Source organism: Pelomonas nitida (assembly GCF_043555975.1).
In the GTDB taxonomy this organism is placed as follows: domain Bacteria; phylum Pseudomonadota; class Gammaproteobacteria; order Burkholderiales; family Burkholderiaceae_C; genus Pelomonas; species Pelomonas nitida.
The window spans coordinates 230,687-286,266 of the sequence record NZ_JBIGIA010000003.1 but is presented as its reverse complement, the minus strand read 5'-3'; the positions used below and the strand labels follow the sequence as shown (position 1 = coordinate 286,266).

At 69.5% G+C, this 55,580-nt stretch carries 51 protein-coding genes (2 of these 51 running past the window's edge); 23 read left to right on the top strand and 28 right to left on the bottom strand.

Annotation, left to right across the window (positions count from 1 at the left end; translation table 11 throughout):
- From ACG00X_RS05655 to ACG00X_RS05625, 7 genes are all read right to left on the bottom strand, one after another.
- Positions 1-20, bottom strand: the 5' portion of a protein-coding gene (locus ACG00X_RS05655) for an efflux transporter outer membrane subunit (RefSeq protein ID WP_394487035.1). Its footprint begins 1,393 nt before the window's first position; the window shows 20 of its 1,413 coding nt (coding positions 1-20); the start codon lies at positions 18-20; its stop codon lies off the left edge, out of view.
- A gap of 4 nt (positions 21-24) precedes the next feature.
- Positions 25-792, bottom strand: coding sequence for an enoyl-ACP reductase FabI (gene fabI, locus ACG00X_RS05650; protein ID WP_394487034.1), 768 nt, complete (start codon positions 790-792; stop codon positions 25-27).
- Between the two features lies 1 nt (position 793).
- Positions 794-2,542, bottom strand: a complete 1,749-nt coding sequence (locus tag ACG00X_RS05645) for a PHA/PHB synthase family protein (RefSeq protein WP_394487033.1) — start codon at positions 2,540-2,542, stop codon at positions 794-796.
- 192 nt (positions 2,543-2,734) lie between these two features.
- Positions 2,735-4,276, bottom strand: coding sequence for a cellulase family glycosylhydrolase (locus tag ACG00X_RS05640; RefSeq protein ID WP_394487032.1), 1,542 nt, complete (start codon positions 4,274-4,276; stop codon positions 2,735-2,737).
- A gap of 32 nt (positions 4,277-4,308) precedes the next feature.
- The gene (locus tag ACG00X_RS05635; RefSeq protein WP_394487031.1) at positions 4,309-4,878 is read right to left on the bottom strand and encodes a LemA family protein; all 570 of its coding nucleotides are present in this window, start codon (positions 4,876-4,878) and stop codon (positions 4,309-4,311) included.
- Between the two features lie 53 nt (positions 4,879-4,931).
- Positions 4,932-7,901: a glycoside hydrolase family 48 protein gene (locus ACG00X_RS05630; protein ID WP_394487030.1), complete on the bottom strand. Its 2,970-nt coding sequence runs from the start codon at positions 7,899-7,901 to the stop codon at positions 4,932-4,934.
- An 83-nt stretch (positions 7,902-7,984) separates the two neighbouring features.
- On the bottom strand, positions 7,985-10,924 hold the full coding sequence (locus ACG00X_RS05625; RefSeq protein ID WP_394487028.1) for a glycoside hydrolase family 9 protein: 2,940 nt from the start codon (positions 10,922-10,924) through the stop codon (positions 7,985-7,987).
- 132 nt (positions 10,925-11,056) lie between these two features.
- Here ACG00X_RS05625 and ACG00X_RS05620 point away from each other — a divergent pair, with 132 nt between their 5' ends.
- The gene (locus tag ACG00X_RS05620) at positions 11,057-11,218 is read left to right on the top strand and encodes a hypothetical protein (protein ID WP_394487027.1); all 162 of its coding nucleotides are present in this window, start codon (positions 11,057-11,059) and stop codon (positions 11,216-11,218) included.
- A 341-nt stretch (positions 11,219-11,559) separates the two neighbouring features.
- Here ACG00X_RS05620 and metE read toward each other — a convergent pair whose 3' ends face one another.
- The gene (gene metE / locus ACG00X_RS05615; RefSeq protein ID WP_394487026.1) at positions 11,560-13,902 is read right to left on the bottom strand and encodes a 5-methyltetrahydropteroyltriglutamate--homocysteine S-methyltransferase; all 2,343 of its coding nucleotides are present in this window, start codon (positions 13,900-13,902) and stop codon (positions 11,560-11,562) included.
- Positions 13,903-13,983: 81 nt separating this feature from the next.
- Between metE and ACG00X_RS05610 the strand changes: the two genes are divergently transcribed.
- From ACG00X_RS05610 to ACG00X_RS05600, 3 genes are all read left to right on the top strand, one after another.
- Positions 13,984-14,907 carry a LysR family transcriptional regulator gene (locus ACG00X_RS05610; protein WP_394487025.1) on the top strand — a complete coding sequence of 308 codons (924 nt, stop codon included), beginning with the start codon at positions 13,984-13,986 and terminating at the stop codon, positions 14,905-14,907.
- A gap of 141 nt (positions 14,908-15,048) precedes the next feature.
- A complete protein-coding gene (locus tag ACG00X_RS05605) occupies positions 15,049-15,279 on the top strand; it encodes a hypothetical protein (RefSeq protein ID WP_394487024.1) in 231 nt (76 codons plus the stop codon).
- Positions 15,280-15,353: 74 nt separating this feature from the next.
- A complete protein-coding gene (locus ACG00X_RS05600) occupies positions 15,354-15,707 on the top strand; it encodes a hypothetical protein (RefSeq protein WP_394487023.1) in 354 nt (117 codons plus the stop codon).
- A 30-nt stretch (positions 15,708-15,737) separates the two neighbouring features.
- Here ACG00X_RS05600 and ACG00X_RS05595 read toward each other — a convergent pair whose 3' ends face one another.
- The 3 genes from ACG00X_RS05595 to ACG00X_RS05585 all read right to left on the bottom strand — a co-directional run bounded on the left by ACG00X_RS05595 (position 15,738) and on the right by ACG00X_RS05585 (position 19,795).
- A complete protein-coding gene (locus tag ACG00X_RS05595; RefSeq protein ID WP_394487022.1) occupies positions 15,738-16,943 on the bottom strand; it encodes a hypothetical protein in 1,206 nt (401 codons plus the stop codon).
- A gap of 274 nt (positions 16,944-17,217) precedes the next feature.
- Positions 17,218-19,254, bottom strand: a complete 2,037-nt coding sequence (locus ACG00X_RS05590) for a M13 family metallopeptidase (protein ID WP_394487021.1) — start codon at positions 19,252-19,254, stop codon at positions 17,218-17,220.
- 133 nt (positions 19,255-19,387) lie between these two features.
- A complete protein-coding gene (locus ACG00X_RS05585; protein WP_394487020.1) occupies positions 19,388-19,795 on the bottom strand; it encodes a YXWGXW repeat-containing protein in 408 nt (135 codons plus the stop codon).
- 299 nt (positions 19,796-20,094) lie between these two features.
- Between ACG00X_RS05585 and ACG00X_RS05580 the strand changes: the two genes are divergently transcribed.
- The 3 genes from ACG00X_RS05580 to ACG00X_RS05570 all read left to right on the top strand — a co-directional run bounded on the left by ACG00X_RS05580 (position 20,095) and on the right by ACG00X_RS05570 (position 25,046).
- On the top strand, positions 20,095-21,687 hold the full coding sequence (locus ACG00X_RS05580; RefSeq protein WP_394487019.1) for a M20/M25/M40 family metallo-hydrolase: 1,593 nt from the start codon (positions 20,095-20,097) through the stop codon (positions 21,685-21,687).
- Positions 21,688-21,823: 136 nt separating this feature from the next.
- Positions 21,824-23,686 carry a M3 family oligoendopeptidase gene (locus ACG00X_RS05575; protein ID WP_394487018.1) on the top strand — a complete coding sequence of 621 codons (1,863 nt, stop codon included), beginning with the start codon at positions 21,824-21,826 and terminating at the stop codon, positions 23,684-23,686.
- Between the two features lie 223 nt (positions 23,687-23,909).
- Positions 23,910-25,046, top strand: coding sequence for a phospholipase A (locus ACG00X_RS05570; RefSeq protein WP_394487017.1), 1,137 nt, complete (start codon positions 23,910-23,912; stop codon positions 25,044-25,046).
- An 84-nt stretch (positions 25,047-25,130) separates the two neighbouring features.
- On the opposite strand, the gene ACG00X_RS05565 is transcribed toward ACG00X_RS05570, so the two are convergent.
- The gene (locus ACG00X_RS05565) at positions 25,131-26,720 is read right to left on the bottom strand and encodes an oleate hydratase (RefSeq protein WP_394487016.1); all 1,590 of its coding nucleotides are present in this window, start codon (positions 26,718-26,720) and stop codon (positions 25,131-25,133) included.
- A 223-nt stretch (positions 26,721-26,943) separates the two neighbouring features.
- Here ACG00X_RS05565 and ACG00X_RS05560 point away from each other — a divergent pair, with 223 nt between their 5' ends.
- Together ACG00X_RS05560 and ACG00X_RS05555 are read left to right on the top strand one after the other, a co-directional pair.
- Complete coding sequence (locus ACG00X_RS05560) at positions 26,944-27,462, top strand: DUF4405 domain-containing protein (RefSeq protein ID WP_394487015.1); 519 nt, start codon at positions 26,944-26,946, stop codon at positions 27,460-27,462.
- A gap of 186 nt (positions 27,463-27,648) precedes the next feature.
- Positions 27,649-27,864 (top strand): hypothetical protein, encoded by a 216-nt coding sequence (locus ACG00X_RS05555; protein WP_394487014.1) that lies wholly within the window; start codon positions 27,649-27,651, stop codon positions 27,862-27,864.
- A 7-nt stretch (positions 27,865-27,871) separates the two neighbouring features.
- Here the strand turns inward: ACG00X_RS05555 and ACG00X_RS05550 are convergent, their stop codons facing one another.
- The 6 genes from ACG00X_RS05550 to ACG00X_RS05525 form a co-directional block, all read right to left on the bottom strand.
- The gene (locus ACG00X_RS05550; protein ID WP_394487013.1) at positions 27,872-28,537 is read right to left on the bottom strand and encodes a class I SAM-dependent methyltransferase; all 666 of its coding nucleotides are present in this window, start codon (positions 28,535-28,537) and stop codon (positions 27,872-27,874) included.
- A gap of 1 nt (position 28,538) precedes the next feature.
- Positions 28,539-29,351 carry a crotonase/enoyl-CoA hydratase family protein gene (locus ACG00X_RS05545; RefSeq protein ID WP_394487012.1) on the bottom strand — a complete coding sequence of 271 codons (813 nt, stop codon included), beginning with the start codon at positions 29,349-29,351 and terminating at the stop codon, positions 28,539-28,541.
- 135 nt (positions 29,352-29,486) lie between these two features.
- The gene (locus ACG00X_RS05540) at positions 29,487-34,016 is read right to left on the bottom strand and encodes a PAS domain S-box protein (protein ID WP_394487011.1); all 4,530 of its coding nucleotides are present in this window, start codon (positions 34,014-34,016) and stop codon (positions 29,487-29,489) included.
- Complete coding sequence (locus tag ACG00X_RS05535; protein WP_394487010.1) at positions 34,013-34,984, bottom strand: diguanylate cyclase domain-containing protein; 972 nt, start codon at positions 34,982-34,984, stop codon at positions 34,013-34,015. The genes ACG00X_RS05540 and ACG00X_RS05535 overlap by 4 nt, the downstream gene beginning before the upstream one ends.
- A gap of 109 nt (positions 34,985-35,093) precedes the next feature.
- Positions 35,094-36,440 carry a chemotaxis protein CheW gene (locus tag ACG00X_RS05530; RefSeq protein WP_394487009.1) on the bottom strand — a complete coding sequence of 449 codons (1,347 nt, stop codon included), beginning with the start codon at positions 36,438-36,440 and terminating at the stop codon, positions 35,094-35,096.
- A gap of 2 nt (positions 36,441-36,442) precedes the next feature.
- The gene (locus tag ACG00X_RS05525) at positions 36,443-38,170 is read right to left on the bottom strand and encodes a methyl-accepting chemotaxis protein (protein ID WP_394487008.1); all 1,728 of its coding nucleotides are present in this window, start codon (positions 38,168-38,170) and stop codon (positions 36,443-36,445) included.
- Between the two features lie 190 nt (positions 38,171-38,360).
- Here ACG00X_RS05525 and ureE point away from each other — a divergent pair, with 190 nt between their 5' ends.
- The 6 genes from ureE to ACG00X_RS05495 all read left to right on the top strand — a co-directional run bounded on the left by ureE (position 38,361) and on the right by ACG00X_RS05495 (position 42,851).
- Positions 38,361-39,035: an urease accessory protein UreE gene (gene ureE, locus ACG00X_RS05520; RefSeq protein WP_394487007.1), complete on the top strand. Its 675-nt coding sequence runs from the start codon at positions 38,361-38,363 to the stop codon at positions 39,033-39,035.
- Between the two features lie 192 nt (positions 39,036-39,227).
- Positions 39,228-39,791, top strand: a complete 564-nt coding sequence (locus ACG00X_RS05515; RefSeq protein WP_394487006.1) for an outer membrane beta-barrel protein — start codon at positions 39,228-39,230, stop codon at positions 39,789-39,791.
- 111 nt (positions 39,792-39,902) lie between these two features.
- Positions 39,903-40,496: an outer membrane beta-barrel protein gene (locus ACG00X_RS05510; protein WP_394487004.1), complete on the top strand. Its 594-nt coding sequence runs from the start codon at positions 39,903-39,905 to the stop codon at positions 40,494-40,496.
- A gap of 46 nt (positions 40,497-40,542) precedes the next feature.
- Positions 40,543-41,244, top strand: a complete 702-nt coding sequence (locus ACG00X_RS05505; RefSeq protein WP_394487003.1) for an urease accessory protein UreF — start codon at positions 40,543-40,545, stop codon at positions 41,242-41,244.
- A gap of 109 nt (positions 41,245-41,353) precedes the next feature.
- The gene (gene ureG / locus ACG00X_RS05500; RefSeq protein WP_394487002.1) at positions 41,354-41,992 is read left to right on the top strand and encodes an urease accessory protein UreG; all 639 of its coding nucleotides are present in this window, start codon (positions 41,354-41,356) and stop codon (positions 41,990-41,992) included.
- Positions 41,985-42,851, top strand: a complete 867-nt coding sequence (locus tag ACG00X_RS05495) for an urease accessory protein UreD (RefSeq protein ID WP_394487001.1) — start codon at positions 41,985-41,987, stop codon at positions 42,849-42,851. Before ureG ends, ACG00X_RS05495 begins: the two co-directional genes overlap by 8 nt.
- A 7-nt stretch (positions 42,852-42,858) precedes the next feature.
- On the opposite strand, the gene ACG00X_RS05490 is transcribed toward ACG00X_RS05495, so the two are convergent.
- On the bottom strand, positions 42,859-43,647 hold the full coding sequence (locus ACG00X_RS05490; RefSeq protein WP_394487000.1) for a VOC family protein: 789 nt from the start codon (positions 43,645-43,647) through the stop codon (positions 42,859-42,861).
- A 125-nt stretch (positions 43,648-43,772) separates the two neighbouring features.
- On the opposite strand from ACG00X_RS05490, the gene ACG00X_RS05485 reads away from it, so the two are divergent.
- Complete coding sequence (locus ACG00X_RS05485) at positions 43,773-43,991, top strand: hypothetical protein (protein ID WP_394486999.1); 219 nt, start codon at positions 43,773-43,775, stop codon at positions 43,989-43,991.
- Between the two features lie 30 nt (positions 43,992-44,021).
- Here ACG00X_RS05485 and ACG00X_RS05480 read toward each other — a convergent pair whose 3' ends face one another.
- The 5 genes from ACG00X_RS05480 to ACG00X_RS05460 all read right to left on the bottom strand — a co-directional run bounded on the left by ACG00X_RS05480 (position 44,022) and on the right by ACG00X_RS05460 (position 47,596).
- Positions 44,022-44,414, bottom strand: coding sequence for a hypothetical protein (locus tag ACG00X_RS05480; RefSeq protein WP_394486998.1), 393 nt, complete (start codon positions 44,412-44,414; stop codon positions 44,022-44,024).
- Between the two features lie 64 nt (positions 44,415-44,478).
- The gene (locus ACG00X_RS05475) at positions 44,479-45,246 is read right to left on the bottom strand and encodes a TerC family protein (RefSeq protein ID WP_394486997.1); all 768 of its coding nucleotides are present in this window, start codon (positions 45,244-45,246) and stop codon (positions 44,479-44,481) included.
- A 126-nt stretch (positions 45,247-45,372) separates the two neighbouring features.
- Positions 45,373-46,350 (bottom strand): GlxA family transcriptional regulator, encoded by a 978-nt coding sequence (locus ACG00X_RS05470; protein ID WP_394486996.1) that lies wholly within the window; start codon positions 46,348-46,350, stop codon positions 45,373-45,375.
- Positions 46,343-46,921: a cysteine hydrolase family protein gene (locus ACG00X_RS05465; protein WP_394486995.1), complete on the bottom strand. Its 579-nt coding sequence runs from the start codon at positions 46,919-46,921 to the stop codon at positions 46,343-46,345. The genes ACG00X_RS05470 and ACG00X_RS05465 overlap by 8 nt, the downstream gene beginning before the upstream one ends.
- Before the next feature lie 138 nt (positions 46,922-47,059).
- Positions 47,060-47,596, bottom strand: coding sequence for an Mpo1 family 2-hydroxy fatty acid dioxygenase (locus ACG00X_RS05460; RefSeq protein WP_394486994.1), 537 nt, complete (start codon positions 47,594-47,596; stop codon positions 47,060-47,062).
- A gap of 130 nt (positions 47,597-47,726) precedes the next feature.
- Here ACG00X_RS05460 and ACG00X_RS05455 point away from each other — a divergent pair, with 130 nt between their 5' ends.
- A complete protein-coding gene (locus ACG00X_RS05455; RefSeq protein ID WP_394486993.1) occupies positions 47,727-48,308 on the top strand; it encodes a YceI family protein in 582 nt (193 codons plus the stop codon).
- A 1-nt stretch (position 48,309) separates the two neighbouring features.
- Here the strand turns inward: ACG00X_RS05455 and ACG00X_RS05450 are convergent, their stop codons facing one another.
- Genes ACG00X_RS05450 through moaA form a run of 4 tightly spaced genes read right to left on the bottom strand, consistent with a single transcriptional unit; the run spans position 48,310 to position 50,792 of the window.
- Positions 48,310-48,837, bottom strand: a complete 528-nt coding sequence (locus tag ACG00X_RS05450) for a GNAT family N-acetyltransferase (protein ID WP_394486992.1) — start codon at positions 48,835-48,837, stop codon at positions 48,310-48,312.
- Positions 48,830-49,390 (bottom strand): molybdenum cofactor guanylyltransferase MobA, encoded by a 561-nt coding sequence (mobA, locus tag ACG00X_RS05445; protein WP_394486991.1) that lies wholly within the window; start codon positions 49,388-49,390, stop codon positions 48,830-48,832. The genes ACG00X_RS05450 and mobA overlap by 8 nt, the downstream gene beginning before the upstream one ends.
- Positions 49,387-49,683: a hypothetical protein gene (locus ACG00X_RS05440; RefSeq protein WP_394486989.1), complete on the bottom strand. Its 297-nt coding sequence runs from the start codon at positions 49,681-49,683 to the stop codon at positions 49,387-49,389. The genes mobA and ACG00X_RS05440 overlap by 4 nt, the downstream gene beginning before the upstream one ends.
- Positions 49,683-50,792, bottom strand: coding sequence for a GTP 3',8-cyclase MoaA (gene moaA, locus ACG00X_RS05435; protein ID WP_394486987.1), 1,110 nt, complete (start codon positions 50,790-50,792; stop codon positions 49,683-49,685). Before moaA ends, ACG00X_RS05440 begins: the two co-directional genes overlap by 1 nt.
- Positions 50,793-50,865: 73 nt before the next feature.
- Here moaA and ACG00X_RS05430 point away from each other — a divergent pair, with 73 nt between their 5' ends.
- From ACG00X_RS05430 to paaB, 6 genes are all read left to right on the top strand, one after another.
- Positions 50,866-51,819, top strand: a complete 954-nt coding sequence (locus ACG00X_RS05430; protein WP_394486986.1) for a PfkB family carbohydrate kinase — start codon at positions 50,866-50,868, stop codon at positions 51,817-51,819.
- 161 nt (positions 51,820-51,980) lie between these two features.
- On the top strand, positions 51,981-52,784 hold the full coding sequence (locus ACG00X_RS05425) for an enoyl-CoA hydratase-related protein (RefSeq protein ID WP_394486985.1): 804 nt from the start codon (positions 51,981-51,983) through the stop codon (positions 52,782-52,784).
- Positions 52,785-52,786: 2 nt separating this feature from the next.
- Positions 52,787-53,215, top strand: a complete 429-nt coding sequence (paaI, locus tag ACG00X_RS05420; RefSeq protein ID WP_394486984.1) for a hydroxyphenylacetyl-CoA thioesterase PaaI — start codon at positions 52,787-52,789, stop codon at positions 53,213-53,215.
- A complete protein-coding gene (gene paaK / locus ACG00X_RS05415; RefSeq protein ID WP_394486983.1) occupies positions 53,212-54,510 on the top strand; it encodes a phenylacetate--CoA ligase PaaK in 1,299 nt (432 codons plus the stop codon). Before paaI ends, paaK begins: the two co-directional genes overlap by 4 nt.
- Before the next feature lie 11 nt (positions 54,511-54,521).
- Positions 54,522-55,538 (top strand): 1,2-phenylacetyl-CoA epoxidase subunit PaaA, encoded by a 1,017-nt coding sequence (paaA, locus tag ACG00X_RS05410; protein ID WP_394486982.1) that lies wholly within the window; start codon positions 54,522-54,524, stop codon positions 55,536-55,538.
- Positions 55,538-55,580: the 5' portion of a 1,2-phenylacetyl-CoA epoxidase subunit PaaB gene (gene paaB / locus ACG00X_RS05405; RefSeq protein ID WP_394486981.1), read on the top strand. It continues 251 nt past the right edge of the window; 43 of the gene's 294 nt are visible here — the first part of the coding sequence; its start codon is at positions 55,538-55,540; its stop codon lies beyond the right edge, outside the window. The genes paaA and paaB overlap by 1 nt, the downstream gene beginning before the upstream one ends.

Here is a 55,580-nt window from a genome sequence, read left to right as displayed (position 1 = left end):
GTCGGAAGGGTCCGGTTCATCAGGTCATCCCAGGATGTGCAGGCCGGCATCGACGTAGAGCACGTTGCCGGTGAGGGCGCGGCCGGGTTCGCTGGCCAGGAAGCGGCACAGCGCGCCCACTTCGTCGATGTCCACCAGCCGGCGCAGCGGTGCGCGTTCGCGCGAACGCTCGAGCAGTTCGTCGAAATGCGGCAGCCCGGAGGCGGCGCGCGTGGCCATGGGCCCGGGCGACACCGCGTTCACGCTGATGCCCTTGGGGCCCAGCTCGGCGGCCAGATAGCGCACGCTGGATTCCAGCGCCGCCTTGACCGGCCCCATGAGGCCGTAGTTGGCCACCACCTCCTCGGCGCCGAGGTAGCTCATCGTGACCAGGCTGCCGCCCTGGGTCATCAGCGGTTCGGCCAGGCGCGCCATGCGCAGGAAGGAGTGGCAGGAGATGTCCATGGCCCGCGCGAAGCCGGCCGCGCTGCTGTCGACGACGCGGCCCTGCAGGTCGGCCTTGGGCGCGAACGCGATGGAGTGCACGAGGAAATCCAGCCCGCCCCAGGTGTTGTCGATGGCGGCGAACACGGCCTCCAGCTCGTCGGGGCGCTCCACGTCCAGCGGCAGGCGCAGCGTGGCACCGAGCTGGTCGGCCAGCGGCTCGACATGCGGCCGCGCCTTGTCGTTGAGCCAGGTCAGCGCGAGCTCGGCGCCTGCGGCCCGGCAGGCGCGGGCACAACCCCAGGCGATGCTCTGGTCGTTGGCGATGCCGACGATGAGGCCGCGGCGGCCTTGCAGTTCGCCACTCATGTCAGCGCTCCATCACGTACAGGCCCGGCGCGTCGCCCAGCGGCGGTGCCGTCTTGGCGCCCAGCCGGGGCGGTTTCACCAGGGGGCCGCTGCGGGCCTGCAGCCAGGCGGCCCAGTCGGGCCACCACGAGCCTTCCTGCGCGGGTGTGGCGGCCAGCCAGTCATTGGGGGCGACATAGGGCTGACCGGGCGCGGCGGTGGCGGCGCGGTAATGGCGGTGGCCGTCGCCCGGCGGGTTGACGACGCCGGCGTTGTGGCCGCCGCTGGTCAGCGCAAAGCGGATCTCGGCCGGGCACAGGTGATGCAGCTTGTAGACCGAACGCCACGGCGCGACGTGGTCGGTCTCGGTGCCGACAAGATAGAGCGGCAGGTGCAGGCTGCTGAGCGCGACGGCGTGGCCGCCGACCTCGTAGCGGCCTTCGGCGAGGTCGTTGCGCAGGAACAGCTGGCGCAGGTAGTCGCTGTGCATGCGGGCAGGCATGCGCGTGGAGTCGGCATTCCAGGCCATCAGCGCATTCAGCCGTGTGCGGTCGCCCAGCAGGTAGTCCTGCACCAGGCGCGACCACAGCAGGTCGTAGGAGCGCAGCATCTGGAAGGCGCCGGCCATCTGCTCGGCGCGCAGATAGCCGGTCTCCTTCATCTGCGCCTCCAGCATGCCCAGCTGGCTTTCGTCGATGAACAGGCTCAGCTCGCCGGGTTCGCTGAAGTCCGTCTGCGCGGCGAACAGCGTCAGCGAGGCCAGCCGCGCATCGCCGTCGCGGGCCATGGCCGTGGCGGCCAGCGCCAGCAGCGTGCCGCCCAGGCAATAACCCACCGCATGCACGGGCTGGCGAGGCACGACGGCGTTGATGACACGCAGCGCCTCGGCGATGCCCAGCTGCAGGTAGTCCTCCATGCCCAGCTCGCGCTGCTCGGCGCCCGGGTTCTTCCAGGAGATCGCGAACACGGTGTGGCCCTGGCGCACGAGGTACTCGATCAGCGAGCTGCCGGGCGCCAGGTCGAGGATGTAGTACTTCATGATCCAGGCCGGCACGATGAGCAGCGGCTCGGCGTGCACCTGTTCTGTCTGCGGCGTGTACTGGATCAGCTCCATCAGCTCGTTGCGCCAGACGACCTGGCCGGGCGTCATCGCGAGGTTGCGGCCGGCGGCGAAGGCCTCGGTGCCGGCGGGCGGCGCGCCGCTTTGCAGGCGCTGTGCGTCGTCCAGCCAGTCCTGCAGACCGCGCAGGAAGTTCTGGCCACCCTGTTCGGCCGCGCGGCGCAGCACCAGCGGGTTGGTCCAGGGCAGGTTGGCCGGCGAGCCCACGTCCAGCCACTGGCGGGTCCAGAAGCTCATCAAGTCGGTGTGGTGCTTCTCGACACCCCAGACCGGCCCCGTCGCCTGTGCCCACCAGGCCTCCTGCAGCACGAAGGCCTGCTGCATCACATTGAAGGGCCAGCGCTGCCAATCCGGTGCCGCAAAGCGCCGGTCGGCCAGCGGCGCCTCGGGCGGGCTGGCCGTCTCCGAACCGGGCAGTTGCAGCGTGGCCGCAGCGCTCTGCAGCGCATAGTCGGCCCAGGCGCGGGCCTGCTGCTGGGCTAGCGTGCCGAGCTCGGCACAGCGGCCCGGCGACAGCGCCAGGTGCGTGGCCCAGTCGGCCAGCGCCAGGCCCGGTGCGATGAGCGACAGTGAGCGCGTGCCCCGCGCCAGCGTCGCGTGAAACAGATCGTCCAGGCGTTCGGTGGGTGAGCGGGCTAGCGTGTCGGTCATGCGGACTCCCTGTGTCGCCTGGCTCGCCGCGAGCCAGGCGTTGCCAATGTAGGCGGCCCGACGCGCACACCATTTGACGCAGGTTAAGTCACCGACCGATCAGTTGGTTTTCATTCGTGGTCATCAAGCAGACATGAACATGCCGGCGAGCATCACTGCTGGCCGGCATCTGGCATCAGCACGCCGCGAGGCTCAGGGTGTGCAAATGCCGGTGTTGGTGGTGGAGCCGTCCCACAGGCGCTTGAGGTTGTTGTATTTGCCGGTGTTCACCGTGAGCCAGTCGTCCTGCAGGATGCCGCCGGTGTCGCCGCTGTTGGGGTTCCACGACCAGTAGAAGAAGTTGCGGACGCCCTTGCACTTGAGCCAGTCGACGAAGCGGGTCTGCCAAACCTGGTCGGCACCGCCGAACCTGCCGCCGAACTCGCCCAGCACGACCGCGTAGCTGCCCATGAAGCGGCCAAATTGCTGCTGCCAGATGCCCGGCATGTTGTCCGGGAACCCCGCCGACGCCTGGAAGTACGCCTGCGCGGCGACGTCCGGCCCGTAGATGTGTGGCGACAGCACGAGCTTGCTGCGGGGCACTTTGGCTGCGTCGATGGGGTAGCACTCCACCGGCTCGATGTTGCCGCCCCACCAGTGGCCGTAGGTCGACTCGCAGATGCCGCCGTTGTCCGAGATGCCCTCCACGAAGATGAGGGCCTTCGGGTTTGCGGCCAGCACGGCGGCCCCGGCGCGCTCGGCGGCGAGCTTCCAGTCGGTGGCGATGTCGCCGTTGCCCCAGTGCGCCCCGTGCCCGTAGTCGGCGTGGGGCTCGTTCTTCAGGTCGATGCCGATGACGTTGGCGACATTCTTGTAGCGCGTGGCGACGAAGACGAGATCGTTGACCCAGTCGTCCAGCGAGTAGCCGGGGATCTGCGGCGTGGTGGAGATGGCATTGCAGTCGGGGCGGTGGTGGTCGAGCAGCACGTACATGCCGCGGCTGGCCATCTCGCCGATGAGCCGGTCCATGGCCTGCAGCGGCGTCTTGCCCTTCAGGTCGGGGTTCAGCGAGGACTCCACGCTGCCGGTGTAGGAGGTGGCATGCAGCGCCTTCGGGCAGAACGGCAGCCGCACGGCGTTGAAGCCCAGGGTCTGCATCTGCTGGATCATGTCCTTGTAGCCGCGCGACCACAGCCCGTGGGCGATGTTGTCGGGCGTCTCGAAGCCGAACCAGTTCACGCCGCGCATCGACACGGTGGCGCCGTTGGCGTCGACGATCTTGTTGCCGCTGACGCTGAAAGGCGGCTTGAAGTCGCCCTTGGGGCCGATGTTGAGGTCGTCGGTCGGTGTGGTGCCGCCCCCACCTCCGCCGCCGGAGCTGGCGCCCTCTTCGGTCAGATTGAACGCCGTGGTCAGCGGTGCGGTGCCGTTGCCACAGAAGCCCACCTCGAACTGCTGGTTGGCCTGCGGCGGCGAGTTCCAGCTCAGCCCCTTGGCGGTGTACGTGCTGCCGCTGTTGGTGAAGACGGCATTCCAGCTGCTGGTGACCTGGCCGCCGGGCAGGTCGAAGGTCAGCGTCCAAGCCCCGCCGGGGGCGTTGCTGGTGTTGGCGATCATGGCCGAGACGCAGAAGCCGCCGCTCCAGGCGTTGATCTTGGGCGTGAGCGTGAGGGCCGCATGGGCCGTCGGCATGAGCAGGGCACAGCCGAAGCCAGCCGCAGCCAGCGTGCGCAGGCGGGCGATGAATCGCTTCATTGAGGGTCTCCTTGCGTGGAGGAAGAGGGGCGTCAGCGGCCAGCGTCGGCGTAGCGAACGAAATCCGGCCGCTCCTCGTATCCGAGCAGCCTGGCGGCCAGACCGCGCGGCAGGTGCTGGATGCCTTCGTTGTAGGCCGCCAGTGCCTGGCGGTAGCGTTCGCGGGCGCTGTCTACCGTGGCCTGGCCCTGCGTCAGGGACCGGCCCAGCGCCTGCACGTGGCTGTCTGCGGCTAGCGGCGGGGCGTCGCGCAGCGCGGCCAGCAGCCGGAACAGCCCGCCGGTGCACTCGGCGCGCACCTGTTTGTAGAGATCGAAGCGCCGCGCGTCGTCGATGACGGGGCCGCCGCTGTCGAACTGGGCGAGCAGGTTGCAGCGCGAGCGGGCGTTGGTGCGCACCGCCGCGTCGAGTGCGGGCTGCGCGTCGGCCAGCGCGAGGACGGCGGGCATCTCGGCGAACTGCGCCTGCTCGGCGCGGTGCAGCTCGGTCCAGCGGCTGAGGACATCTTGTTCGCGCCGGTCCAGGTCGCGTGCGGTCAGCACGGCGAAGCCGCCGGCAGCCGCGGCGGCGAGCAGTGCCAGCGTGAGGAGGGTCTTGTTCATGGATGTGGCCTTTGCGCGAAGGCCGGGGCGGCGGTGTGCCGCCCCGGGGAGGCTTACTTCACGGTGATGTCGCAGCTCAGGCCGGCCCAGCTCAGGCCGGTCGGCACGGGCTTGGCGCCCGAGTAGGTCAGCTGCATGCCCAGGTCCACCGAGCTGTTGGGCCCGATGGTGCCGTTCCACGGCGCCGGCGTGATCGTGATGGTGCGCCCGTTCACGGCGAAGGTGCCGCTCCAGGAGTTCGCCAGCGTGAACGCGTTGCTCTCGGTGAAGCTGACCGACCAGCCGGACAGCGGCGTCGTGCCCAGGTTGCTGAGCTTGATCGTCGGCACCTGGCCGCTACCCCAGTCGTTGGTGGTGTCGAAGAGGACGGCGCAGGTCTTCACGTCGTTGTCCACCTCCGTGGCCGTGACCGTGCGCGTGGCCGCGTTGGCCGCGCTGACGCTGACGGTGGCGGTGCCGTTGGCGGAGTCGGCGTCCTTGGCGGCCGCCAGCGTCACGGTCTGGGCGGTGGACCAGTTGGCCGGCGTGAAGGTCAGGCTGCTGCCGCCGGACACCGAGATGTCGGTGTCGCCCGCCGTGCGTGCCACCATGACCGCGACGTTGGCCGTGGGTGCTGCGCCCAGTTTCACGGTGAAGGTCTGCGTGCCGGTCTCGGGGACGGACACGGCCGTGGCCGAGACGATCAGGTCCACCGGCACGACGATGTCCGCGTCCTTCTCGGTGGCGACCACGCTGGCGCCGGTCTGGCCCGCTGCGCTCAGCGTGAACGTGGCGCTGCCGTTGAGCGCATCGGCATCGGTCGCGGCGGACACGCTGACGAGTTGCGGGGTGGCGTAGTTGGCTGGCGTGAAGACGAGGGTGCTGGTGCCGGCGGTCAGGTCCGCGTCACCGCCGGCGGCCTTGGCGACCGCCACGGTCACGTTGGCCGTCGGCGCTTCGGACAGCGACACACCGAAGCTGGCCGAGCCGCCCTCGGGCACCGTCAGCGCGCTGGACGACACGACGATGGCCGGGCCCGTCGCCGGGAAGAGGCGGCCGTAGTCGGCCTGGGCCAGCGCGATGTCGGCTTGCGCCCAGAAGCGGTGGTAGGTCCAGGTGGGTTCCGCACCGCCGGCGAGGTAGGTGTTGAGCTTGGCGAAGTCGGGGTCTTGCTGATACTTGGGCCGGATGCTGAGGAAGGTGGCGTTGCTGTCCAGCGTCGCGCCCTGGGCGTTGGTGCCGGTCCAGCCCGGCGGGATGTAGACGCCGTCGCCGGTGGCGGCGTTGTAGGCGTCGTCGAAGCGCAGGTAGTCCTTGCGCTTCTCCCCCACGGCCACGCCCTTGGTGTCCTGGTACTTGGCCCACATGCGGTCCAGCAGTTCGCGGGCGGTCGTCTTGGCCGCGGCGTTGCCCGACTTGGCGGCGTAGTAGCTCAGCGTGCGCGCATAGGCGGCGGCGGTGCCGACGTCGTTGGTGAACTCGGTCACCGTCACGCGCAGGTTGGCGTTGGCGCCGGGGTTGGCGGGGTTCCACGTGTCGGGCTTGCCCGACCATTGCAGCGACGAGGGGATCTCGTAGCTGCCGTCGGCGAGCAGGCGGGTGTTGGCGATGGCCCAGGGCACCCACTTGTCGAGCAGTGCCTTGGCCTGGGCGTCGTTGCTCACGTGGTAGAGCTCGGCCACGCGCTCCATGGACCAGACCTGGAAGCCGAACCAGGTGTTGGAGGCCGGGTCGCGGTAGACCGGTGCCTCGTCGTAGAACATGCCGTAGAAGGTGGGCGTGCCGGCCGGCGGCTGTTCATGGTTGCCGTTCCAGCTGTTGGTGGCACCGCCGGCAATGGCGCCGTCGGCGGACTGCAGCCAGCGATAGAACTCCATCTGCCGCGTGAAGCTCTTGCCCCAGTCGCCTGCGGCCGACGGTGACAGTGGCTTGAAGGCGGTCTGGGTGGACAGCGTCCAGGCGACGAACGGGTTCTGGTAGCCGAAGTGGTTGTGCGACGAGCTGATGCGCCAGGCCCAGCCGGCTGAGGAGTCCGTGGCGCCGCCCCAGGCGTAGTACCAGGACATCAGGTAGTGCTGGTTGTCGCGCAGGCCGTTGCCGTCGGCAGCACCCGTGCCGCCCGGGCAGGTGGTGGGGCCCACGCAGTTGCCGATGCGTTTGAAGTATTTGTCGAACATCGCGTAGCGCAGGAAGTCGCCCATCTTGGCGGCCTTCTTGACGAGGTCGGCCACGGCGGCGCCCTTGCCTTGTTCGGTGGCCCAGATGTTGGCCCAGTAGATGGCCTGGATGGCGCGGCCGTCGGCGTCAGGTGCGTTGGTGTAACGCCATTGCTTGGCGTAGTTGGAATCGCCCGTGAACAGGCTCAGGAAGCCCTGAGTGCCGCCGGTGCGGCCCCACTTGAAGGTCTCGCAGGACGGATGGGGCACGGTCTCCCACACGGACTCCTGTGCGCCACGCTGGAAGGTGTTGATGTAGGCGGGCTTGGTGACGCCGTCGCCGCAGAAACCGTAGCCGTACCAGTTGTCGACGTCGATCAGCCAGTGCATGCCGTAGATGTCGCGGCTGCCGTAGGTGGAAGCCAGTTCATTGCCGATCGGGTCTTGCCCGACGGGGGTGCTGAACTCCAGTGGCGAGGGGTAGTTCTTGGGCAGCGCGTACTCGCCGGCGTAGGAGGCGGGCTTGGTGGCGTTGTAGAAGCTGTTGGTGGGCTGGTCTTTGGTGCCCGGGATGATGTACTTCTCCATGTTGGCCCAGGCAGCATTCAGCGGGCCCCAGTCGCCGGTGACGCGGCCGTACTGGGCTTCGAGCCAGAGCCAGAAGCTGTAGGCCTCGGAGGTGGTCTCGTGACCGTGGTCGGGTGCCTCGACGATCAGTGTCTCGACGGAGTGGTACGGAACCCCTTCGGCACTGAAGTAGCCGTTAGCGGGGTTCTTGATCTTGTTGTACTGCGTCAAGAAGCGCTGGTTGTAGTCGGTCTGCGCCTGGGCGCTGAAGGCGCAGGCGAGGGCAGCGGCCAGGGCGGCCTTGCGAAGGAAGCTGGACATGGTGGTCTCCGGTTGCCCGTCAAAACGCGGGCGTGAGTTGCCCCGCCCGCGCGGTCGGCGGGCTTTGGGGGGGATGGGAAGGCTTACTTGATGACGACGCTGCAGCTGGCGCCCGTCATCGTGACGGCGCCGGGCACGGGCTTGGCGCCGCTGTAGGTGAGCTGCATGCCGGCGTCGATGTTGCCGCCGGCCGGCACGCTCGCGTTCCAGCTGGCGGGCGTGTAGCTCACCTGGGTGCCGGTGACGGTGAAGGTGCCGCTCCAGCTGTTCGTTGACGTGAAGGGGTTGCTCTCCGTGAAGCTGAAGCCCCAGCCGGTGATGGCCGTCGTGCCGGTGTTGCTGAGCAATACACGCAACACCTGGCCGCTGCCCCAGTCGTTGGTCGAATCCAGCGTCAGCGTGCAGTTGCTGCTGCCGCCACCGCCGCCACCACCACCGCTGGGCGTGGCGGAGACAGGGTCGGAGAGCGTGACTCCGGCCGTGTTTCTTGCGCCCACCTTGTAGAAGTAGGTGCTGCCGTTGGTGAGGCCGCTGTCCACGTAGGTCAGCACGCTGAGGCCGCTGGCGAGCGAGGCGTAGCTGCCGGTGGCGCTGGTGGCGCGCGAGATTTCATAGCTGGCGGCGCCGGCGACGGTGGCCCAGTTGAGCGTCACCGTGGCGTTACCGGCCGTGGCCGTTGGCGCGGGTGCGGCCGGTGGGCCGACCGGTGTGGTGGCCCAGACCGGGTCGCTGGCGGCGCTCTCGCCCGAGTCGTTGCGTGCGCTGACCGTGTAGTAGTAGCGCGTGTTGCCGGCCAGGCCACTGTCCACGTAGCTCGTGCCCGTGGGCGAGGCGAGCAGCGCGAAGCTGCCGGCCGTGCCCGTGGTGGAGCGCTTGAGCGTGTAGCCGGTGGCGTTGGTGGCGGCCGACCAGCTCAGGCTGATGCTGCCCACCCCGGCCGCAGCCGCGAGGCCGGTCGGCGTTGCCGGCACCGGCAGCACCACGCCGCCGCAAGCCGCAGGTTCGTTGCCCCAGATCTTGCGGCCATCGTCGTAGAGCGTGATGTTCGCGACCTTGACGGCCGTGCTGCCGGGCGCGCCCAGCCCTGTGTAGGACGGGTCGTTGACGGGGTTCCAGAAGGTGGTGCTGTCGGGCGCGGCGATGCGGATCTGGATCTCCTTTTTGTAGGCAGACTGGCCGCCGGGATAGATCTTGGTGCCGCTGAAGTCGCCGCTGGCGTAGTAGAGGTTGCTGGTGCCGCAGCGCACCAGGCCGCGCGCCACGCCGCCATCGGCGTAGTTGGACGACACCTTGATGTCGGCCGCACTGCGGCCGGCGGCGATGACTTCGCTCAGGTCCACGTAGTAGCGCAGGCTGAGCTTGTCGGTCACGCGGGCGGGCCAGCCGCTGCGGTTGTTGGCCAGCGCCTTCACTTCGGTGTAGGTCGTGCCCGTGCTGTTCAGCGATGCCTCGACGAAGTATTCGTCCTCGGACGCCACCTCGGCCTGCGGGAAGTTCGCCAACGGTACGCTGCCCGGGAAGAGCTGCTGCGCGGCGGCGAGCACGCCGACGATGGAGGCGTTGTAGTCGATGGCGACCTCGTTGGAGACGTAGTCGGAGATCGAGTCGGTGTAGGCGTCGCTGGCATTGGGGCCGCCCACCAGCGCGCCGTACAGCACGTGGCGGTGGTTGGTCGGTACGCTCTGGCTGTCGGCCCAGGAGCCGTGCGCCGTGCGGTGGTGCGGGTGCTGCGGCGGGTTGGCGCCGAAGCCGATCAGGTAGCTGCTGTTGCGCGGGTTGCTGCCCAGCGCGTAGTTCAGCTGCTGCATCGCGAAGTCGCGGTAACGCTGCTGCTTGGTGGCGTCGGCCACGTCCTTGGCGTAGACCAGCGCGATGAAGGATTCATTGAGCGCATAGCGCAGCGAACCCCACGATGACAGCCAGGCCAGGCCGCCGGGCGTGTAGGTCACGCGCTCACCCTCGGGCGTGCCCGTCGTCCAGTACGCCAGGTTGCGCTCCATCGCGTCCTTGTACTTCTGCTTGCCGGTCAGGCGCGCCAGCAGCAGGTAGCTGCCGTAGTGCTTGCTGTCCCAGTCCTGCGTCCACTTGTAAGGCAGGAAGGAGGTCTGCCCCTCGGTGCCGAAACTGCCGACGAAGCCCTCGGCCTTGTCCAGGTAGGCCGCCTCGCCGGTGGCGCGGTAGAGCCAGATGGCGCTCCAGGCGAGCTCGTCGTTGTAGCCCGACCAGGAGTTGTAGAAGCCCTGCGCGTCGGTGATGCACTCCACGTACTTCTGACGCTTGGTGTCGGCCAGCGTGAAGAGCTGGCGAGCGTGCGTCAGCAGGGTGGCGGAGTAGGTCGGATCGCTGGTCTTGAACACCATGGAGGCGGCTGCCAGTGACGCGGCGGTTTCGCCTGCGAGGTCCGAGCCACCGCAGGTAGCGTCGATCTTGTAGGCCGGCGCGGCCTTGGGATAGACCTCCACCGGGCCCCACCAGCTGTGGTCGGTGCTGCCGTTGCCCACCTGGCCGTAGAACACATTGGCGCTCGGGTGGGCCTTGATGAAGTAGTCGTTGATCCAGCGCAGGTTGCGCAGCAGCGCGTCGTGCTGGCCGGCATCCTTGTGTCCGGCTTCGAACTCCAGCGCGCCCCAGGCGAGCTGTGTCGCCGTCCACGCGGCGGGGAAGCCGAACTTCACGTGGTCACCGGCGTCGTACCAGCCACCGGAGAGGTCCAGGCCCACGTCGCTGCCGTCGGTCAGCCGGGAGTCACCACGCCAGCTGACGCGGCTCCAGTCGGGCTTCTTGCCCGACTGCTGCGCCTCGTAGAAGAGGATGGCCTTCTGCAAGGCCTCCGCGTAGTTGTAGGCCGGGGCTGCGGCCGCTGGCGTCACGGCCATCGCCTTGGCCATGCCGCCTGTGCTCGCGTCCATCGCCGAAGCGGCCGGGCGGGAGGTGTCGCCGCCACCGCAGGCGGCCAGGGCCAAAGCCAGCATGGGGGCGGCCCAGCGCGCCTGCGGGCGGCGGCCTTGCTTGATCGTGCTCATACGGTTTGTCTCCGGGTTTTGTTGCTGGACTTCCGGCTGCCAGACATCCATGCAGCCGCTCGCCCGGCTGCTTTTCCAGCCGCTCCGGGCTTTACTGCCGCCCCCCGATAACTACTGCCAGATCTTCTCGTTATGGACAACGCTGTCACCAAGGTTTCAAAAAAAGCCCAACCGTCTTGGACCTTCAACCTCGCGTTGTTGCAATCAACCGCTGATGCCTGCGCAGCAGACGCGGCCATCAGCGCCAAGAGAACCGGCTCGGGAATCTCGACCCAGGCGGGTTCCCGAGATTGATTCCGCCTGTACCGGCCGTGAATCAATGGCCTGCATGCTCGTCCGATTACAGACGAGCGTCAACCACCGACCCCCTATAAAACAAACGGGTTCATGCCGGGATTTTCGCGTCCCCTGGATCGGGTTCTTCGTAACCCGGGAGGGCTTGCGGAATCTCCCGGTCGCGAGTATTTGGCAGCGCCAGACAAAATATTTCTTGAGCGGCGTCGCGCAGATACCCCGCCTCCGCTGGCGGGGTATCGCGCATGGCCCGCCCATGCCTTGCGAGCCGGCGGCAATGGTGCTGCCGAGATGGCGCATCACGGCCTCGTTAGTGATTGTTGGTGCTTGTCAAGGTGGCGTTAGTGGCTTGCCGTCGCCGTCAGGCGCAGGCTGCGCGCTGCCTCCACCATGCGTGCAAGCGCCGCCTCGGTCTCGGGCCAGGCGCGCGTCTTGAGACCGCAGTCGGGGTTGACCCACAGCCGCTCTGCCGGAATGACCTCGGCGGCCTTCGTCAGCAGCCGCAGCATCTCGGCCGTTTCGGGCACGCGTGGCGAGTGGATGTCGTACACGCCCGGGCCGATCTCGTTGGGGTACTGAAACTGTCCGAAACCGCGCAGCAGTTCCATGTCGGAACGGCTCGTCTCGATGGTGATGACGTCGGCATCCATGGTGGCGATCTCGGGCAGGATGTCGTTGAACTCCGAATAGCACATGTGGGTGTGGATCTGCGTGTCGTCGCGCACCGCGCTGGCGGACACGCGGAAGGCCCGCGTCGCCCAATGGAGGTACTCGGGCCACGCCGCACGGCGCAGTGGCAGGCCTTCGCGGATGGCCGGTTCGTCGATCTGGATGACGGCGATCCCGGCGGCTTCCAGGTCCTCCACCTCGTCGCGGATGGCCAGCGCGATCTGCAGCGCCGTGTCGGCGCGTGGCTGGTCGTCACGCACGAACGACCACTGCAGGATGGTGATGGGGCCGGTCAGCATGCCCTTCATCGGCTTGCGCGTGAGGTTCTGGGCGAACACGGTCCAGTCCACCGTCATGGCCTTGGGGCGGGATACATCGCCGAACAGCACGGGTGGTTTCACGCAGCGTGAGCCGTAGCTTTGCACCCAGCCGTTGGCGGTGAAGGCGAAGCCCGAGAGCTGTTCGCCGAAGTACTCCACCATGTCGTTGCGCTCAGCTTCGCCGTGTACCAGCACGTCCAGGCCTAACGCCTCCTGCTTGCTGACGGCGAGCCGGATTTCCCGCTGCATGGCGTCGCGGTAGGCCGCCTCGGCGAGTGTGCCGCGCTTGAAGGCGGCGCGTGCGGCGCGGATCTCGGACGTTTGCGGGAAGGAGCCGATCGTGGTGGTGGGAAACGCGGGCAACGTCAGGCGCTCACGTTGCGCTGCCTGGCGGGCAGGGAAGGGCGAGCGGCGCTGATCGGCACCGGCCGGCAGCGCGGCGAGGCGGGCGGCAACGCTGGCATTGCGCACGCGCCGGCTGCTGACGCGGTTAGCGCGCGCGATGCGTGCCTCGGCCAGCTCGTGGGCCACGCCGGTTTCGTCGCCCCACAGCGCCCGCTTGAGCACGCGGAGTTCTTCGAGCTTTTCCACCGCGCCGGCGAGCCAGCTCTGCAGCTCCGCATCCAGCGCCTTGTCGTGGCGCAGGCTGAACGGCACGTGCAGCAGCGAGCACGATGGCGCCACCCACAGGCGGCCGCCGCGCAGTGCCTGCACCTGGTGCAGCTGCACCAGCGCCGCGTCGAGGTCGGCGCGCCAGATGTTGCGCCCGTCGATGATGCCCACCGACAGCTCGCGGTCCAGCGGCAGGCGGCGGGCCACGGGCAGCAATTCCTGCGGTGCGCGCACGGCGTCCACGTGCAGGCCAGCCACTGGCAGCTCGCAGGCCAGGTCGAGGTTGTCGGCCAGCGGCGAGAAGTAGGTCGCCAGCAGCAGCGGCTGGCCGACGACGCCCAGGCGCGCATAGGCCTGGCGCAGCGCGTCCTGCCAGGCTGGGCCCAGGTCCAGCCCGAGGATGGGTTCGTCCAGTTGCACCCAGGTCACGCCGCGCGCGGCCAGGCGGGTCAGCAGCTGTTCATAGACGGGCAGCAGGCGCGTGAGCAGCGCGAGTCGGTCGAAGCCGTCCTCCTTGCTCTTGCCCAGGTACAGGAAGCTGACCGGGCCCAGCAGCGCCACCTTGGGGCTGGCGGGCAGGGCGATGGCTTCGTCCACCTCCGCCAGCAGCCGGTCGGCGTTCAGCTGGAAGGCCGTCGCGCTGTCGAACTCGGGCACGAGGTAGTGGTAGTTCGTGTCGAACCATTTCGTCATCTCCAGCGCCGGTGTGCCGTCGCCGCTGGTGGCCCCGCAGCCGCAGCTCGATGTGTGAGCGTGGATCGCCGTACCGCGTGCCATGGCGAAATAGCGCTGCAGCGGGGTTTCCTGGCCGGTGAAGCCGAACCGCCGCGGCTCGCAGCCCAACAGCTGGATCAGGTGGGCCACGTGGTCGTAGAGCGCGAAGTCGCCCACGGTGACGTGATCCAGCCCAGTTTGCAGTTGCAGCGCCCAGTGCCTGGCGCGCAAGGCGGCCGCCTGCGCTTCCAGCTCGTCGGCGGTGATGTCGCCACGCCAGTGGCTCTCCAGCGCCGTCTTGAGCTCGCGCTGTTCGCCCATGCGTGGGAAGCCGAGAATATGAGTCTTGATCATGATGAATCTGGTCATGCTGAAACTGATTCGTGATGATCGGCAGTTCTTGTCTATGATTCAAACGAAACTTTTTCTGGATCGTCACAAGTTCTATTCATGCAAACGCCGCTGGAGCTGCGTCATCTGCGAACCCTGCTGGCGCTGCGCGAGGCCGGCAACCTGTCGCGCGCGGCGCAGTTGCTGAACCTGACGCAGTCCGCGCTGTCCCACCAGCTCAAGGGGTTGGAGGAGCATTACGGCGCCGAGCTGTTCGCGCGCAAAAGCAACCCGCTGGTGTTCGGGGCCGTGGGGCAGCGGCTGCTGAAACTGGCCGACGCCGTGCTGCCGCAGGTGGACGAGGCCGAGCGCGATGCGCGCCGGCTGGTGGACGGCTCCGCAGGCCAACTGCGCATCGCCGTGGAATGCCACACCTGTTTCGACTGGCTGATGCCGGCGATGGACGCGTTTCGCGAGCGGTGGCCGGAGGTGGAGCTGGACATCGTGTCCGGCTTTCAGGCCGACCCCGTGGGGCTGCTGCATCAGGACCGTGCCGAGCTGGCCATCGTGTCGGATGTGGATGCCGATGAGACCGGCGTTGCCGTGCACCCGCTCTTCAGCTTCGAGATCGTCGCGCTGCTGCCCAAGGGTCATGCCTTGCTCGCCAAGCCCTGGCTGGCGGCGGCGGATTTCGCCGACCAGACGCTCATCACCTACCCCGTCCCCGACGAGATGCTCGACCTCGTGCGCCGCGTGTTGCAGCCGGCCGGCATCGTGCCGCCGCGCCGCACCAGCGAGCTGACGGTGGCCATGCTGCAACTCGTCGCCAGCGGGCGCGGCGTGGCGGCGTTGCCGTTGTGGGCCGTGGAGGGCTACCTGGCGCGCGGCTATGTGGCGCGCCAGCGCATCGGGGAGGGTGGGCTCACGGGGCGGCTGTACGCCGTCAGCACCGCCGGGCTGGCGGCCAAGCCGTTTCTGGCGGACTTCGTTCGCCTGATGCGCGAGACCTCGCTGCTGAACCTTGCGGGCGTCAGCCTGCTGTGAGCCCGAGTGCCGAGTGCCGCGTGTCGTCCTACAGCGGCACGCGACGCGCGCGGCCCGTGGCGGGCCCTGCCGCCTACAGCCCGGCCCGCAGCGCAGCGGCACATTGGGCTCGTGTTGTCGTCACGCTCGATGGAGGTCACGATGTTCGCCAAGCCCGATACCGCCCCGGCAGAGGCCACCCACCTGCTGCACTTCGAGCCGCTGAGCGCCGGCGATGCCGGCCTGGACATCCCCTGCGATCCGACCGGCCGCGTCGGGCTGGATGCGCTGGGCGAGAAGCTGCGCAACGACTATTTCTTCGCGCGCACCCTCATCGGGCGGTTGTTCGCGCGGCCCACCGTGCGGCTGGTGCGGCCGCTGGGCGCGGGCTGAGTCGGCCTCGTCCTACAGGCGCCCGGCAGCGCGCCCGATGGCAACTGTCACATGCCGTTTGCATGATGCTCGCCATGTTGAAGAATTTCTCTCCCGAAGCGCCGGTGCTGCACCCGCTGCCGGTGGCCGACGACGACATCGTCGCGGCGGATCTCGATCTGTGCCTGAGCACGCCCTCGACGGTGGTCGTGAACGCGCGGCTGGAAGTTGAAGCGCCGGACGCCGGTGGCGCCAGCAGCCTGGATCTCGCGCTCGTCATCCCGCGCTCGCAATGCCGTGGCGAGCGCCCCACGCTGCCGGCGCTGCTGCAGGCCGCGCAGGCCGCCGTGGCCCGGGCCACCCGTGCCGGCACCACGCCGCTGCTGCATCTGCCTCGCCGTGTGGTCACGCTCGTGGCCGGCCGCCCGCACCTGATCCCTGTCTTCTGAGGAGACGCGCGCCCGAGAGCGCCGCGCCCCTCAAGTCAGCAGGCCCGGCTGATCCGGCTTCTTCGCCGGCACGACCAGCCCGAAGGTTCGGCCGTCCTCGACCACCACGCTCAGGTTCACCACCTCGGGGATCTTGACCCCGAGGAAGGTTTCCAGCGTCTGGCGCGGGCGCATGGCGAGGTTGCGGGCGAACACCGAGTCGGCGTGAGCCTTCTCGACGATGCGCTGCTGGACCGACTCCCGTCCCTCGCGCTCGATGAGCTTGCCCAGCGTGCGCCCTTCCTTCATGGCCCGCAGGTAGCCCACCGAGAGCTGTGTCGCCGCCACCGGGATGCCGCCCGACGGCACGATTTGCGTCTTGTGGGTGATGCCCAGGTTGTTGAAGACGTCGTTGCGATAGAACAGCCCGTGGGCGTTGATGACCTGGCCGCCGCAGCTGTCGATGAACAGATAGGCGCAGGCGGCATTGCTCATCGAGCCGTCGCTGAAAAATCCGGCCCCCGTGCCGATGTTGTATTCCTGGATTTCCCAGCCGTTGGTGTCACCGCAGCCGGAGCTGTTGTGCCAGTTCCAGCCGACGCTGTAGGCCGGGTTGACGGCAATGAAGCCCTGCGCCCATGAGACCGGCGGGTTGTTCTGTTCGCCCGGAAAGATCACTGGCTGCCCGTCCCAGAAGGTCACGACGTAGTTCTTCTGCATGACCGTCTTCCAGATCTGCTGGTCGAGGGCGAAGATGCCCGCCGCTGCCAGCGGCTGGAAGGCCGTGTCGTGCTCGGTGGGCACCGTCATCGTCGCGAGATCGGAGAGCGTGCCCGTCTTGCCGTTGAAGCTGAACGACGTGTTCCAGTTGCCGGCGACGTTGTTGTAGTAGACGGCCATCTGAGCGTCGAAGGCCTGGAACGTCGCACTGATGCGGTTGATCATGTCCGAGAACGTCGTGTTCAGGCTTGGCGGCGTGTTGGCGCTGGACGCCCAGTACGACACCATGCCCGAGCCGAACGAGGCCAGGAAGTTGCCGACCGGGCCGAACTCCGAGCCGACGGCCCAGAAAACGCCTTCCAGGATGTTCAGGCCGATATTGAGCCCGAGGTCGCTGTTGTCCTGCTCGGAGAGCAGCAGATAGGCGTTGAGGATCTTGTTCTGACCGTAGGTGTAGACGTAGTCATTGAGCGCCTGCAGGTTCTTGATGTTCTCCTGAACCTGGGCGATCTGGGCCGGTGTGGGGGAGCCTGGCATGGTTGCTTTCCTTCGCGCTGGACATGGTGGGAACGTCGACGAATCAGGAATGCTGGCGGCCGCATGGCGCGGCAACAGCGGGGCAGTGCAACACGCGACCTAATGGGCTGTCAACGCGAATCTAGGTGTCTGGCCCGGCGGTGCGCTTGCTCGCGCCAAGCCGTGCGAAGCGCTTGCGCTGCCATCGCGGGCCTCGGTGACGAGGGCGCGAAGCGGCGAAAAAAAAGGCCTGCATCGCAGGCCTTCGGGTGTCCAGCGCGCAGCGCTTGGCTGATCACCAGATGATGACGCGCTTGTCGTCAGGGCGCACCATGGCGTCGCCTGCCTTGCAGCTGTAGGCCTTGGCGAAGGCCGGCATGTTGGACGGCGCGGCGTTGGTGCGGAAGGCGGCGGGCGCGTGGGGGTCGGTGTTCAGGCGCACCAGTTGGGCCTCGGGCCGGATGGCGCCGGCCCAGACCTTGGCCCAGTTCATGAAGAAGCGCTGGTCGCGGCTCAGGCCGTCGAGCATGGGGTCGGGCTGGCCGGCCGTGGCCGCCAGCATCGCGTCGTAGGCCATGTTCAGGCCGCCGAGGTCGCCGATGTTCTCGCCCAGCGTCAGCCGGCCGTTGGCGTGCTTGTCGGGGTACTGGGGCAGGGGCGCGAACTCGTCGGCCTGGGCCACGAGCTTGTTGGCGCGCTCTTCAAAGCGCTGGCGGTCTTCGGCCGTCCACCAGTTGGCGTTGTTGCCTTCACCGTCGAACTGACTGCCCTGGTCGTCGAAGCCGTGGCCGGCTTCGTGGCCGATCACGGCGCCGATGCCGCCGTAGTTGATGGCGTCGTCACCCTTGGCGTAGAAGAACGGCGGCTGCAGGATGGCAGCGGGGAAGTTGATCGTGTTGGTGGACGGGCTGTAGTAGGCGTTGACGGTCTGCGGCGTCATGCCCCACTCGTAGCGGTCGGTGGCCTTGCCGATCTTGGCCAGCTGGTAGCGCTGGTTGAACGCGCGGGCGGCGCGCAGGTTGGCGTAGTGGCTGTCGGCCGAGACGGTGAGGCCGCCCCAGTCACGCCAGGTGTCGGGGTAGCCGATCTTGGGCAGGAAGGTCTGCCACTTGGCGATGGCCTTGGCCTTGGTCTCGGCGCTCATCCAGTCGAGCTTCTCGATGCGGGCCTTCAGCGCGTTGCGCACGTTGTCCACCAGCACCTGCATGCGTGCCTTGGACTCGGGCGGGAAATAGGCCTTCACGTACAGCTGGCCCAGCGCCTGCCCCATGCTGCCGTTGACGGCGGCGAGTGCGCGCTTCCAGCGCAGCTCCTGCTCTGGCGTGCCGTTGATCGTCTTGCCGTAGAAGGCGAAGTTCTCGTCCTGGAAGGCCTTGGAGAGCGCCGGGGAGGCGCTGTCGATGGCATGGAAGGCGAAGTAGGCCTGCCACTGCGCCACGGGTGCTTCGGCCAGCAGCGTGTCGAGCGCGGCGAAGAACTTGGGCTGCGACAGCGAGAAGCCGCCAGCGCTCTTGATGCCGGCGTCCACCTTCATGACCTTGAAGTACTGCGCCCAGTTCCAGTGCGGGGTGATCTTGTTGGCCTCGTCGAGGGTGACGAAGTGATATTGGTTCTCGGGCTTGCGCAACTCGACGCGCAGGAACGACGCTGCGGCCAGTTGCGTTTCCAGGGCCATCACGGCGCTGGCGCGCGACGCGGCCTCGTCGGCCGGCGTGCCGGTCAGCTCGAACAGCTTGGTAATGTGGGCCACGTAGGCGGCGCGCAGCTTGGCGTATTCGTCCTTGCTGTAGTACTCGGGGCCGGGCAGGCCCAGGCCACCCTGGCCGGCGAACGCGATCTGGCGTTTGGCGTTCTTGTAGTCGGCGCTGACGCCGAAGCTGAAGGCGCGTGTCTCGGCGCGGGCGTGGGCGTGCTGCAGCCAGGTGACGACGTCGGCGCGCGTCTTCAGCGCAGCGATGGCGGCGAGGTCTTTCTTGATGGGATCGAACCCGGCGCGCTCGATGGCGGCCTCATCCATGGCGGCGCGGTAGATCCAGCCGATCTTCTGCTCGATGGAGCCTTGCTTGGCGGCGTCGGCGTTCTTGGCCGCATCTTCCACCAGCCCGCGCTGCGCATTCAGGCTCTTCTCGGCCAGCGCGTCGAAGCTGCCCCAGCGGCTCTTGTCGGCGGGGATGGGGTTGGCCTTGATCCAGCGGTTGTTGGCCCAGGCGTTGAAGTCGGTGCAGGCCGACTGGTCGGTGTCCATGTCGGGGACGAAGTCGGGAATGGCGGCGGCGTGGGCGATGCCGGCGCAGCACAGGGCGGCAGCCAGGCCGATGGCGCGAAGGTTCAAGCGAGAGCTCCGTACGGGAAAAAACGAAGCGCGCACCATAGCCGCGCGGCTGCGGGGGCAGCCATGCCGGAAGTCACCGTGCGCGGAAATCGCACGTAAATCTGTACCCCCGTCGCGACGGGGGGGCGAACGCTCAGCGTCGATGCGGGTCGTTGGGGCGGTGGTCGGCGCCGTTGGGCACGCCGTCCTGGTCGGCGTCGCCGCGCGCCCAGTTGCCGCGGTGCAGTTCCCAGTGGCCGTCACGTTCCACCCAGTTCGGCTGCACGTACGAATAGCCGCGGCGTTCCTTGACCCAGACGCCGGATTGCCACACGTGGCGATGGCCGTTCCAGTTCCAGTAGCCCGGCACCCAGACGTAGCCGCGGCGCGGAGCCGGTACCGCCTCGTACCTGGGCGCCGGCGGCGCCGTGCGGATGGACACGGACACCTGGGCCGCAGCGGTCGTGTGCACGGCGGCCGTGCCGATGGCGACGCTGGCGGCCAGGCAGGTGGCGAGGAAGGTCTTGTTGAGCATGCAGATCTCCATAGTGGGGGTGTTCATTGCACGCCCAGGGCCGGCGCGGCCCGGTCGGAAACCAGCCCGTCGGCCTGTCGGCTGTGGCCGCCCTCGGGCCGGGTCTTGCGCGCGGTGCCGCCAGCCGGTGCTCTCCGTGTTGGGGAGGCCCTGGATCCAGGGACAGGCCAGCCCCCGTTGCTGACGGCGCGTGGTCGCCCGAGCATCGGCGCGCTCGCTGTTGACGCTGTCGGCGGGCGCGCGTTCGGGACCTTGTTCAGTGCCCGGCGGCCATGAACCGGCCGGGCCGGGGTTCCGAGTTCATCCACCCTGATCGGGAATCCTCCATGCGTTTCCAACCCAAGCCCCTGGCCGTGGCCGGCCTGCTGGCTCTATGTTCCGTCGCCCATGCGGGCGACAAAGTCTGGATCAGCCTGGGCGACGCCGCCCTTGCGCAACTGCAGAAGCACGCCACCGTGGCGCCCAGCGCCAGCGCGGTGCCCACGGCGCAGCTGGCAGGCGTGGCGGCCTCGGCCGCAGCGGCGGTAGCCGGCCGCACCGAGAGCATCCATCTCGTGCAGGTGGATGAGGACGACCTGCTGCAGCTGTCGGCCGCCGTGCACCGCGAGCTGCGCCGTTGCGGTGGCTTCATGTTCCACACCAGCGAGGCCGAGGGCCTGGCCACGCTGCAGCGCCATGCCGGCAACGCGAAGCTGGCGGCGGCGGCGCTGGCCGTGACGCGGCCCAGCTACGTCATCGACCAGCAGAGCGTCGTCACGCCCATGCTCTCGCAGATGCAGGCGAGCAACATCGGCCAGACCATCGTCGATCTGTCGGCCAACGTGAACCGCTACTACCAGACGGCTGCCGGCGTGACGGCGTCGGACTGGCTCAAGCAGCGCTGGACGACGCTGGCCGCCGGCCGCAGCGACATCACGGTGGAGCAGTTCACCCACGCGAGCTGGAAGCAGAAGTCCGTCATCGCCACCATCAAGGGCACCGACAACGCCAGCCAGGTGGTGGTGCTGGGTGGCCACCTGGACTCCATCAATCAGGCCGGCACGAGCGAAACCACGCGTGCGCCGGGCGCTGACGACGATGCCTCGGGCATCGCCAGCCTCACCGAGGTGTTCCGCACGCTGGTGGCCAACGGCTACAAGCCGCGCCGCACGCTGAAGTTCATGGCCTATGCCGCCGAGGAGGTGGGGCTGCGTGGGTCGCAGGAAATCGCCACCAGCTTTGCCAACGCCGGCACCAACGTCGTGGGCGTCATGCAGCTGGACATGACCAACTACAAGGGTTCGGCCAACGACATCTACATCTACACCGACTACACCGACAGCGCGCAGAACACCTTCGTCACCAACCTCATCAAGACCTATCTGCCGACGCTGAAGGTGGGCACGGACAAGTGCGGCTACGCCTGCTCGGACCACGCCTCCTGGACGGCCAAGGGCTACTACGCCACCATGCCGTTCGAGGCGGCGATGGGCGAGGACGACCCCTACATCCACACGGCCAACGACACCTATGCCAACACCGGCAGCCAGGCCGACCACGCACTGAAGTTCGCGCGCATGGCGCTGGCCTACATGGTGGAGCTGGGCAGCGATGGCAGCAGTGGCGGTGGCGGTGGCACGACCCCGGACAAGACCGAGACCTTCACCGGCAGCCTGACGCTCAACCAGACGCGCAGCTTCGGCCCGTTCAAGGCGGGCGTGGGCACGTTCAAGGCCAGCACCACCGGCACGGGCGACATCGACCTCTATGCCCGGCGCACGGCGGTGCCCACCACCAGCACCTACGACTGCAAGTCCACGGGCAGCACGGCGACCGAGAGCTGCAGCATCAGCGTCACGGCCAATGGCGACGCCTACGTGCTGCTGAAGGGCTACAGCGCGGGCAGCTACACGCTGACGGTGACGTACAAGCCGCAATGAGCGCAATGAGGCGCTGAGCGCACGGCCGCCCACCCCCTGCGCGGGGTGGGCGGCTGGCCGGCGGCACCGTCACTTCGGTCAGCCGCCCAAGAGTTGGCGACACTGCGGGGTTTTGGACCACCGCTACGCCTTCTCCATGAAGACACTGCCTCTTTCCCGCGCCGTCGCGCTGAGCCTGGCCACCGCACTGGCCCTGGCGGCTCCGGCCGCCGTGCGCGCCGAGCCGCTGCCCACCACCTGGAACCTGAGCCCCCTGTTCGCCACGCCGGCCGATTGGGAATCGGCCCGCAAGGCGCTGCTGGCCGACCTGCCCAAGCTCACGGCCCTGAAGGGCAGCCTGGGTAAGAGTGCCAAGAGCCTGCGCACGGGCCTGGACGCCATCAGCGCGGCCAACCTGCGCTTCGAGCGTCTGCGCGTGTATGCCAGCATGACGCAGAGCACCGACAACCGTGACGCTGCCAACCAGCAGCGCAGCAACCTCGCCGGCCAGCTCGACGGCGAATACCACAGCGCCATCGCCTGGCTGGAGCCCGAGATCCAGTCGCTGGGCGAAGCCAAGGTGGCCGCCTTCCTGAAGGCCGAGCCGGGCCTGAAGAAGCATGCCGAGCACCTGCGCAACAGCCTGCGCCAGGCCCGCCACACGCTGAGCGCCGAGACCGAAGGCGCGCTGGCCGCGCTGGGCCCGGTGCGCAGCGCCACCGGCGATGTGCGCACGCTGCTGTTCAACGCCGACACCAAGTGGCCCGAGCTGACCGTGGACGGCAAGGCCGAGCGCCTGGACAGCACCAAGTACGGCCTGCTGCGCCAGCACCCCGACCGCGCGGTGCGCAAGCAGGTGTTCGACGCCTTCTTCGGTGCCATCGGCCAGTACGAGAACACCTACGGCGTGACGCTGGGCAACGTGGTGCAGGACGACACCACGATGGCCAAGCTGCGCCACTACCCGAGCGCCGTGGCCATGAGCCTGGGCGCGGAGGAAATTCCCGAAGCCGTCTACCGCACGCTGGTGGCCGAGGCGCACAAGGGCCTGCCCACGCTGCACCGCTACTTCAAGCTGCGCCAGAAGATGCTGGGCCTGCCGGACCTGCACTACTACGACATCTACCCCGCGCTGGTCACGCAGAACAAGGCCTACAGCCTGGACGATGCCGCCGCGCTGACGCTGGCGGCCACGAAGCCGCTGGGCGAGGACTACCAGGCGCTGCTGAAGACCACGCTGAAGGCGGGCACCATGCACGCCATGCCCGCGCCGGGCAAGAGCGGCGGGGCCTATCAAGACGGCGTCTACGGCGCGCCGCCCTTCGTGTTCCTGAACCACCAGGGCGAGTTCGAGTCGGTCAGCACCTTCGCGCACGAGTGGGGCCATGCGATGCACACGGCCATCGCCAACCGCGCGCAGCCGTACGAGACGGCGGGCTATTCGCTGTTCATCGCCGAGATCGCGTCCACGGCCAACGAGGTGCTGCTGAGCCAGTACATGCAAGGCCAGGCCGCGACGAAGGAGGAGAAGCTCTACCAGCTGGGCTACGCGCTGGAGCGCCTGCGCGGCACGTTCTTCCGCCAGGCCATGTTCGGCGAGTTCGAGCTGAACACGCATGACGCCGCCGCCAAGGGCGAGGCGCTGAACGGCAAGCGCATGACCGAGCTGTATTGCCAGCTGCTCAAGGACTATCACGGCGACGCGGCGGGCGTCATGAAGATCGACCCGGCCTACTGCCAGGAGTGGGCCTTCATCCCGCACTTCTACCGGCCGTTCTACGTGTACCAGTACGCCACGTCCATCACCGCGGCGCTGCACTTCGCCGAGGACATCCTGGCCGCCAAGCCCGGCGCGCGCGACAACTACCTGAAGCTACTGGCCAGCGGCGGCTCGGTGGCGCCGTACCAGGCGCTGAAGAACGCGGGGCTGGACATGGCGACACCGGCGCCTTACCAGGCGGTCATCCACCGCATGGACGCCATCATGGACGAGATGGAGAAGCTGCTGGCCGCCCGGTGAGTTCGTGGCGATGGCTTGACGGGCCAGGTTCCCGTCGGGCCTGGGCAGGGCTCGGTGCCTGCCGGCGCCTTCCCGTGGGGCGCAGCGGCAGGTTGTCGTCCGCTGCCTACACGTCTTGTGCGCCGTCGCCGGTGCGGGCCGGCGCGCATGCACCCTAGACTGCGCCGCGTCGCAGCTGCGGGTGTGCCGCGAGCGGCGTGGTCGAGCGCAAAAGGGAGGCGTGATGAGCGTGCAGAGGGCAGGGGCGAGGTGGCGTCCGGCGGCGCTGGTGGCGATGTCGGCGCAGGTGACCCTGGGGGCATGGGCCCAAGGGGCCGCACCGGAAGCGGCCGCGTTGGACAAATGCGTGGACATCGGCCCGCCAGCGGACCGGTTGGCTTGCTACGACAAGGCGATGGGCCGCGCCATCGCGCCCGCCGCGCCGCCGGCCTATGTGGACAACCCCACGGGTGGAGCGCCGACGGTAGTGCCCGCATCGACCTCGTTGCTGGCGCCCAAAGGCGAGGTCGTGGCGGTCGCTGCGGAGCGGCAGGAGCCGCCCAGCCTGATGTCCAAGTTCTGGGAGCTGGACCCGCAGGACAAGCGCGGTGTCTTCAACTTCGTCGGCTACCGCGCCAACTACGTGCTGCCGCTGCACCGCACCAGCCGCATCAACCGCGCGCCGCAGTCGCCCAGCCAGGCGATGGTGGAACAGCCCAACTACAAGCGCGAGGAGGCCAAGTTCCAGCTGTCGCTGCGCACCAAGCTCGCTCAGGACGTGGGGCTGCCCGGCGCCGACCTGTGGGCGGGCTTCACGCAGCAGGCCATGTGGCAGATCTGGAACGGCAAGGATTCCAAGCCCTTTCGCAACAGCGACTACGAGCCCGAGCTGATGTACGTCGTGCCCACGCCTGAGTCGTGGCGGCAGTTGCCGCTGGGCTGGCAGTGGCGCTATGCGCAGCTGGGGCTGACGCACCAGTCCAACGGTCAATCGGACCCGCTGTCGCGCAGCTGGAACCGCGTCAACGTCGTGGCCGGCTTCGAGCGCGGCGACTGGTCGGTCGTGGCGCGGCTGCTCAAGCGGCTCAACGAAGACGCGGCCACCGACAACAATCCCGACCTCGTCGGTTTCCGCGGCCGGGGTGAGTTCCAGGTCAACTGGGCGCACCAGAAGCACACCGCGCAGCTGACCTACCGCACGACGCTGAAGGACGCCAAGTACGGCGCGCTGCAGTTCGAGTGGACCTACCCGGTGTTCCGCGACCAGCCCAACGGCCTGCGCTGGTATGTGCAGCTGTTCCGGGGCTACGGCGAGACGCTGACCGACTACAACTTTCGCCAGACCAGCGTGGGCGCCGGCTTCAGCTTCCTGCAGTTCTGAGCCGCTTGCCCTGGCGGGGTGAGCCAGGGCGTTCCCGCTGATTGACCACCGGCATGGTTGCCGGTGGCGCCATGCTTCAGCTCGTCAGCTGAACGCAGCGGTCAGCGCCTGCAGGCCCACCTGCGGATCGTGCAGGCCGTGATAGATCGGCGGGATGGGCTTGTTCACGCCGAACAGCTGATAGACCGCGTGCATGGCGCAATGCACGGAGTATTCGACGGTGTAGACCGTGTCCTCCGGCAGCTCCACGTGCTGGCCCAGGAAGGCGAAGTTCGCCGCCCCCTCCGGCAGCACGCGCGGGCGGTCGGTCGGCTTGCGCGGCGCGAACATCGCGGAGGCGTAGGGCAGCATGACCGGCGTGACGTCGGTGCTGGCCAGCGCTGCCGCGCGGATGTCGTCGAACCCGAGGTGCTGCAGCAACTCGTCCAGGATTTCGCGGCCGCCGCAGGCCGCCATCGGCTTGTCGACGAAGTTGCCCGGCGCGTCGACGAACAGGCCATAGCCCCAGGCCGTGTAGGTGTCGGCGGGCATGTCGGGGAAGTGCGGTTGGTGCGGCACAACCAGCGACATCAACCAGTTGGAGTCCACCAGCGTCATCAGCGCGCCGGTGCCTGGCTCGTTGCCGCTGAAGCTGATGATGCGGTCCAGCAGCGTACGGCCGTGCATGGTCAGCGTGAAGGACGTCCACTTGTTGTCGTCCACATTGAAGAAGGTGTGCGGGCGGCCGAAGTCGTCGGCCTTGCGGGCCAGCGTCTCCCACAGCGACCACGCGCCATCGCGCCGGTCGCGGATGAGCTCCGCCGGCTCGGTGTTGCTGCCGTAGGTGGCGTCGGCGGTGATGGAGCCCAGCGTCACGAAGCAGGCGTCGCCGTCGCCGAGGGCGATGGCCTGCGGGCCCTGGGCGGTGAGCACATGCAGCTGGGTCGCGCGTCGCCGCGTGCGGTCGTGCTGGTCGAAATCGATGTCGGTCACGCGGTGGCCGAAGCGCACGTCCACGCCCTGGGCCAGCAGCCAGCGCTGCAGCGGCACGGCGATGGAGTCGTACTGGTTGTAGGGCGTGCGCCGCACGCCGGCCAGCGTGTGCATGCGCGGGAACTCCTGCAGGAAGCGCAGGAAGTAGCGCCGCAGCTCGATGGCGCTGTGCCAGTTCTGGAAGGCGAACGTGGTGCGCCACATCTGCCAGAAGTTGCTGGCGAAGAAGGACGGCGAGAAGAGTTCGTCGATGCGACGGGCGCCCAGCAGCGCCTCGGGCGTGGCGAGCAGGCGCGTCAGCTCGGCGCGGTCACGGCCGTTGAGGCCGTACTGCTGGGCATCGAGGATGCGCGGCCCGTGCCCGATCAGGCGGGCATGCGCGTCGGTGTGCACCTGCTCGTTGAACGCCACGATTTCCTGCCGGACGGAGAGGCCGGGTTTCTCCAGCGACGGGATGCCCTCCAGCAGGTTCCACAGGCACTGGTAGACCTCTTCGCACAGCATGCGGCCGCCGCGCGTCACGTAGCCGGGCTGGGTGGGCGAGCTGCTGCCGTCGAGCGAGCCGCCGGCAAGGCCCAGTTCCTCGAGGATGTGGATGCGGTGGCCCGGCAGGCCGGCGTCGCGGATCAGGAAGGTGGCTGCGGCCATCGAGGCGATGCCGCCGCCGACCAGCCAGACGTGTGCATTCTTGGAATCGAGCATGGAGAGAAGGGGCGGCGCGGGCCGCCGCAAGCAGGCGATGCACCACTCTAGGCACGGTGCATGCGGGCGACACTGACGCAAGTCAACCCCGCAACAGAAGGGCCTCGATACCAGCCTTTGAAGGAGGGACTTGGCGGCCAGCAATGCAGCGTTCACGTGGTGTGCGGATGATCGCCCGCTTCTCATTGGCGTGTGCGTCGGTTGCTTCCCGACCTCTTTCTTCATGAACTTCCCCACCGTGTCGCGCGCCTGGGCCACACCGTTGCTGCTGGCCTGCTTTGCGCTGATGGCCGGCACCGGCGTGCTGATGTTTCTCCACCGCCATTCGCCGCTGCAGGAAGAGATCCATGCCTGGTTGGGCTGGGGCGTGCTGGCGGCGGCGGTCCTGCATGTGGCGGGCAACTTCACGTTGTTCAAGCGCCATTTCGCCGGCCGGCGCCCGGCGGTGGCGCTGTTGACTTTTGCGCTGGCGCTGCTGGTGGGCACGTCGCTGCTGCGTCCGGTGAGCGGCGAGCCGTCGGTGCCGGCCTTGGCCGTGCAGACGCTGGCGCGTGCGCCGCTGCGCACGCTGGCTCCGGTGTTCGGGCTGTCGGTGGCCGAGGCGCGGCAGGTGCTGGACAACGCCGGTCTGGCCATGGCCGACGACGACACCAGCCTCGACGCTGCCGCGCAAGGCCGTCGTGATCAGATCGGCAACGGCTTGAAGGCGCTGGCGGCCGCCGCGCGGCCGTCGCCGCGTTGACCGTCAGCGGGCCGCGGCCAGCACTGCGGCGCTGAAGCATCCGCGCGAGGCCCAGACATCGGGGCGGCCTGCGCGCTGTGTCAGCCGGCCGGTTGATACAGCATGGCCCGACGCCGTGCTTGCTGTGCCTTGGCGGCGCCAGAGCCGGTATCTATCGTGACGCTCTCTGCCACGAACGAACCCGCCATGCTTCGCACCGCCCGCCGGCCCCTGATCATCGCCATCCCGTTGCCGCGCCGGCGCTTCGGTGCGTGGCTGCGGGGTGTGTGCGCCTGGTGGGCGGCGGGCGACGACGAACGCTTCCTGCACGATGCTGTAGACATCGCCGACCTGGAGCGGCGGCTGCGGCAGCTCGAGCGCGGGCGTGACGATCGCTTCGGGCCGCTTCCGTCAGGGTCTTGATCGCGATCTACGGGGCAGCACGGCGCCTGAACACACGCATGTGCCAGCGGGTGCTGGCACTGGCGAGCACGGCGTCGTTGACGTCGGCCCGTTCGGTGGTCAGGCCCAGCTCGCCGAGCAAGGCCTCGACGAGGGCGGGCGCGTGGTTGTGGAAGCGCCGGCCGTCGGCGTCCCGGTCGTCTTGCAGCTGGGCCGCGTCCATCTCGGGGAGCGACAAGGCCAACGCCGGGCGAAGGTGCGCCGGCTCCTGGTGGCGCGGCGGCCGCAGCTGATGCGCCAGCGCGGTCAGTGCGGCGGCGAGTGATGCCGGCGCCACGTGCATCAGCACGGCGCTGCACACCACGGCGTCGAAGCCCTGCGGGTAGCGGTCAGAGAACGGGCGGCCCAGCGCGGGCAGGCTGGCGTCGGCCAGGCAGCCGGCCAGGGCGGGGCGAAGCCGCAGTGCCGTGTCGCGCATGGCCGGGTTGGGTTCCACGCCGAAGGCGTCAAAGCCTAGGTCCCGCAGCGCTGCCACGTCCCGGCCCGAGCCGGCGCCCACATCCAGCACGCTGGCACCGGGCGGCAGCGTGGCCGCCAGCAGCCCCAGCATCGCGCTGCGGCTGGCCTCGGTGGCTTCCAGCTGGGTGGCGTAGCCGTCGTAGAAGGCCGCCGTGCCGGCGTCCACGTCCATCATCTCAATCCCTGAACGACGGCGCGGCATCTTTGCCGGCCATCATGGCCTTCTGCAGGTCCTCGCTCATCAGCATCGCCGCGTTCCAGGTGGCGATGTGGTTGAGGCCGTCGGCCACGGAGTGGTCGCGGGCGTAGTTCAGCTGCTCTTTGGTGCCGCGGATGGACAGCGGCGACTTGGCGGCGATCGTCGCGGCGATCCCGCGCACACCGGCCTGCAGTGCCTCGCGGCTGTCGAACACGCGGTTGACGAGCCCGATCTCGCGCGCCTCGGCGGCTTCCACGCGACGGCCGGTGTAGGCCAGCTCGCGCACCAGGCCCTGCGAGCCCAGCAGCTTGGGCAGGCGCTGCAGCGTGCCGACGTCGGCCACCATGCCGATGTCGATCTCCTTGATGGAGAAGTAGGCGTCGGCGCTGCAATACCGCATGTCGGCGGCGCTGACGAGGTCGATGCCGCCGCCCACGCAGGCGCCGTGGATGGCCGCGAGCACCGGCTTGCGGCAGCGCTCCAGGCTGGTCAGCGTGTCCTGCATGTCCAGGATCACGCGCCGCAGCTTCTCGCGCATGCGGCCGTCGCAGGCGTCCTCGATCATGGGGGCGATGCCCATCATCATCTGCAGGTCGAGGCCGGCCGTGAAATGCCGGCCCTCGCCCTCCAGCACCACGACGCGGGCCTCAGGTTGGGCGTCGAGGCCGTCGAAGGCGCGGCGGATGTCCTGCCACATGGTGGCGTTCATCGCGTTGGCTTTGTCGGGGCGGTTCAGGCGCACCGTGGCGATGTGGTCCTGGAGTGAGACGGTCAGCGTTTCGAGGTTCATGGCGGTCACCGGGCGAGGCGAGGCCTGCGGGGCGCGTGCCGGGCTGGCGCGTTCCCTAGGCGGCGGCAATGCTATCGGCCCGGGCCGTACCGATGACGCATCGTTTGCACGGAGCGGCCGGCGTGGTCGGCCTTGTCAGGCCAGTGCGTCAAGCACCTGCGCGGCGGCGTCGAAGTCGAGGTCGGCGAGATGGCGCTGCAACTGCTCGAAGCGCTCGGCGGGCAGCTGCCGGCGCAGGGAAGGCTTCAACTGCTCCAGCTGCTGCAACGCGGCCAGGTCGTTGTCGGCCAGCAGCGCCCGCAGCTGGCGCATGGCGGCATCGTCCAGGGGCGCCGGTGCGGGCGTGGCGTCATCGGCGGGCGCCGCCGTGTCGTCGGCCGGCGCGAGGAACTCGCGCGTCGTGTCTCGCAGCGCCCGCAGCTCGGTGGCGACCTTGGCCAGCTGCTGCCGGGCCGTCTCGGCGTCGTTTGCCAGGCAGGCTGTTTCGGCCGCCGTGGCCATGCGCGCGAGCACGGGGCTGCCCAGCGTGCCGGCGGCCGCCTTGAGCTTGTGCAGGCGCCGCGCCAACGTGGGTAGTGCATGGTCGCTGGGTGCGCCGGCGGGCTGCGTTTCCAGATCGGCGTTCTCATCCAGCATGCGCGCCAGCAGCGACCGGAACAGCGCGAGGTCGCCGCCGAGTCGGCGCTGGACGTCGGTCAGCTCCAGCCCCGTCAAGGTGGGCCAGGCCGGCGTGCCGGGCCGAGCGGGTTGAGCGGGTTGTGAGGCCTGAGCCACGGAGGCGGAGGTTGCAGGCGAAGCCGGCGCAGCAGGCGCGCTGGCCGCGCCCGTGCGTGGCTTGTCTCCCACGTGGCGCAGGATGCAGGCAACGAGGCCTTCGGGCTCGAAGGGCTTGCCCAGCACGTCATTCATGCCGGCCGCCGTGGCGCGCTGTTGTTCGCCCACGGTGACGCCGGCCGTCAACGCGATGATGGGCAAGTCCGTGAGGCCCAGGCCGCTGCGGATGCGCCGCGTGGCGTCGTGACCGTCCAGCACGGGCATCTGCATGTCCATCAGCACGAGGTCGTAGCCGGTGGGGGCGTCGATGAGGCGGTCCACGGCCTGTTGCCCGTTCTCGGCCAGCGACACGCGGGCGCCTTCGAGTTCCAGGATGCGGCGCGCCACCTCGAGGTTCAGCTCGCTGTCGTCCACGACGAGGATGTGCAGGCCGGCCAGGCTCTGCCGATCCGGCGTGGGCTGCGCGTGGTCGGCGGCCAAGGTCCAGTCATGCGCGCGCGGCAGCGCCAGCATGACGACGAACTCGCTGCCCACGCCCGGTTCGCTGGAGGCCTGCACCGCGCCGCCCATCATGGTGGCGAGCTGGCGGACGATGGACAGGCCCAGGCCCGTACCACCGTAGCGCCGCGTGGTGGACGCGTCGGCCTGCGCGAACGGCTGGAAGATGCGCTCCAGCGCCTCGGGCGGGATGCCGATGCCGGTGTCGCGCACGGCGAAACGCAGTGCCACCGGCGCCTGCTCGTCGTCCGGCAACTGCTGTTCCACGGTCAGGCGCACCTCGCCCTGGCTCGTGAACTTGATGGCGTTGCTGAGCAGGTTGGTGAGGATCTGGCGCAGTCGCGTGGCGTCGCCCTCCAGCGTGGGCACGAGGTCGTCGGGCCGCACGACGGTGAAACCGATCTTCTTGGTTTCGGCCTGCAGCGCCATCAGTTCGCCGAGCTCGTCGATGAGCGACGGCAGCGCGAAGGGTGCGCGCTCGATGTGCATCTCGCCGGCCTCGATCTTGGAGAGGTCGAGTACGTCGTTGATGATGCCCAGCAGCGATTTGCTCGCGAACTTGATCTTGGCGACGAAGCCGCTCTGCTCGGGCGTCAGCGGCGTGTGGCCGAGCAGGTAGGTCAGGCCGATGACGCCATTCATCGGCGTGCGGATCTCGTGGCTCATGTTGGCCAGGAATTCGCTCTTGGCCTGGTTGGCCTGGTTGGCGCGGTGCATGGCCTCGCGCAGGCTCTTCTCGATCTCGCGGCGGGCGCTGACGTCGTGGGCGATGCCCAGCAGGCCGACCAGGTTGCCGGTGTCGTCGCGCACCTGCGTGACGGCCAGCGACACCGGCACACGGCTGCCGTCCTTGCGGCGGTAGGTCCACTCGGAGGACTGGCCGAGGTGGTCGGTGTCGATGAACACCTGGTTGCGGCTCACCGGCCTGGCCAGCTGCTGCTCCATGGTCAGCCGGCGCTCTTCGACCTCGCCGGGGTCGTGCAGCAGGTCCAGCACGCGGTGGCCCAGGGCTTCGGCCGAGGCATAGCCGGTGAGCTTCTCGGCGCCGCGGTTGAACAGCGTGATGACGCCGTCGAGATCCACGCTGAGGATGGACACCTGCGTGGCCGAATCTAGCACGGCGCGCAGCGTCGTCAGCGTGCGCCGCAGCTCCGCCTCGGCGCGCTTGCGCACGGAGATGTCGGTCGCGACGGAGTAGTAGCCGCGCACGTCGCCTTCGCGGATGTCGGGCACCAGTCGCACCTCATAGTCGGCCAGGCCGCCTTGCGCGGTGGGCATCTGCGCCTCATAGGTGCGGGCCTCGCCGCCCAGCACGGCATCGAAGTCGTCCGCCAGATGCGCGGGGGGGCGGCCATCGAAGAAGAGCTGCGGCAGAAGCCCGATCAGCTCCTCGCGGGGCAGGTCGTAGGCCTGGCATTGCGCGGCGTTGACGAAGCGGTAGCGGTGCTCTCGGTCCAGGTAGGCGATGCGCAGCGGCAGCCGGTCCGTCACCTGCTGCAGGAAGCGGTTGGCTTCCTCGGCGGCCTGGCGGGCGCGCTCGGCCTCCTGCTGCAGGCCCTTGATGAGCGTGACGTCGGCGCTGATGGAGATGAACTTCTCGATGCGGCCGTCGCTGTCGCGCACCGGGGCGATGATGCTGTCGATCCAGTACAGCTGGCCATCGCGGGCGCGGTTGCACACCTCGCCACGCCAGGTCTGGCCGCGGGTGAGCTGGGCCCACATGTCGTCCAGGAAGTCGGTGCTCTGGTCTCCGGTGGCCAGCACCTGGTGGTTGCGGCCGATCAGCTCGTCGCTGCTGAAGCCCGATACGCGGCAGAAGCGCGAGTTCACCTCGGTGATGCGGCCCTCGTGATCCGCCACGGCGACCATGGCGAAGCGGTCCAGCGTCTGCAGCAGCGCCGTGTTGTCGCGCAGTGCCTTGACGAGTTCGCTGGTGCGGGCGGCCACCTGTTCTTCGAGGCTGGTGTTCAGCGCGGCCAGCTCGGCCCGCGCGCGCTGGGCCTCGCGCATGTCGCGCAGCGTCTTGGCCATGCCCACGCAAGTGCCCTGCGCATCGAGGATGGGGCTGGCGGACAGCGAGACCGCGATCAGATGCCCGTCGCGGTGGCGGCGCAGCGTGTCGAACGGTGGCACCCGTTTGCCGCTGGCGATGGTGGCGCGGAACTTGGCCTCGTCGGCCAGGCAGTCGTCGGGCAATAGCAATGCTTCGGCGGTGGCGCCCAGTGCTTCTTCGGGCGTGTAGCCGAACAGCCGCTGCGCACCGCGGTTCCATTCGGTGATGACGCCCTGCAGCGTCGCCGCGATGATGGCGTCCTCGGAGCCGTCGACGATGGCGGCCCGGCGCGCGACCTCCAGCCGTTCGCGCTGCGCCCGGGCGCTGGCGGTCGCCCAGAAGAACACCAGTGACGCGAGCAGCAGGCCGGTGCCGCTGGTGGTCAGCGCGACGGCCTGCGGGTCGTTCAGGTGCAGGCTGTCGACGAAGGCCGGTGTCGCACGATAGGCGGCCAGCCAGCGCCGCCCATACATGTCGAATTCGGCCTCATGGGTCAGGGGCTGCGTGCCGCTTGGCTGCGTGTCACCCCGGCCGTAGAACTGCTGCGGTGTGCCGGTGCCGTCCTGCGGCAGGTCGAACAGCGCGAGCGTGTAGAGCTGATGCTGGCCTTGCAGGCCGATCAGTACCTCGTCGATGACCAGCACGGCATAGGTCCAGCCCATGGCGGCGGCCTCGCGTTGCTCCGGCGTGTCCAGCGGCCGGCCCGGCTGGTAGATCGGCAAGGCCAGCAGCAGGCTGCCGTTGCCGGCTTCCGTGGCGATGCGCAGCGTGATGGGCGGGCTGAGCGCCGATTCGCCGCTGCGCGCCGCCTTCGTCGTGGTCTCGTCGCGAGACGGCTCCGAGGCGAGGTCCAGCCCCAGCGCATGGTGGTTGCGAGACGTCGGCTCGGCGAATGCGACCAGCTTGCGCGGGCCGTCGTGCGGGCTGTACTGCTGGACGGCGTAGTCGTTGTCGTTGTCGGCGCGGCGCCTGGCGATGAAGGCGGCCTCCTCTGCGCGCGTCACCTTCCAGACGACGCCGAAGCCGGCCGCGCCTGGGAACTCGCGCTCGAAGTCGCGGCTGTCGATGTAGGCGCGGATCTGATCACCGCGGATGTTGCGTTCGCCCGCCGCCATGACGGCGCCGCGCAGCCCGCGCAGACCGGCGTCGTAGCGGGTCAGCCGCGCGACGACCTCCGTCACCGACTGCTGGGCCAGTTTCCCCAGGGCTTCCACCATGACGCCTTCGTTGCGGCGGGTTTGCCACAGGCCGGCCGCCACGCCGGCCAGCAGCGCCAGCACCGCGATGAACAGCGCGGCCGGTGTCGCGGCGATCGCGGCGCCGGGGCGGCGGCTTCTCATGGCGCGGCTCCGGGCCCGTCAGCGGTGGCAGCGTGGGCATCAGGCACGTCCTGGTGGGCGCTGCGTGCGCGGCCGGCGGCCTTGGCCGCATACAGCGCGCTGTCGGCAGCCTTCACCAACGAGGCGGGGTCGGGGTTGGCGAGATCGGCCTGCCAGCCCAGCGCCCGGGGGCCGAAGGTGCCGATGCCGATGGAGACCGTGACCTGGGGCGCCGTCTGCGAGGCCTGGTGCGGCAGGGCCAGCGCGTGCAGCTGGCCGTGGATGGCGGTCGCCACGCCGTGAGCGCCGGGCGTGTCCGTTTCGGGCAGCAGCGCGGCGAACTCCTCGCCGCCGTAGCGGGCGACCATGTCGGTGCGGCGCTGCATGCTGGCTTGCAGGCATTGGGCGACCTGGCGCAGGCAGTCGTCGCCGGCTGGGTGGCCGTAGTGGTCGTTGTAGGCCTTGAAGTGGTCCACATCGAGCATCAGCAGTGCCAGCGGGCGGCCCGAGCGCTGCGCGCGGGCCCATTCACGCTGCAACGCCTCGTCGAATGCGCGCCGGTTGGACAGACCGGTCAGTCCGTCGGTGGCGGCGACTTCGCGCAGCTGGTCGGTCAGCGCCTTGACGCGCAGCTGCGTGCGGGTGCGGGCGATCAGCAGCGGCTCGCTGATGGGCTTGGTGATGAAGTCCGACGCGCCGACCTCCAGCCCGTGCAGTTCCTCGGCGGTGCTGCTCATGCCGGTGACGAAGATGACCGGGATGTCCTGCAGCGCCGGGTCGGCCTTCATGCGCCGGCAGACCTCGAAGCCATCCATCTCCGGCATGTCGCCGTCCAGCAGCACGAGATCGGGTGGCAACTCGGCCATCTTCTGCAGCGCCAGCGGGCCGGACGTGGCGAAGCGCAGGCGGCCGATGCCATGGAGCACCTTGGCCATGACCTGGATCATCGCGGGATCGTCGTCCACCAGCAGAAGTTCGGGCGTGCGCATCGCGGAGAGCCTTCCGTGAAGTCCATCGTCGGCCCACAACCACTCCCGGTGGGGGCGGCGAAGGCAGTTCAAGCCTGCGTGTCAGCGTCGCGTGAAGCGCTGCTCATCGTCAAGGTGCGCTGCACTGCGCGGCCAGCTCGTTCGCGGTTTTCACGACATAACTGGCGTGCAGGTGCGGGGCGGTCAACAGGGTCTTGCCAGGCTGGCCCGGCACGGGCATGCGTTCGGCCGCATGCGCAGGCAGCAGCGCCACGAGGCGCTGCACGCGCAGGGCGAGCCGGCCAGCCGTGCCTTCCATCAGGGCCAGCAGCGGGCCGGTGGCGTCGGCGGCCAGCTGGTGGATGGGGTATTGCCTGCCTTGCCACGCGATCTGCGCGACGTTGAGCTGGCCGTCGTCGATGATGGTCAGCACGTCGGCCAGCGGCATCGCGAAGCTGGTGCCGGCCTGCAGCACCAGATGCGGCTGCTCATTGGTGGCCGTGGCGGCGCGGGCGGCCGGTGGGGCGCCCGCAGCCAGGCGAGACTCGGGCAGCGCGTCCAGCAAGGCCGGCACGTCCAGCGGCTGCACGAGCGTGCCGTCGTGCGCCCAAGGGGCGCCGCGCCACGCCGGCCCGGCGCTGTGGATGCTGCCGGCAGGCGGCTGCGGCACGGTGCCCAGCAGCGCATCCACGCCCAGCAGGATCTGACGGCCGGTGGCATCGCCGAGGGCCACCGCCAGCGCCGGCAGCGCCGCACCGGCCGGCTGATCGAGCAGCCAGGGCGCGTCGACGACCGGCGTCATGCGGCCGCGCCAGGCGGCGAAGCCCCGCGTGGCGCCGCGGCTGCCCAGCACGGAGCCCAGCGCCGGCATGGGCAACAACTCATGCACATGGGCTGGTGAGATGGCCAGCACCGCGCCGGCCACGCGGAACAGCGCGACCTCCGGGGCGGTCGCCTGCGGCGCTGGCGCGGCGCCGGTTGCCGCTGTGGCGGCATCGAGGCCGGCGGCCTCGGCCCACAGCGCGATGAGGTCCATCAGACGGCCCGGCTCCAGCACGACGGCCGGCGCGGAGCCGTCGCGCGGTTGCAGCACGCCGTCGAACAGTTCGTCCGGGTCGGGGCGTTGGTGCAGCCGGCTCAGCTCGGTGGCCGACGCGCGGCGCACGCCCAGCAGTTCGTCCACCCGCACGCCGATGCGGCGCTGCTGCCGGCGCAGGATCAGCACCTCCTGGCGCGCCGCGCTCGCCGGTGCCGCAGCAGCATCGTCTGGCTCGGGCATCTGCACCCAGGCCGGCAGGTCGACGACGGGCACGACGCCGGCGTCGGTGGCGAGCAGGCCAGCGAGCGGCCCGCGATGGCGGGGCAGGGGCAGCAGCGGCGCGGCGGGCTGCTGCGCCCCTTCCACGGCATCGGCCGGGATGGCCAGCCGCCAGCCGCCCAGCCGGGCCAGCACCCAGGCGTCGGACGTGCCGGCCATGGTCACTCGCGGTTCTCGACGGCCGAGGCCGCGAGCTGCACCAGCAGGTCGGCGGCGCGGCGCGTGGCGGCCGACTGTGCCTGCGTCGCACCGTTGATGTCGTGGATGAGATGGCCGGTGCTGTCCAGGGCGCCGACGATGGCGGTGAAGGCCGCCTCGGCGTTGCGCGTCAAGCGGCTGCCATCATCCACGCGCGTGGTGGACGAGGCGACCGCCATCGCGATCTGGCGCGCCGCGCTGGCCGACTTCTCGGCGAGCTTGCGCACCTCGTCGGCGACGACGGAGAACCCCAGGCCGTGCTCGCCGGCCCGTGCGGCCTCGATGGCGGCGTTGAAGGCGAGCAGGTGGGTCTGGCCGGCGAGCTGGCCGATGGTCTCGACCAACTGCTGCACCTCCACGGCATTGCGCTGGATCTCGTCGATGACTTCGCGGGCCCGCGTCAGCACGGCGGCACCGGTGCGGGCCTCGGTCAGCGCGGCGCCGGCCTGGCGGTTGGCGTCGTCGGCATGGCGGGCGATGCCTTCGATGGAGCCGCTCAACTGGCCCAATTCCTGCGTCATCGCGTTGATCTTGTCGGAGACCGCCGTCTCGCGCAGCACGCGCTCGGTCACGTCGATGGCGAGCTTCATGACCTGCACCGGCCGGCCGGCGTGATCCAGGATGGGGTTGTAGGAGGCCTCGATCCACACGGCGGCGCCGTGCTTGCCCTGGCGCTGGAAACGGCCGGTCACGAAGCGGCCCTCGTTCAGGTCGGCCCAGAAGTTGCGGTACTCCTGCGACTGCGCGTGCCCGGCGTCGCAGAACATGCTGTGGTGGCGGCCCTGGATTTCCTCCAGCGTGTAGCCCATCGTGCGCAGGAAGTTGGGGTTGGCCGTCAGCACGTGGCCCTGCAGGTCGAAGGAGATCAGCGCGGCCGAGCGGCTGATGGCCTTCAGGTTGCCCTCGGCGATGGCGGTGCGGCGTTTCTGCTCGGTCACGTCATGAGCGAACTTGACGATCTTGTAGGGGCGACCGTGCACGTCCAGCATCGGGTTGTAGGTCGCCTGAATCCACACCTCGCTGCTCTCGCGCCCGACGCGCTGGAATTCGCCCGAACGGAATTCGCCTCGTCGCAGCGCTTCCCAAAACGCCAGGTACTCCGCCGATTGCGCATGTTCTGGTGTGCAGAACATGCAGTGATGGCGACCGACGATGTCCTCGGCGTCGTAGCCCATGGCTTCGAGGAAGTTGCTGTTGGCGCGCAGCACGCGACCCCGAAGGTCGAATTCGATGACCGCCTGGGAGCGCTCCAGTGCGGTGTCGCGCGCCTTCAGCTCCGCCGTCTCGACGCGTGCGGGGCGCGGGTCCAGCGCGATTTCTAGCCAGGCCTTGGGCAGACCGTCAGGGCCCGGCACCGGGACGTGGGCCAGTTGCGGCCACACCGACGTACCGTCGGCGCGCATACGACGGTTCGATTGCGGGCTTTCGTTGCTGGCGCTGCCGCGGCGCCAGGCCGGCCTGAAGGCCTCCGGGGCGAGGTCTTCCTCGGGGCACAGCATGGCGTGCTGCTGCCCGACGAGCATCTCCCGGTTGTAGCCCAGCAGATGCAGCATCTCGGGGCTGGCGTCGACGATGAAACCCGCCGCATCGACGGTGAGCGTGGACAGACGCGGCACGGGCGTGTCGGCAAGCGGAACGACCATGGAACCCTCGACATCGTGTGGCGTCAGCAACGGCAGATCGGACTTCATGCGGGCATCCCGTCTTTATTTGATGATTTTGATGCTATTGCATGTGTCAAAAATATCAATTGGACCGGATGAAAGCCGTTCGGCCAGGTGTGGAATAGTTGGAACTGGGCGCGTTGGCGGGAGCCGATCGCGCCGGCCGGGGTGCCCGTTCGCGAATTCCGTCATCTGCGGTGCGCCGATACTTCGCGCCATGATTCACGCGACCAAACGCATTGCCGGCGGTAACGGCCTGGCCCCTGTCCTCGTCAAGCGCGCGCCGCTGCTGGAACTCGACTGGGACACCCGCAGCAAGAGCCGCTTTGCCGCCGTGGACTCGGCCGGCCGGGACATCGGCGTCGTGCTGCCGCGCGGCACCACGCTGCGCGGCGGCGACGTGCTGGTGGCCGAAGACGGCGGCCTGCTACGCGTGGCCGCTGCCGCGCAGCCGGTGCTGCAGGTGCGCTTCTGCCCGGAGCATGGCTCGCCGTTCGACCTCGTCCGCGCGGCCTACCACCTCGGCAACCGTCATGTGCCGCTGGAACTGCGCCCCGAGCTGCTGCAGTTCGAGCCGGACGCCGTGCTGGCCGACATGCTGCGCCGCCAGCATCTGATCGTCACCGAAGCCCAAGCCGCCTTCGAGCCCGAAGGCGGCGCCTATGGCGAGGGCGCCGGGCATCACGGTCATGACCACGGCCACGCGCACGAGCATGGGCATGCGCACGACCATGGCAGCGCGGAGCCGGCCGCGCCCACGCGCCGCCCGCTGGCCATTCCGGTGAAGGCGCACGACGCCGGTCACGTGCACGGCCCGGGCTGCGGGCATGACCATGGCCATGGCGCGGGCCAGGCTCACGTGCACGGCCCCGGTTGCGGCCACGACCACTGAACGCCGGCTGCTGTTGCGGCGCCGAGCGTGAATCCTCACGGCGGCGCGGGCACCGTCGTGCGCTTTCGCAGCGTGGCCGTGCCGTTAGCATCGCGCCCGGCGCCGACGGCTCTCGCTCGATCGAAGCGGGGCGGCGGGGCCCGTGCAACCCAGGGAGTCCAAGTCTTGAGAACCATCCGTCGCGTTGTGGCCTTGCTGGCCGCCATCCTGCCGGCCGCCGCCATGGCGCAGGCGCCCCAGGCGAACACGGCCTACCTCAGTGCCGAGATCGGCAACGGCAAGGTCGGGCTGCGCTGCCCGGCCGTTGACTACTGCAGCCGGGAGGCTCGCCATTGGGCTTTGCGGGCGGGCTACCGCGTTGATGCGTCATGGGCTGTTGAAGTGAAAGGCGCATCGATTGGCACAGGTTTTTCTGGGTGGCCAACGACGACCGAATACACCGGCGTCGGGCTGGGCGCGGCTTACACGCTGCCGTTGTCGCCGCAGGTCCACACGTTGCTGCGGTTCGGCGGTGCCTTCAACCGGGTGGAATACCAGCCTGACTGGAACATGTTTTTTGATAGCGAACCCGACAGCGTCACGACCCGCTCCGTGAAGCCCTATGTCGGTCTCGGCTTGTCATGGCAGTTCGCCCGCCACTGGAGCACCAGCCTGAACGCCGATTGGACCTGGGCCGACATGCGCTACGTGGCCAACGGACCCAAGGAGCGAGTCGGTGTGCGCACGCTGGGGGCTGGCATCGCCTTCCACTTTTGAGTGTCGGCCCAACACGGCGGCCCGCAGTGTGGCCGTGCCGTTAGCATGACAGTTGGTGCCGCCTACGCTTGAGCGAAGCAGCCGGCCCGCGCAACCCAGGGAGCTTGAGTCTTGAGAACCATCCGTCGCGTTGTGGCCTTGCTGGCCGCCATCCTGCCTGCCGCCGCCATGGCGCAGGCGCCCCAGGCGAACACGGCCTACCTCAGTGCCGAGATCGGCAACGGCAAGGTCGGGCTGCGCTGCCCGGCCGATGTCTACTGCAGCCGCGTGGATTCCAGCGGCGTCCTGCGCGCCGGCTATCGCCTTGACCCGTCTTGGGCCGCCGAGCTGAGCTACCGACATGTCGAGGCGGACTGGGGCATCTGGGGGTATGAGTATTCCGCCGAGGTGACGGGCGTCGGCCTCGGTGCAGCCTATACCGCGCGGCTGTCGACCAATGTCAGCGCCGTGGCGCGCCTTGGTATCGTCGCCAACAAGCTCGAACTGCAGCCGGCCGTGGACGTGCTGTCAAAGAACCCCGGCACGCTCCCGACCCGCTCGGTCAAGCCCTATGTCGGCGCGTCGCTGTCGTGGCAGTTCGCGCGCCGTTGGAGCACCAGCCTCAACGCTGACTGGACTCGCGCCGACCTGCGCGAGGTGGCCAACGGCCCGAAGCAGACCGTCACGGTGCGCACGCTGGGCGCCGGCATCGCCTTCCACTTCTGACCGCGCTGGGCCGGGCGGCGCCCGCTTCGCGGTGAGAATCGGCCGCATGCCCCTGGATCTCGCCCGCCCCGCCGACACCGCCTCGCCGCTGCTGCACCTGCTTTGGCTCGCCTCGCCGGCGCTGCCCGTGGGTGGCTTCAGCTACTCCGAGGGGCTGGAAGCGGCCGTTGACGCCGGCCTCGTGCATGACGAGATCAGTGCCGGCGACTGGCTGCTGAACCAGCTCCAGCTCGTGCAGGCGCGCGCCGAATTGCCCGTCGCCGCTGCGGCGCACGCCGCCACGCTGGCGCTGGACGGCCAGCGCCTCGCAGGCCTCAACGCCTGGACGCTGCAGACCCGCGAGACCAGCGAGAGCCTGCAGCAGGTGCAGCAGATGGGCCGCAGCCTGCTCGCCTGGATGCAGGGCCTGGTGCCGGAGGCGCCGGTGCTGCCGCTGCTGCAGCAATTGCGCCCGGCGCCCACCTGGCCCGTCGTCATGGGCGCTGCCGCTGCGTCACGCGGCGCGCCGCTGGAGGCGGCGCTGCAGGCCATCGCCTTCGGCTGGGCCGAGAACCTGATGCAGGCGGCCGTGCGCTGCGTGCCGTTGGGGCAGACCTCGGGCCAGCGCCTGCTGGCACGCCTCGTGCAAGCCATTCCGCAAGCCGTGGCGACCGCGCTGGCTGCTCCCAAGCCGATGGCGTTCGCGCCGCTGCTGGGCATCCATGGCGCCCGCCATGAAATCCAATACTCGCGACTGTTCCGCTCATGAATCTCTTGATGCTCACCACTGCCCGACCGGCCGGGCGCCGGGCCGCCCCAAGCCGACTCGCCATGCCCTCGGGGGATCGTTCGGCGCCTCTGGCGAACGAGGGGCGCGCATGATGCACGCCATTGCGAATCGCACCAAGAAGCTGCCGCCGCTGCGTGTGGGCGTCGGCGGCCCGGTGGGCTCCGGCAAGACCACGCTCGTGGAAATGCTGTGCAAGACGATGCGCGAGCGCTGGGATCTGGTGGTCGTCACCAACGACATCTACACCAAGGAAGACCAGCGCCTGCTGACCGTGGCCGGTGCGCTGGCGCCGGAGCGCATCATGGGCGTGGAGACCGGTGGCTGCCCGCACACCGCCATCCGCGAGGACTGCTCCATCAACCTCGAGGCCGTGGACCGCATGCTGGAGAAGTTCCCGGACGCGGACATCGTGTTCGTGGAAAGCGGCGGCGACAACCTCGCGGCCACTTTCAGCCCCGAGTTGAGCGACCTGACGATCTACGTCATCGACGTGGCGGCCGGCGAAAAGATCCCGCGCAAGGGCGGGCCCGGCATCACGAAGAGCGACCTCTTCGTCATCAACAAGACCGACCTGGCGCCCCACGTGGGCGCCGACCTGGACGTCATGCGCAGCGACACCGCCCGCATGCGCCCCGTGAAGCCCTGGGTCATGACCAACCTCAAGACGCGCGAGGGCCTGGCCGAGGTGGTGAGCTTCATCGAGAAGAAGGGCCTGCTCGTTGATTGAGCCGGCGCAGGGCGCGGCCGGCGGCGTGCGCTGGCCGGCGCGGCTGACGCTGAGCGCCGCACGCGACGATGCCGGGGCGACGCGCGTGCAGGCGCGGCATGACGGGCCGCTGCGGCTGCTCAAGACGCTGTACCCGGAGTCCCTCGCCATCGCGCACGCGGTGCTGGTGCATCCGCCGGGCGGCCTCGTGGGCGGTGACCGGCTGGACATCGGGCTGGACGTTCAGCCCGGTGCGCACCTGCTGGTCACGACGCCGGCCGCCACGCGCTTTTACCGCAGCAATGCCGGCGAGGCCGCGCAGGTGGTGCATGCCCGCGTGGGCGAGGGCGGGCGGCTGGAGTGGCTGCCACAGGAGACGCTGGCCTACCCCGGTTGCCTCGCGCGCAACGAGGTGGTGTTCACGCTGGCGGCCGGCGCCAGCCTGTTCGCCACCGAGGTGCTGGGCCTGGGCCTGCCGGCGGCCGATCAACCGTTCGACCGCGGCCGGCTGCTGCAGCACCTGGAGATCACCGGCCAGTGGCTGGACCGGGGGTGGCTGGACGCGGCGGACGCCGCCTTGCTCGACGGCCCCTGCGGGCTGGCCGGGCACCGCGTGCTCGGCACGCTGGCCTATGCGCAGACCTCGCCGCTGGCCGATGCCGACGCCGAGGCCTTGCTGGCCGCCGGGCGGGCGGCACTGGCCGACACGGCGCTGGCCGGCGTCACCCATCTGCAGGGCGCCCGAGGCGCGCTGCTGCTGGCGCGGGTGGTGGGGGACGATCTCGAGGCCGTCACGCTCGCGCTGCGCCGGGTGCGGGCGGCATGGCGTGCGTCGCTGTGGGCGCTGCCCGGCGAGGCGCCGCGCATCTGGGCCACCTGAGCCTGTTTCAGGGGCCCGGCTGCAAGGTCAGCCACAGGCCGTGCGTTTGCGATGGCGGCCAGACGCGCGCGGGCGCGGACGGCGCGGCCATGACGACGCCGATGACCGGATGGCCGGGCACGACCTGGTGGCGTGCCGGCACGACGACGACGCGGCCGCCGGCCGCCAGCTCGTACACGCGGGCGCGCGCGGCGAACGGCGCGGTGCGCGCCTCGTCGTGCGACCGCGCACCCAGCGCCGTGAGCAGGCGGGCCAGCGCGGCACCGTCGTCGAGCGCCACCCAAACTTCCCGCGTCGCCACGGCGCCGTTGATGTGCGCGAAATGCGCGGGCCGGTCGCTCGGCGAGCGGTTGTCGGCCGCGAAGAACAGCCATGCGAGCTGGGGATCATCGAGTGTCAGGCCTTCGGGCCCGAGCCGGTGCGCAATGCCGGCCGCGCGCAGGGCGGCTGCCGCGCGCGGCTCGTCGGCGGCATGCAGCGTCAGGTAGGCCGGGCCTTCACCAGCGCGCAGCCAGCCGGCGTAGTGCCGCGCCAGCTCGCCTTGCGGCTTGTCCACCGTGATCAGCTCCAGCCCGGCGCCGTTTGTGAACTTCACGTGGGCGTTGCGCAGGCCATCGCCATGCGCGCGGCCGGGCTTGAGCGTGAAACCGAGGGCCCGGTAGTCCTGCGAGGCCTGCTCCAGGTGGCGCACGGCGACCGGCACGTGATCCAGGCGAACCAGCGGCACCTCGTCGGTCGCGGCGTGGGCGCAGAGGAGGCAGGCGCTGAGGCAGGCGACAAGGCGGCGGAGAGGCATGACGCGATGATGCCCAGGAGCCGACAGCGGCATGACGCAGCGTCCTACACCCGAGTCCGCGCGGCGGCGATGTACTGCAGCACGGCGCGTCGATGATCGGGGCGCCTCAACTTGAGGAGCTTGTCATGAACGGATTGCGCGTGTTTGCCGTGGCCCTGATCGTCGGTGGTGTGCTGGCGCTGGCCTACGGTGGGTTCTCGTACACGAAGGAAGAGACCGCCGCCAAGATCGGCTCGCTGGAGCTGAACGTGAAGGAGAAGAAGTCCATCAACATTCCGGCCTGGCTGGGCATTGCCGGCATCGTTGGCGGCGTGCTGGTGCTGGTGGGCGCGCGGCGCCGCTGAGAGCAGCAATTCACCGGCAAGGCGGTGGCGCTACAGCGCCCGCCATGTCGGGATGCAGTGGCGGGCGAGCGCCGTGACCCAGTCGGGCTCCTCCGGCACAAAGGCCAGGCCGTAGCGCGGGCTGACGACGAAGCCGGCGCGCTCGAACGCGTCGCCGTCGTGGCTGCGGATGAAGCCCTCCAGCGCCGCGAACGGCACGACGGCTGAGGCGATCTGCAGCGCCGGTGTGCGCCGCGTGATCTCTTCCAGCCGCCCGCCGTCCTGGAAGCGGAACACGCCGTGGCCGTAGTCGTACTCGTTCAGCGCGGCGGCATTGCGCCGGCAGCGCAGCGGCAGCCCCTGCTCGGCGATGAGCTCGGCCACGCCGAGGCTGAAGGGAATGCCGTCGAAGGCGATGAACGGCGTCAGCTGCCTCGGGCTCACGGTGCGCCGTCCGAGGAAAGGGTCAACAGGGGCATGGCCTGCGCATCATCGCGCAGGCGCCGGCTCATTCGTCGTCGCCACCCGGGATCTGCTGGCGCAGCTTGACCTTGCTGTCGGCCTTCTTGCGCAGGCGGATGTTCATCATCTCGACCGCCAGCGAGAAGCCCATCGCGAAGTAGATGTAGCCCTTGGGCACATGGTGGCCAAAGCCCTCGGCCACCAGCACGACGCCGACGACGACGAGGAAGGACAGCGCCAGCATCTTGATCGTCGGGTGCTCCGACACGAAGCGGCCGATGGGGCCGGCGAACAGCATCATCAGTGCGACCGAGCAGATGACGGCGGCGATCATGATGCGCACGTCGTCCACCATGCCGACGGCGGTGATGATGGAGTCCAGCGAGAACACCAGGTCGATGACCATGATCTGCAGGATGACGGACGCGAAGGCCGCCTTGGCCTTGCCGCTGCCGCCGTGGGTCTCGTCTTCACCTTCCAGCGAGCCGTGGATCTCAACGGTGCTCTTCCAGATCAGGAACAGGCCGCCGCCGATGAGGATGAGGTCTCGGCCGGAGATGGGCATGTCCAGCACCGGCAGCGTGAACAGCGGTTCCACCATGCCGACGATCCAGGCCAGCATCATCAGCAGGCCGATGCGCATGAACATCGCCATGAACAGGCCCAGCCGACGCGCGAGCTCCTGGCGGGCCTTGGGCAGCTTGTCCACCAGGATGCTGATGAAGATGATGTTGTCGATGCCCAGCACCAATTCGAGTGCGGTCAGCGTCGCGAGGGCGATCCAGGTTTGTGGGTTGGTCAGCAGTTCGAGCATGGCGGACGATCCGTGGCGTGGGGGCGGCATTGTCGCCAGAGCCTTGGCGGGCGCGGGCACCCGGGGCCTGAAAGTCGCTTCGGTTTTTCGAGGGGTATTGCAGCTCGGGGGCGGCTCAGGGGCGGCTCAGGCCGGCTGGCGCCGCGCCCCTGACGGCGTGCCCTGCCAACCGGCCGCCGCCCAGGCGCGGCGCAACTGCAACTCGGAGTTGAAGCCGGCGGCTTCGCTCGCCGCCTTGACGCTGGCGCCGGCCTCCAGCGCGCGCCGCGCCACGGCCAGGCGCAGGCCGCGCAGATAGACCTGCGGGCTGACGCCCGCGTGCTGCGCGAACAGCCGGCTCAGCGTGCGGGGTGTCGTCGCGGCCAGGCCGGCCATGCGCTCCAGCGGCCAGTCTTCGGCAGGGGCCAGGCTCAGTGCGTCCTGCAGGCGGTGCAGGCGGGCATTGAGGTGCTGCCGGTGCGCCAGCAACGGTGACAGCTCGGGGTCGGCCGGGCCGCGGCGCAGTGGCACCGCCAGCTGCTCGGCCACGCGGGCAGCCACCAGCTCGCCCGCATGCGCCGCAATCAGGTGCAGTGCCAGGTCGATGCCGGCCGTCACGCCCGCACTGGTGAAGACCTCGCCGTCCTGCACGAAGACGCGGTCCTGCAGCACGGTGCAGCGTGGCGCGACCCGGGCGAGGTCGTCCAGATGCTGGTGGTGCGTCGTCGCGCGGCGGCCGTCCAGCAGGCCGGCGCGGGCGGCCAGCAGCGCGCCCGAGCAGACCGTGACGAGGCGCAGCCCCGGCCGCCCCGGCGCCAGGCGCGCCAGCCAGGCGAGCAGCTCGCGCTGCGGCGCTCGCTCAGCCTCGGCGGCGGACGTGCGGCCCACGAGGACGATCCAGCTGCCATCCGGCAGGCTGGCCGGCAGCGGCTCCAGCGCCTGCAACTGGATGCCGACCGAGCCGGTGGATTCCGTCTTCGGGCCTGCGAAGCGCAGCACCAGAGGTTCGGCCGCCAGCTGCAGCGCGGCGATGTGCTGGCTGGCCAGCCGCAGCGCCTCGGCCGGGCCGGCCCAGTCCAGGACGAGGCTGCCGTCCTGCAGCACGAACAGAACCTGCTTAGGCAAGCGCAGCGTCCTGCTCGGCAACGGCTTGCAGCGTGGCCTCCACGTCCAGCACGCGGGCGAAGCGGCCCGCCAGCACGGTGGCCGTGCGGGCGCGCAGTTGCGCGGGGGTGAGCGGTGTGCCGTCGGGCTGGATCATCGTGAACGTGAGTGTCGCCTCAGGCACGTAGATGACATCCCAACCCAGGTCGGATGCGTGGCGCGCCGTCGTCTCGCAGCATTGCTCGGTGCGGATGCCGCTGATGACGAGCTGGCGGACGCCGTGCTGCGTCAGCCACACGTCCAAGCCGCTGCCGACCAGCGCGCTGTGGCGGGTCTTGTGCACGGTGGTCGCGGCGTCGAACGGGCGCAGGCCTTCGAGCGGGCGCACGAGCCCGCTGGCGAGGCTGAACGGGTCGCCGCCGGTGCCGTCGGGCTGGACGTGGAAGACGCGCACGATGGGCAGCCCGGCGGCCTGGAAGCCTTCGATGAGGCGGTTCTGGGCGGCCAGGTAGGCGGGCACCTCGGCCGGCTCGAAGGAAGGGCGGTGGGCGAAGGATTGCTGCGCGTCGATGACGAGGAGGGCGGTGGTCATGAGGGGCCTCGTAGGCGTTGAAGAGGCCCTCAGTGTTCCGTCGCCAGGCAACGGCCGCCACGCGCTGGCAGACGCAGATGGATCAGATCAGGACATGTGCGTCGGCCGGGCGGCGGGGCGCCCGTGCAGGAGCGGGCGTCAGGGGTGGGCCAGGTCGCGCAGGTGCGTCGGGCCGACGCGGCGCTCGATCTCGGCGAGCAGCGGCCGGCCCCAGCCCAGCATGAACAAGGCCTCGCCGACGACGAACATGGGCCCGACCAGCAGGCCCACGAGGTCGTCGACGAAGGCGGGTTTGCGGCCCTCGTAGTAATGGCCGATGAACTGGAAGATCCAGCCGACGACGAAGCTGCCGACACCGATGGCCAGCCAGCTCGCCATCGAGCCCTGCGCGGCGGGCATGGCCAGCGCGGTCAGCAGCCCGTTGACGAGCGCCGTGGCCACGCCCAGCGCCAGGTTGCCGCGCGTGACGTACCAGAGCGAGGACAGCATCCACAGCAGCATGGCCGCGTTCATCGGCGTGTCGGCCACGCTGAACTCGGCGCGCGCCAGCAGCGCGCTGATGGCGAAGACGATGAGCGGGATGCCGATGAAATGGGTGGTGATATTGCGGCGGTCGCGGTGATAGGCGGCGTATTGCGCCATCAGGTCGAGCGCGGGGCGAAACAGGCTGGCCATGGTGGGCTCCCGTGAGGAGATGGTGGCTATGCTAGTTCAGCCCGGCGCGGGAACGCAGCGCCGTCGCCTTCAGAACTCCCATGGAATACGCCAGTTGAGCACGCAAACGACACCTCGCCGCCGGCTTTTGATGGCACCGCTCGCGCTCGCGGTGCTGGTGGGCTGCGGCAGCATCCCGCTGTCGACGGCGCCCGTGCCCGAGGGCCATGGCGATGAGCTGCGGGTGCTCGTCTACCGTGGTGGCGCCGCCGCGCGGCTGGGGCACAACCATGTGCTGCGCGCGGGCGATCTGCGGGTGACCTGGGCGGCGGCGGGTCCGGTGCTGCGCTTTCGGGTCGATGCGCTGGCCATCGACCCGCCGGCGCTGCGGGAGCGCCAGGGCGAGGGGTTCACCAGCGCCGTGGACGATGAGGCCCGCGCCGGCACGCGGGCCAACCTGCTGAAGGCGCTGGACGCTGCCGTGCACCCGGAGGTGGTGGTGCGCACGCTGCAGCAGGTGGGCGAGGGCGGCCGGCGCGCCGTGGAGGCGGAGGTCACGCTGCATGGCGTGACGCGGCGGCAGTGGTTCGTTGCCGAAGTGACCGGGCGGCGGGCGCAGGGCGAGGTGGTCGTGCGCCAGAGCGACTTCGGCATCCAGCCCTTCACGGTGCTGGGCGGGCTGCTGGCCGTGCAGGACGCGCTGGTGGTGCAGTTCGAGCTGAATCAGCCCTGAATCAGGCCTGAAGCCGCCGCAGCATCAGGTCTTTGTCCAGGCGGCGCCCGTCGGGCAGGCGCACGGCGTCGGGCAGCCGGCCGTAGCGCGTGAAGCCCATGCGCTCGTACAGGCCGACGGCGGCGCGGTTGCTCGCCGTGACGCTGAGGGTGACCTGGGCGAGCTCCGGGCTCGCCTGAAGCCGGGAGATGGCGTCGGCCAGCAGCGCGCGGCCGATGCCGCGGCCATGGTGTGTGTCCGACACCATCATGCCGACCAACTGGGCCATATGCGCCACCTTGCGGCGCGCTTCGCGTTCGCAGGTCAGCGCGCCGATGATGCGGCCGCCGATCAGCGCGACGAGCGTGAACAGCGTGCCGCTGTCGGTGCCGCTTGGCAGCCGGCTGCGGTAGCTGGCCAGGTCGCGCTGCATCTCCGTTTCGGCATCCGACGTGAAGGCATCGGGGTGGCCGGCGAGCATGGCGTCGCGCAGCGCTTTGTAAGCCGGCAGGTCCGGCTCGGTCATGGGGCGGATCAGCAGCTCATCCATGCAGGTCGGCGAGTTGGTTGAGGTTGGTGAAGGCGGCCTCGTCGTCGAAGCGGGCCACGCCATGCGCGCGGGCCTGCATCCAGCGCAGCACGGCACGGCCGCCGTCGCGCAGGTACTCGGCCAGGGGTTCGCGCAGGCGGGCGTGCAGCAGCGCATGCGTGGGGTGCTCGCGGGCCGCGTGGGCGTAGGCCAGGCCGTGCGGGCGCGCGGCCTCGAGCAGCCGGGCGGCGAGGTCCGGCGGCGGGTGCGGGCTGTCGCAGGGGGCGGTCAGCAGCCAGTCGTCGTCGCCCAGCGTGGCCAGCCCGGCGAGCATGCCGGCCAGCGGCCCGGCAAAGGCCAGATCGGCGGGATCGGCCAGCACCGGCGCGCCGAATGCGGCGTAGGCGTCGAGGTGGCGGTTCGCGCTGACAAGCAGCCGGTCGGCTTGCGGGCGCAGGGCCTGCAGCACATGCAGCGCCAGCGGCTGGCCGCGCCAGAGCTGCAGGCCTTTGTCCACGCCGCCCATGCGGCGAGCCAGGCCGCCGGCCAGCACCAGGCCGACGATCTCGCTCATGGCGGCGGCTCGCCGGGCGCGCCCGGGAAGGCGTCGGCGTCGTGGCGGGGGCCTTTCATCACCGCCATCACCCAGCAGCCGACGAGCCAGGTGGCCACCATGGTCAGCCCGAACAGCGACGCACCGGCGACGATGAAGTCGATCAACAGTTGGCGGCGGACGGCGTCGTTCGCCAGGCCGGGCTGGACGAAGCTCTTGGCGAATTCGCCGAGCAGCCACGGGCCGGCGAGGCTGGCGACGAGGGCGGCTGCGGCGCGGCGCCGAAGTGCCGGTGTGAACCAGCCGCCGCTCATCATCCGCCGATGTAGTGCATCTCGACGCGGCGCTCGCCGGCCGGCGTGGCCACACCCAGGCTGCGCAGTTGGGAGTAGCGGTCGGTGCGGGCGCCCCACACGCCGGCGATGGCGGTGGTGAGCCCGGCGTCGTCGGCCGGCTGGGGGCCGCGCAGCAGCGCGCGCAGGTCATGGCCGCGCGTGGCGAACAGGCAGGTGTAGAGGCGGCCCTCGGTGGAGAGCCGGGCCCGGTTGCAGTCGCCGCAGAAGGCCTGGGTGACGCTGGAGATGAACCCCACCTCGCCGCCGCCGTCGGCGTAGGCCCAGCGTTCGGCCGTCTCGCCGGGGGCGCTCGCCGACAACGGCACCAGCGGCCATTCGGCGGCGATGCGGCGCTGCACTTCACGCGACGGCAGCACCTGGTCCATGCGCCAGTTGTTGGTGGCGCCGACGTCCATGTATTCGATGAAGCGCAGCACGACACCGCTGTGCCGGAAGTGCCGGGCCATGGCGACGATCTCACCGTCGTTGACGCCGCGCTGCACGACCATGTTGACCTTGATCGGCCCGAGCCCGGCGTCTTGCGCGGCACGGATGCCGGCCAGCACGTCGGCGACGGGGAAGCCGACGTCGTTCATGCGCTGAAAGGCGGCGTCGTCCAGGCCGTCCAGGCTCACGGTCAGCCGCTTCAGGCCGGCGGCCTTGAGCCCGGCAGCCTTCTTCACCAGCGTGGAGCCGTTGGTCGTCAGCGTCAGGTCCAGCTCGCGGCCGTCGGGCGTGCGCAGCGCCGCCAACATGCCGATCAGCGATTCGAGCCCGCGACGCAGCGTCGGCTCGCCGCCGGTGATGCGCAATTTCTCGACGCCCAGGCCGACGAACACCCGTGCGAGCCGCGTGATCTCCTCAAAAGTGAGGAGATCGGCGTGGGGCAGGAATTCGTGGTGTTTGTCGAACACCTGCTTGGGCATGCAGTAGCCGCAACGGAAGTTGCAGCGGTCGGTCACGGAGATTCGCAGATCGCGCAGCGGCCGGCCCAGACCGTCGAAAAGCGGCTGGCCCGGCGTCGGCGCCGCACCGCCGCGAAGGCGCAGCGGACGGGCGTCGTGCAGCGGAATTTCACGGGAAAACATGGCCGCCATTGTGTCAGCGGGCTGAAGACCAGGGGCTTGCAGTGGCTCTGCGTGCGCGCTTGAATTGCCAGGAATGGCTCAGATCCTTCATCCCGACCTGCCGCATGTTGTCGCATTCGGCGAGGCGCTGACCGAACTGGTTCGCATCGGGCCCGACCGCTGGCGCAGCACTTGTGGGGGCTCGACCTGGCATGTGGCGGTGGCGATGTCGACGCTGGGCCAGTTGAGCGCCTTCGCAGGTGCCATCAGCCAGGACCCGTTCGGTGACGAGATCTGGCAGGCCAGCCGGGATGCTCATCTCGACCTGCGCTTCATCCAGCAACTGCCGCGCCCGCCGCTGCTGGCGGTCATGCACGCGGCCGATCCGCACAGTGGGTCGTTCATCGGCCAGGACAGCGCCGACCTGCATTTCCGCCCGGAAGGCCTGCCGTCGGGCTGGACGCGCGCGCTGCGCTGGGCGCACTTCGGCAGCCTGGGTCTCGTGCGCGAGCCGCTGGCCGGCCGGCTGCTGGCGCTGGCCCAGGCCCTCAAGGGCGAGGGCCGGCTGATCAGCTACGCACCGCATTTCCGCTCGCCGCCCATGGACGCGAGCTATGACGACACGCTGGCGCAAATGTGCGGGCTCGCGGACGTGATCAAGGTGTCCGAGCACGACCTGCGCGGCCTGTTCCGCGTGTCCGACTATCACGCCGGCCTGGCGCAGATCGCCGCCTGGAACCCTGGCACCTGGGTGCTGCTGACGCGCGGCAAGGCCGGCGCGACGCTCTACCACGGTGTCGAGGAGAGCAGTGGCCTGCCGCCCCATGTCGACGTCGTGGACAGCGAAGGCGCGGGCGAGGTGGCCACGGCGGCGCTGCTGGACAGCCTGATGCGCCACCCGGCGGCACCGCCCGAGGAGCACTTGCGCTGGGTGCTGGCCGCGGCGGCTGCGGCCTGCACGGCGCACGGCTTTTCGCCGCCGCAGCCGGCCCTGGTCGCGGCGCTCCTCGACGACGTCGAACTCGAGACAGTGGCGCGCGCGGCCTGACGTCGGCCTGCCTCGGGGGCCACCGGCCTGCTTTGGCGTCACCTGGGTTGACGGCTTTTGGCCGATGGGCAGGGCGGCAGGCGGGGTTTTCCCGAGCGAGTCTTGCGTCCGGACAGGCGTCTCCCTACGATTGATCGACCGGTCGGTTGGGAAATGAGGCCATGCACGAGACCCTGATCCAGAGCGAAACCCGCGGGGCGGTCCGCCTGTTGCGGTTGAACCGCCCCGACGCGCTGAACGCGATGACGGTGCCGCTGCTGGTGCAGTTGCGCCAGGCGCTGGAGTTGGCGGCGCAGGACGCGACGGTGCGTTGCGTGCTGCTCACCGGCGCCGGCCGCGCCTTCAGTGCCGGGCAGGACCTGGCCGACCCGCATGTGGCGCCGACCCGGGCGCCCGGGGCCGCGCCGAAGGACATCGGGCACATGCTGGATCAGTACTACATCCCGCTCGTGCTGCGCATGCGCAGCCTGCCGGTGCCCGTCGTCGCGGCGGTCAACGGCGTGGCTGCGGGCGCGGGGGCGAATCTGGCGCTCGGCGCCGACGTGGTGGTGGCCGCCGAGAGCGCCAGCTTTGTCCAGGCGTTTGCCAGGATAGGCCTGATCCCGGATTGCGGCGGCACCTGGCTGCTGCCCCGCCTCGTGGGCCGCGCCAAGGCGCTGGAGCTGGCGCTGCTGGGCGACAAGCTGCGGGCCGCCGAGGCGCTGGCGATGGGGCTGATTGCGCGCGTCGTGCCCGATGTGGAGCTGCCGGACGCCGCGATGGCCATCGCCCAGCGGCTGGCCGGCATGCCCACGCGCGCGCTGGTCGAGACGCGGCGCGCCATGGACGACGCGCTGAAGCTGGACTTCGAGGCCGCGCTCCGGCGCGAGGCAACGCTGCAGAGCCAGCTGGGCTTCGCGCATGACTATCTCGAAGGCACGGCGGCGTTTCTCGACAAGCGCCCGCCCACATTCAAGGACCGTTGACCATGGATGCGCAGGCCGTGGCAGAGCAGGTGCGCGACGCGATGTGGGCGGATGACGCCGCCAGCCGCATGCTGGGCATGCGCGTCGCGGAGGTAGGGCCGGGGCGGGCGGTGGTGACGATGACCGTGCGCGCCGACATGCTCAACGGCTTCGCGATCTGCCATGGCGGCCTGATCGCGACGTTGGCGGACTCGGCCTTCGCCTTCGCCTGCAACAGCCGCGATGCGCTGACGGTGGCGTCCGGCTTCGGCATCGACCTGCTGAAAAGCGCCGCGCTGCATGACGTGTTGACAGCGACGGCGCAGGAGGCCTCGCTGGCCGGCCGCACGGGGCTGTACGACGTGACGGTGAAGAACCAGCTGGGCGAGCTGATCGCGATGTTCCGCGGCCGCTCCTATCGCCTCGCCGACCGGAAGGTGCTGCAAGCATGACCGTGAAAGCCCCGCGTGCCGGTGACCTGGACGCGCTCGAAACCGCCAGCCGCGACGAGTTGCAGGCCTGGCAGCTTCAATGTCTGCGCTGGACCCTACGGCACGCCTATGACAACGTGCCGCATTACCGCGCCAGTTTCGACAAGGCCGGCGTGCACCCGTCGGACCTCAAGGCGCTGGCCGACCTGACGAAGTTCCCGTTCACGACCAAGCAGGACCTGCGTGCGAACTACCCGTTCGGCATGTTCGCCGTACCGCGCGAAAGGCTGGCGCGCATTCACGCCTCCTCGGGTACCACGGGCAAACCCACCGTTGTCGGCTACACGCAGCAGGACATCGACCACTGGGCTCAGCTCGTCGCCCGCTCCATCCGCGCGGCGGGCGGGCGCGCGGGCGACCTCGTGCACGTGGCCTATGGCTACGGCCTGTTCACGGGCGGCCTGGGCGCGCATTACGGCGCGGAACGGCTGGGCTGCACGGTCATCCCGATGAGCGGCGGCCAGACCGAGAAGCAGGTGCAGCTGATCAACGACTTCAAGCCGGACATCATCATGGTCACGCCCAGCTATATGCAGGTGCTGATCGAGGAGTTCCGCCGCCAGGGGTTGGATGCGCGGGACTCGTCGCTGAAGATCGGCATCTTCGGCGCCGAGCCCTGGACCGAGGCGATGCGCCGGGACATCGAGGCCGGTGCGGGCCTTGACGCCGTCGACATCTACGGCCTGTCCGAGGTGATGGGGCCGGGCGTGGCCAGCGAGTGCATCGAGAGCAAGGACGGCCCGGTGGTGTGGGAAGACCATTTCTACCCCGAGATCATCGACCCCGACACCGGCGAGGTGCTGCCCGATGGCAGCGAGGGCGAGCTGGTGTTCACCTCGCTGACCAAGGAGGCCATGCCCGTCATCCGCTACCGCACGCGTGACCTCACAAGGCTGCTGCCGCCGACCGCGCGCAGCATGCGCCGCATCGGCAAGATCGTCGGCCGCAGCGACGACATGCTCATCATCCGTGGCGTCAACCTGTTCCCGACGCAGGTGGAGGAGCTGGTGCTGCAGGAAGCGGGCCTGGGCGGCCAGTACCAGCTGGTCGTCACGCGTGATGGCCATCTGGACGAGCTGCTGATCCGCTGCGAGCTGGCGGTGGGCGCCAGTGACGACGGCATTGGGCAGCGGCTGGCCGAGCGCATCAAGAACCTGATCGGCGTGAGCGCCAGCGTGCGTGTCGAGCCCAACGAGTCCATCGAGCGCACGCTGGTCGGCAAGGCCCGGCGCGTGGTGGACCAACGACGGAAGTAAGGAGCGTCGCGATGTACACGCAAGCCATGGACCTGATGGCCAAGGAGGCCAGGGCGGGCGGCAAGCCCCAGGTCGTCAAGAGTGCCGACGAGCTGGCCCGCGAAGAAGCCTTCGAGGCCCGCATCGATGCCGGCGACTTCATCGAGGCCAAGGACTGGATGCCCGAGCACTACCGCAAGACGTTGGTGCGCCAGATCAGCCAGCACGCGCACAGCGAGATCGTCGGCATGCTGCCCGAGGGCAACTGGATCACGCGCGCGCCCACGCTCAAGCGCAAGGCGATTCTGCTGGCCAAGGTGCAGGACGAGGGCGGCCATGGCCTCTACCTCTACGCCGCCGCCGAGACGCTGGGCACCAGCCGCGACGAGATGACCGAGGCGCTGCTGTCCGGCCGGGCCAAGTACAGCTCCATCTTCAACTACCCCACGCTGACCTGGGCCGACATCGGCGTCATCGGCTGGCTGGTGGATGGCGCGGCCATCATGAACCAGGTGCCGCTGTGCCGCTGCTCCTATGCGCCCTATGCGCGGGCCATGATTCGGGTCTGCCGCGAGGAGAGCTTCCACCAGCGCCAGGGCTACGAGAGCCTGCTGACGATGATGCAAAAGGGCACGCCGCAGCAGAAGGCCATGGTGCAGGACGCCGTGAACCGCTGGTGGTGGCCGTCGCTGATGATGTTCGGCCCGGCCGACAAGGACTCGCCCAACTCCGAGCAGAGCATCCGCTGGGGCATCAAGCGCGTCACCAACGACCAGCTGCGCCAGAAGTTTGTCGACGCCACGATTCCGCAGGCCGAGATCCTCGGCGTGACGGTGCCGGACCCGGCGCTGAAGTGGAACGCCGAGCGGGATTCGTACGACTTCGGCGCCATCGACTGGGCCGAGTTCTGGCGCGTGGTGGGCGGCGAAGGCCCCTGCAACCGCGAGCGGCTGGCCGCCCGCAACAAGGCCTGGGCAGAGGGCGCCTGGGTGCGCGAGGCAGCGATGGTGCATGCCCGCAAGCAGGCCACCAAGATGGAGGCGGCGTGATGAGCAATCCGAGAGATGAATGGCCCTTGTGGGAAGTGTTTG

Coding starts and splice junctions, on each gene's coding strand:
- metE (WP_394487026.1), bottom strand. CDS start 13,902: ATGACCAGATTCATCATGATCAAGACTCATATTCTCGGCTTCCCACGC.
- ACG00X_RS05450 (WP_394486992.1), bottom strand. CDS start 48,837: ATGGATGAGCTGCTGATCCGCCCCATGACCGAGCCGGACCTGCCGGCT.
- ACG00X_RS05425 (WP_394486985.1), top strand. CDS start 51,981: ATGCACGAGACCCTGATCCAGAGCGAAACCCGCGGGGCGGTCCGCCTG.
- ACG00X_RS05485 (WP_394486999.1), top strand. CDS start 43,773: ATGAACGGATTGCGCGTGTTTGCCGTGGCCCTGATCGTCGGTGGTGTG.
- ACG00X_RS05525 (WP_394487008.1), bottom strand. CDS start 38,170: ATGAAGTCCGATCTGCCGTTGCTGACGCCACACGATGTCGAGGGTTCC.
- ACG00X_RS05540 (WP_394487011.1), bottom strand. CDS start 34,016: ATGAGAAGCCGCCGCCCCGGCGCCGCGATCGCCGCGACACCGGCCGCG.
- ACG00X_RS05645 (WP_394487033.1), bottom strand. CDS start 2,542: ATGACCGACACGCTAGCCCGCTCACCCACCGAACGCCTGGACGATCTG.
- ACG00X_RS05475 (WP_394486997.1), bottom strand. CDS start 45,246: ATGCTCGAACTGCTGACCAACCCACAAACCTGGATCGCCCTCGCGACG.
- ACG00X_RS05595 (WP_394487022.1), bottom strand. CDS start 16,943: ATGCCAGGCTCCCCCACACCGGCCCAGATCGCCCAGGTTCAGGAGAAC.
- ACG00X_RS05640 (WP_394487032.1), bottom strand. CDS start 4,276: ATGAAGCGATTCATCGCCCGCCTGCGCACGCTGGCTGCGGCTGGCTTC.
- ACG00X_RS05535 (WP_394487010.1), bottom strand. CDS start 34,984: ATGCGCACGCCCGAACTTCTGCTGGTGGACGACGATCCCGCGATGATC.
- ACG00X_RS05440 (WP_394486989.1), bottom strand. CDS start 49,683: ATGAGCGGCGGCTGGTTCACACCGGCACTTCGGCGCCGCGCCGCAGCC.
- ACG00X_RS05530 (WP_394487009.1), bottom strand. CDS start 36,440: ATGGCCGGCACGTCCGACGCCTGGGTGCTGGCCCGGCTGGGCGGCTGG.
- fabI (WP_394487034.1), bottom strand. CDS start 792: ATGAGTGGCGAACTGCAAGGCCGCCGCGGCCTCATCGTCGGCATCGCC.
- ACG00X_RS05545 (WP_394487012.1), bottom strand. CDS start 29,351: ATGAACCTCGAAACGCTGACCGTCTCACTCCAGGACCACATCGCCACG.
- ACG00X_RS05460 (WP_394486994.1), bottom strand. CDS start 47,596: ATGGCCAGCCTGTTTCGCCCCGCGCTCGACCTGATGGCGCAATACGCC.
- ACG00X_RS05585 (WP_394487020.1), bottom strand. CDS start 19,795: ATGAACACCCCCACTATGGAGATCTGCATGCTCAACAAGACCTTCCTC.
- moaA (WP_394486987.1), bottom strand. CDS start 50,792: ATGTTTTCCCGTGAAATTCCGCTGCACGACGCCCGTCCGCTGCGCCTT.
- ACG00X_RS05505 (WP_394487003.1), top strand. CDS start 40,543: ATGCCCCTGGATCTCGCCCGCCCCGCCGACACCGCCTCGCCGCTGCTG.
- ACG00X_RS05580 (WP_394487019.1), top strand. CDS start 20,095: ATGCGTTTCCAACCCAAGCCCCTGGCCGTGGCCGGCCTGCTGGCTCTA.
- paaA (WP_394486982.1), top strand. CDS start 54,522: ATGTACACGCAAGCCATGGACCTGATGGCCAAGGAGGCCAGGGCGGGC.
- mobA (WP_394486991.1), bottom strand. CDS start 49,390: ATGAGCGAGATCGTCGGCCTGGTGCTGGCCGGCGGCCTGGCTCGCCGC.
- ACG00X_RS05490 (WP_394487000.1), bottom strand. CDS start 43,647: ATGCCTCTCCGCCGCCTTGTCGCCTGCCTCAGCGCCTGCCTCCTCTGC.
- ACG00X_RS05555 (WP_394487014.1), top strand. CDS start 27,649: ATGCTTCGCACCGCCCGCCGGCCCCTGATCATCGCCATCCCGTTGCCG.
- ACG00X_RS05455 (WP_394486993.1), top strand. CDS start 47,727: ATGGCACCGCTCGCGCTCGCGGTGCTGGTGGGCTGCGGCAGCATCCCG.
- ureE (WP_394487007.1), top strand. CDS start 38,361: ATGATTCACGCGACCAAACGCATTGCCGGCGGTAACGGCCTGGCCCCT.
- paaK (WP_394486983.1), top strand. CDS start 53,212: ATGACCGTGAAAGCCCCGCGTGCCGGTGACCTGGACGCGCTCGAAACC.
- ACG00X_RS05560 (WP_394487015.1), top strand. CDS start 26,944: ATGAACTTCCCCACCGTGTCGCGCGCCTGGGCCACACCGTTGCTGCTG.
- ACG00X_RS05600 (WP_394487023.1), top strand. CDS start 15,354: ATGTTGAAGAATTTCTCTCCCGAAGCGCCGGTGCTGCACCCGCTGCCG.
- ACG00X_RS05550 (WP_394487013.1), bottom strand. CDS start 28,537: ATGATGGACGTGGACGCCGGCACGGCGGCCTTCTACGACGGCTACGCC.
- paaI (WP_394486984.1), top strand. CDS start 52,787: ATGGATGCGCAGGCCGTGGCAGAGCAGGTGCGCGACGCGATGTGGGCG.
- ACG00X_RS05635 (WP_394487031.1), bottom strand. CDS start 4,878: ATGAACAAGACCCTCCTCACGCTGGCACTGCTCGCCGCCGCGGCTGCC.
- ACG00X_RS05610 (WP_394487025.1), top strand. CDS start 13,984: ATGCAAACGCCGCTGGAGCTGCGTCATCTGCGAACCCTGCTGGCGCTG.
- ACG00X_RS05625 (WP_394487028.1), bottom strand. CDS start 10,924: ATGAGCACGATCAAGCAAGGCCGCCGCCCGCAGGCGCGCTGGGCCGCC.
- ACG00X_RS05575 (WP_394487018.1), top strand. CDS start 21,824: ATGAAGACACTGCCTCTTTCCCGCGCCGTCGCGCTGAGCCTGGCCACC.
- ACG00X_RS05630 (WP_394487030.1), bottom strand. CDS start 7,901: ATGTCCAGCTTCCTTCGCAAGGCCGCCCTGGCCGCTGCCCTCGCCTGC.
- ACG00X_RS05620 (WP_394487027.1), top strand. CDS start 11,057: ATGGACAACGCTGTCACCAAGGTTTCAAAAAAAGCCCAACCGTCTTGG.
- ureG (WP_394487002.1), top strand. CDS start 41,354: ATGATGCACGCCATTGCGAATCGCACCAAGAAGCTGCCGCCGCTGCGT.
- ACG00X_RS05465 (WP_394486995.1), bottom strand. CDS start 46,921: ATGACCACCGCCCTCCTCGTCATCGACGCGCAGCAATCCTTCGCCCAC.
- ACG00X_RS05430 (WP_394486986.1), top strand. CDS start 50,866: ATGGCTCAGATCCTTCATCCCGACCTGCCGCATGTTGTCGCATTCGGC.
- ACG00X_RS05570 (WP_394487017.1), top strand. CDS start 23,910: ATGAGCGTGCAGAGGGCAGGGGCGAGGTGGCGTCCGGCGGCGCTGGTG.
- ACG00X_RS05565 (WP_394487016.1), bottom strand. CDS start 26,720: ATGCTCGATTCCAAGAATGCACACGTCTGGCTGGTCGGCGGCGGCATC.
- ACG00X_RS05605 (WP_394487024.1), top strand. CDS start 15,049: ATGTTCGCCAAGCCCGATACCGCCCCGGCAGAGGCCACCCACCTGCTG.